The organism is Micromonospora sp. CA-244673 (genome assembly GCF_050948395.1).
Taxonomy (GTDB): Bacteria; Actinomycetota; Actinomycetes; order Mycobacteriales; family Micromonosporaceae; genus Micromonospora.
This window is the reverse complement of sequence record NZ_CP192019.1, coordinates 278,506-334,089: the sequence shown is the minus strand read 5'-3', so window position 1 is coordinate 334,089 and position 55,584 is coordinate 278,506. Positions and strand designations below refer to the sequence as shown.

Below are 55,584 nucleotides of genomic sequence, written 5' to 3'. Positions count from 1 at the left end.
AGTACTGGGGCCGGAAGCCCTCGGCCGAGGACATCGCCTGGGTCGACCCGAGCTACGCCGACCCGACCGTCGACCACGCCGCCCGGATGACCTACGACTACGAGTACGAGGGCGCGGGCAACTGGCCGTTCAACACCGCGTACGCGGCCAGCTTCCCGGGCCTGGACGCCCGGGTCACCCGGATGCACTCGCTGGACGAGGTGGAACGCTTCATCAAGGCCGGCATCCCCGTGATCACCTCGCAGTCCTTCCTGAGCGAGGAACTGGACGGGGCCAACTACGGCACCTCCGGGCACCTGTTCGTGATCGTCGGCTTCACGGCCGACGGTGACGTGATCGTCAACGACCCCGCCTCGTCGTCCGACGACGTGGTCCGCAACGTCTACAAGCGGGAGCAGTTCGAGCAGATCTGGCTGCGCACCAAGCGCTACCGGGCGAACGGCACCGTGGCCTCCGGCTCCGGCGGCATCGCGTACCTGATCAAGCCCACCAACCGGGCCTGGCCGGTGGTGCCGGGCTCGACCAACTGGTGAAACGCCGCGGGCCCGGCGCGGTCCCCCGCTCGGGGATCGCGCCGGGCCCGGTTTCGTTAGAAGGGACGGGTTTCCCGCCGGAGGGACGGGTCTCCGCTAGAGGGACGGGGCGAAGGAGGCCGGCTGGGCGGTGGGCTGCTTCGCCCGGCGCCGGTTCCGGATCGCCCGCACGATGATCCACACCCAGGCCACCAGGGCGGCCACGCCGGCCAGGGCCAGCCCGGTCACCAGCAGGTACGTCGACCCGCCCGTGGTGGAGAAGACCCCGGCCCGGGCGCCGGTGTCCCGAGCGGGAGCGGTGGCGCCGGCGGCGAGGCCGTCGGGCGCGTCGTAGAGGATCACGTCGGCACGGCGGGCACCGCCCTGGTCGGCCACGAAGGTGCCGCGCCACTCGCAGTTACGCCGGCCGCAGTCCTCGTGGACCGCGGTGAAGGTGCCCGGCGTGCCGCCACCGTTCTTCGCCTCCCAGGTGGGAGCGAGGTCGGTGACGCTCAACATCAGTCCGATGGCGGCGATGACCGGCAGGCCGATCCAGACGAAGACCTTCGTCCGCCACCCGTTGATCGTGTTCAGGAAACTCACGGCGGCAGACGCTAGCGGCCGGCGTCGTTTCCCGCTGCCCCGTTTCGGGCGGTCAGCTCTCGCGGCGCTCGTCGGTGCGCTCGGCCTGGTCGTCCCCGGCCAGCGCGGAGCGCAGCCGATCCTTCTCGGCGCGACGCCGCTCCGCCGCCTCGGACATCTCACCGGCCATCTCGTCCCGCCAGCCGCGGAGCAGGAAGAACGACAGCGCGGCGGAGAAGACCAGCGCCAGCATCAGCCGCAGGAACATGTTCATCTCGACGAACCAGAGGGCCGCCAGCACGCCGACGAACAGCCCGATCCGGCCCAGCGTGTACTTGACCGCCGCGCTCACTGCGACGCCTCGGTTCGCGACTGCGGGGCTCGCAAACCCGGCTCACTCCTCGCGCTCACGCTGCCCTGCCTTCTCTCTCACGCCTCAGCCCGTCCGCCGGGCCAGCCAGTGCACGCCATGAAACCAGACCACCGCGTAGACCACGGTGAACACCGCCGCGGCCAGCGCGCCGGAGACCAGCGCCGGCAGCCCGGCGGCGAGGCCGGCCGCCAGCAGCCCGGCGAGAACGCCGAGCGCGACCCCGGCCAGCGCCGCGAGCACCCGGGCCGAGCCGAACTCCCAGGCCCGGAAGTCGTCCCAGAACAGCCAGAGCGGCAGGATCACCGCCAGCCAGCCGTTGGTCCGCCCGAACCGGCCCGCGCCCATGGTGGCGAACGCCCACTCGAAGAGCACCAGCGCCAGCACCCCGATCACCAGCCCGGCGAGACTCACCCCGAGCAGGTCGCCCAGGGTGACGATGCGCCCCTCGTCGTCCCGCCGGGGGAAACTGCGCTGCTGCTCCTCGGTGCTCATCGGCGTGCGGTCAGGCCCAGACCTGCTGCGGCTCGGCGCGGCGCTCGGCCAGCGACGGGGCCGCGTCGTACTCACGGACGATCTCGTAGCGGGTGTTCCGCTCGACGGGGCGGAAGCCCGCGTCCCAGATCAGGTTCAGCAGGTCCTCGCGGTGCATGGTGTTCGGCGTGCCGTACGAGTCGGCGTCGTGGGTGATCTTGTATTCCACCACCGAGCCGTCCAGGTCGTCGACACCGAAGTTCAGCGACAGCTGGGCCACCGAGAGGCCGTGCATCACCCAGAAGTTCTTGACGTGCGGCACGTTGTCGAACAGCAGCCGGGAGACGGCGAACGTCTTGAGCGACTCGGCCGGCGAGGCCATCGTGGTGCGCGCCTGGATCTTGTTACGGATCTTGCCGTCCGCCGAGTCCACGAAGTCGTGCTGGTAGCGCAGCGGAATGAAGACCGCGAAGCCACCGGTCTCGTCCTGGAGCTCGCGCAGCCGCAGCACGTGATCGACCCGGTGCCGGGGCTCCTCGATGTGGCCGTACAGCATCGTCGCCGGGGTCTGCATGCCCTTGCGGTGCGCCAGGGCATGGATCCGCGACCAGTCCTCCCAGTGGCAGGCGTGGTCGACGATGTGCTGCCGGACCTCCCAGTCGAAGATCTCCGCGCCACCGCCGGTGAGCGACTCCAGGCCGGCGTCCATCAGCTCGTCGAGGATCTCGTCGGCGCTCAGGCCGCTGATCTTCTCGAACCACTGCACCTCGGTCGCGGTGAAGCACTTGAGCTTGACGTTCGGCAGCGCCGCCTTCAGCTCGCGCAGCACCTTCGGGTAGTAACGCCAGGGCAGGGTCGGGTGCAGGCCGTTGACGATGTGCAGCTCGGTGAGCTGCTCGTCCTCCATCTCCTTGGCCTTGCGGACCGCCTCGTCGATGCGCATCGTGTAGGCGTCCTTCTCGCCCGGCTTGCGCTGGAACGAGCAGTACGCGCACGAGGCGGAGCAGACGTTGGTCAGGTTGAGGTGCCGGTTGACGTTGAACATCACCCGGTCACCGTTCATCTCGGTGCGCTTGTGGTGGGCCAGTCGCCCCAGCCAGGCGAGGTCGTCGCTCTCGTAGAGGGCGATTCCGTCCGCACGGGTGAGCCGCTCCCCCGCGTAGACCTTCGCTTCGAGCTCGCGCTTGAGTCCGGCGTCCATCGAAAGCCACGTCCCTTCCACCTGCGGTCCCGGTCGAGCGTACGTCGCGAGCCCGACGACCCGGCGACCCGGTCAACCGCAGCGACCTACTTCACCGGACTACCGGCCGGCCGTCACCCTCCGCACATCGACATAGCTGCGTTCGTGAGGTAAGACAGGATGGGGCGGAACACACACCGGTACCGTCCTGGCTCAGCGCGCCCACCTCGCGCGAAAAGCAGACGACGGGGAGCGGAATGGTCGAGAGCATCCAGGGCCGACGCCGACGAAACCGGATTCCGGTGATCTCGCCGGTGCTGCGCCCGGCGCTCTGGTCCGCCCTGCTCGGCGCGGTCGCTGCGGCGGCGCTGGCCACCCCGGCCTGGGCCGACCCGCTGCCCGACACCGTCCCCGACACCGGCTCCCGCCCCCGCGTCGCCGGCACCCTCCAGCTTCCCACCGTGCCCGGCGCCGTCCCGGGCCTCCCCGGCACGGTGACCGGCGGACCCGGCACCACCACCCCGGGCCTCCCCGGCGTCACCAACCCCGCCGACGGCCCGCTGATCGCCCAGATCAACCAGGCCGACGCGCAGGTCGCCCAGCTCGGCGACACCCTGCTCAGCGTCAAGGGCGAACGGGACACCGCGCAGGCGGACCTGGCCCTGGCCGCCGCCCGGCTGAAGGAGGCCCAGGACGCGCTCGTCCGGGCCCAGGAGAACGCGAAGACCGCCGCCGCCGACGCGGTCAAGGCCGACGCCGCGCTGCCGCCCGGTGAGTTCGGGGCCAGCCTGCGCGAGCTCGCCAACCTCCAGCGGATCACCCGGGGCGACAAGGCCGAGGGCGCCACCACCGCGGTGACCGGCGAGCTGGCCCGGGCCACCACGGCCGAACAGGTCGCCCGCCAGGCGCACGCCTCGGCCGAGCGGCGTGCCACCGAGAAGAGCGCGGAGTACACCCGGGTCGAGACCGACCTGCACAAGCAGGAAGCCGCGCTGGTCAAGCTCCGCAGGGACAACGCCGCCAAGCTGCGCGAGATCGAGCGCCTCGAGGACGCCGCCGAGCAGCAGATCGGCAGCTCGTACGTCGTCAACCAGAGCGTCAGCGGGCGGGTCGCCGACCCGAGGGCGCTGGCCGCGGTGCGCTACGCGCTCGCCCAGCTCGGCGACCCCTACCTCTGGGCGGCCGAGGGGCCGGACCGGTTCGACTGCTCGGGCCTGGTGCTCGCCTCCTACCAGGCGGCCGGCTACCGCGGCCTGCCCCGCGTCTCCCGCGATCAGTACTACGCCACCCGCTCCCGCACGGTCGACCCCAACGCGCTCCTCCCCGGCGACCTGCTCTTCTTCGCCTCGGGCAGCAGTTGGACGAGCATCCACCACGTCACCATGTACATCGGCAACGGCAAGATGGTCGAGGCGCCGCGCACCGGCGACGTCGTCAAGATCTCCGTGGTCCGGTGGTCCCGGCTCTACGCGGCCACCCGGGTGATCGGCGCGGTCCCCGCCCCGGCCACCCCGGCGCCGGCCCCGACGGTGCCGACCACGCCGCCGACCACCCCGTCGAAGCCCAGCCCGACGCCCAAGCCCACGAAGACGGCCACGCCCAAGCCGACGAAGACGGCCACGCCGAAGCCGACGCCGAGCACGTCGAGCCCGACGCCCACCCCGTCGACCTCGCCGAGCACCACGCCGCCGACGACGCCGCCGCCGAGCCCGTCCGACTCGCCCACCTCGACGCCGCCGACCAGCACCGCGCCGTCCGGCGGCAGCGCGGACCCGACCGGCAGCACGGCCGAGAGCACCTCGGCGAGCCCGAGCGCCACCGACTGACCCAACCGTCCACTCCGGCTGTGCTGCCGGGCCGGAATGTGGCACGGTGAGACCCAGGCACGCCCGGCCGGTGCGACGGCCGGGGGCGAGCGTGGGCGCGGAGGGGCGAGATGGGCGAGCAGGACGTTCCGGCGGAGACGGTCCACCCCGGATCCGCGCCCGGCGCCGCCGACCGGCCGGCCGGGCCCGTGGAGGAGCGACCGGACCAGGACGGCCCGGTGGCCGTCGCCCGGGCCCGGGTGAGCGTCGCCGGCGCCGCGACGCCGCCGGCGGCTGATGAGCTGCCGAGCGCGCCGGCCACCGCCACCACGTACCGGGCGGGCGGCCCGGCAGAGTCGGTTCCGGCGCTGGATCGGCGCCAGCCCGGCGCCTCCGTTCCGCCGCCCTCGACCTGGTCCGCCTTCGCCGCCGCCGAGCGCGGCGGAGCGGAGGCGCCGGCTGCCGACGGCGGCCGGCCGCAGGCCCCGAAGACCTCCGTGCCCGCTCAGGGGCAGGCCCGGGCCAGCGCGTCGGTCCCCGGGCTGACCCGGGCCTCGGCCGACGAGGTGGCCGCCGCGGTCGCCGGGACGTCCGGCAGCGCCAAGGTCTACCGCGCCGGCCCGGTCAACCCCGAGCCGCCCGAGCCGGCCCAGCCGCCGGAGCCGGCCCAGCCCCCGACGCCGCCCGTGCCCGAGCCCGAGCCGGCGCCGACCCCCGTGCCGGGTCCGACCCCGCCCTCGCCGGCGCCGCCCGTGCCGGCGCCGGAGCCCCCGTTCCGGCCGGTGCCGCCGGTGCCCGCACCGCCGCCGGGCCCGACCCCGCCGGGACCGGTGCCCCCGGTGCCGGGGCCACCGGCGCCGCCGCCGGGACCCCCGGTGCCCGCGCCTCCGCCGCCGCCCGGCCCGATGCCTGCGCCGCCGTTCCCGCCGCCGCCCGCCATGGCCGGCGTGCCGGGGTCGACGCTGTTCGCGGACGCCGGGCAGCCGGCTGCGACCGCCGCGCCGTGGGCCTCGGGGCCGCTGACCGGCGCACCGGCGGTGCCCGCCCCGGCCCTGCCGACCTGGCCGCCGTCGACCAACCCCACCGAATACGGGTCCGGACCCGCCGGCAACCCCCCCGGCGCGTCGCCGAGCGGTCCCGCCGGCAGCGTGTACGGCGGCACCGAGGGGCCGGGCTTCGCCACCGTCTCCTTCCCGCAGGGCAACCCGCTGGAGAACTCCGGCTCGCTGACCGGGCACATCCTGGCCCAGGGCTGGACCGAGGACGCCCCGGCGACCCGGTCGAGCAACACCAAGGTCGTGATCGTGCTGGCCGGCGCGTTGGCGCTGCTGGTCGCGATCAGCCTGGTGGTGGTCTTCCTGGCCAACGACGCGCTCAGCGGGATCACCGGCGCCGCGCTGACCAGGTGACCGGGGGTGAGCCCGCCCACTACGCCCTCGCGGCGCGGTGGCGGGTTCGCCGCGCCGCCGTACACTTGTGGGGATCACTGACCCGGCGCGCCCATTGCGCGCCCATGGGCGATCTTGCGGGCGAATCGGCGGCGTGACGAAGCCGCGGCGGCCATCGCGAAGATGCGCCCCGCTCGAAAGGCATTTCTTGACCACGTTCGCTGCCACCGGCACGTCCCCGTCCGCCGACCCCACCATCGACACCCCTGACTTCGCCGCCCTCGGCCTGCCCCGCCAGCTGGTCGAGGCGCTCGCCCGGCAGGGCATCACCACCCCGTTCGAGATCCAGCGGGCCACCCTGCCGGACGCCCTCGCCGGCCACGACGTGCTCGGCCGGGGCCAGACCGGCTCGGGCAAGACGCTCGCCTTCGGCCTGCCGGTGATCGCCCGCCTCGCGGAGCGCAACCGGGCCCGGCCGCTGCACCCGCGCGCCCTGGTCCTGGTGCCGACCCGCGAGCTGGCCATGCAGGTCAACGACGCGCTGATGCCGCTCGGCAAGGCCGTCGGCATCTTCCTGAAGACCGCCGTCGGCGGTGTGCCGTACGACCGGCAGATCGACGCGCTGCGCCGCGGCGTGGAGATCGTCGTGGCCACCCCGGGGCGGCTCGGCGACCTCATCGAGCGGGGTGTCTGCAACCTCGACGACGTCGAGATCACCGTGCTGGACGAGGCCGACCAGATGGCCGACATGGGCTTCCTGCCCGAGGTCACCCAGCTGCTGGCGAAGACGCCGGCGGACGCCCAGCGGCTGCTCTTCTCGGCCACCCTGGACAACGACGTCGACACCCTGGTCAAGCGGTTCATGACCGATCCGGTCACCCACTCGACCGCGCCGGCGACCGCTGCCGTGTCCACCATGGACCACCACCTGCTGCTGATCCCGCCGCACGACAAGTTCGCCGTGGCGGCGTCCATCGCGGCCCGCGAGGGTCGCACCATGCTCTTCGCGCGTACCCAGCTCGGTGTCGACCGGCTGGTCGAACAGCTCGGCGCCGTGGGTGTGCGGGCCGGCGGCCTGCACGGCGGCAAGACCCAGCGGATGCGCACCCGGACCCTGGCCGAGTTCCGCGAGGGCCGGATGAACGTGCTTGTCGCCACCGACGTGGCGGCCCGGGGCATCCACGTCGACGGCGTGACGCTGGTGCTGCACATCGACCCGCCGAAGGACCCGAAGGACTACCTGCACCGGGCGGGTCGCACCGCGCGGGCCGGTGAGTCCGGCGCGGTGGCGACCCTGGTGCTGCCGAAGCAGCGCCGGACGACGCTCGCCATGCTGGAGAAGGCGGGCGTCGCGCCGGCCGAGACCCGGGTCCGCGCCGGCGACGCGGCGCTGGCCGAGCTGACCGGCGCCCGCGAGCCCAGCGGGGTGCCGGTCCGCGAGGAGCCGGAGCCGCGCCGGGGCGGCCCGCGCCGCTCGGGTGACCGCGACGGGCGCGGCGAGCGCCGCTTCGGCGACCGGCCGACCGGCCGGGGCTTCGACCGGGGCGACCGCCGCCACGACGACCGCCCGACCGGCGGCCGCGGCTACGACCGGCCCTCCGGCGAGCGGCGCTTCGACCGCGAGGACCGGGGCTTCGGCGAGCGCCGCAGTGCCGACCGGGGCGGGTTCGACCGCGCCGACCGGGGCGGAGCCGACCGCGGCGACCGGCGCTTCGGGGACCGGGGTGAGCGGCGCGACGAGCGCGGCTCCGGCCGGCCCACCGGCGACCGCCACTTCGGCGACCGCGGCGGGCGCGACCAGCACCGGCCGACCGGCGCCGCGCGCGGCTACGACCGGGACGGCCACGGCGACCGGCGGCACGACGACCGGCCCACCGGCGGCCGATCCTTCGGCGACCGGCCCACCCAGGGCCGCGGCTACGGCGACCGGGACGGCGGCCGCGCCTACGGCGACCGGCCCACGCAGGGCCGCAGCTACGGCGACCGGGACGGCGGCCGTGCCTACGGCGACCGGCCGACCGGCGGGCGCTCCTACGGCGACCGGCCGACCGGCGGTCACGGTGACCACGGCCGCCGCTACGAGGACCGCCCGCAGGGCGAGCGGCGCTACGGCGACCGCGACGGTCGGGGTGACCGGCGCTTCGGCGAGCGGGGCGAGTTCCGTCCGGCCGAGCACCGGGGTGGCTTCCGGCCGGAGCGGGGCCGCGAGGACCGCCCGCGCGACGACCGGCGCGGCTTCGGCGGCCGGCCGCCGGCCCGTACCCACTGATCCACCGCACGCACGACCCCGGCCGTACCGGCCGGGCCCGCGAACACCGGCGCCGCCGTCGAGCCACCGCTCGGCGGCGGCGTTCGTGCATCCGCTGCCGGTGTCCGGCCGGTCGCGTAACGTCCGGTTCATGCCGACCATGCCGAAGTCGTTGTTCTGGACCCGGACCGACACCGCCGGCTCGGAGCACGTGCTGCTCGACGACCGGCAGGGCCTGACCGCGCAGGGCGTGGCCCTGGCCGTCGACCCGATCCCCTACACGTGCCGCTACCAGCTGACGCTGGGCGCGGACTGGTCGACCAGCCGGCTGGAGGTCACCGCGGAGGGCGCGGGCTGGACGCGGAACGTACGCCTGGAACGGGCCGGGGACGGGTGGCGGGTGCGCACCGGCGAGGAGGGTGACCTGGACGCGGCGTTGCGCGCGGCCGGGCATCCGCCGGCCGGACTGCCGGGCACCGACGACCCGGACCGGCTGGCCGGGGCGCTCGACGTCGATCTGGGCGGCTCGCCGCTGACCAACACCCTGCCGGTCCGCCGGCTCGACCTGGGCCGGGCCCCGGCCGACCAGGCGCGAACGATCACCGCGGCCTGGGTGCTGCTGCCCGGCCTCGCGGTGGTCCCCGCCGAGCAGGTCTACACCCCGCTCGGGCCGGGCCGGGTCCGCTACGCCAGCGGCTCCTTCACGGCCGACCTGGACGTGGACCAGGAGGGCTTCGTGGTGCGCTACCCGGGGCTGGCCGAGCGGATCGAGCCGCGCTGACTCCTCAGGCCGGCCAGGCGCCGGTGGCCAGGAAGCGGTCGATGGTGGCCAGGTGCGGGGCGAGGTCGAGGCCCTGCCCGGCCACCCACTCGTCGTTGTAGTAGGTGTGTGCGTAACGGTCGCCCGGATCGCAGATCAGGGTGACCACCGAGCCGGTCCGGCCGGCGGCGAGCAGCTCCGCGATCAGCGCGAAGGCACCCCAGAGGTTGGTGCCGGTGGAGCCGCCCACCCGGCGGCCGAGTACCGCCGAGCCGGCCCGCATGGCGGCCAGCGACGCCGTGTCCGGCACCTGCATCATCCGGTCCACCACGCTGGGCAGGAAGGACGCCTCGACGCAGGGCCGGCCGATCCCCTCGATGCGGGAGCCCTTGTCGGTGCGGACCGACCAGTCGCCGGCCTGCCACGCCGGGTAGAACGCGGAGTTCTCCGGGTCGACCACGCAGAGCTTGGTGGGCAGCCGGCGGTAGCGGGCGTACCGGCCGATGGTGGCGCTGGTGCCGCCGGTGCCGGCGCCCACCACGATCCACGCCGGCACGGGGTGCCGTTCCAGGGCGAGCTGGGCGTAGATCGACTCGGCGATGTTGTTGTTGCCCCGCCAGTCGGTAGCCCGCTCGGCGTAGGTGAACTGGTCCATGTAGTGCCCGCCGCTGTCCTCGGCGAGCCAGCGCGCCTCGATGACCACCTTGGCGGGGTCGCGCACCAGGTGGCAGCGGCCGCCCTGGAACTCGATCTGGGCGATCTTCTCGGGCGAGGTGGAGGCGGGCATGACCGCGATGAACGGCAGCCCGAGCATCCGGGCGAAGTACGCCTCGGAGACCGCCGTCGAACCGGACGACGCCTCGACGATCGTGGTGTCCGGGCCGATCCAGCCGTTGCAGAGCCCGTACAGGAAGAGCGACCGGGCCAGCCGGTGCTTGAGCGAGCCGGTGGGGTGCACCGACTCGTCCTTGAGATAGAGGTCGATGCCCCACTCCCGGGGCAGCGGGAAGGGCAGGAGGTGGGTGTCGGCGGAGCGGTTGGCGTCCGCCTCGACCGTGGCGATGGCCTCGGTCACCCAGCTCCGGCTGGCCTCGTCACACCGGTCGAGATGAGTCACGCCGGCAACGTTACAAGCGAGGCCCGCTCGCCTCGGGACGGACCCGGCGCGCCTGCCGGCGCTGGCCGGCCCGGCCGGCGGCCCGGACCACCGGGGTGAGGGCCAGGGCGAGCCGGGGGAAGGCGTCCAGGAGCCGCACCTGGGCGCCGCGCCAGCGCGGCAGGCTGACCACCGGCCGGGGCCGCCGGGCCAGCCGCACGGCCCGCGCGGCAACCCGCTCCGGGGTCAGCAGCGACCCGGTGAAGGACGCCAGGGCACCGGGGTCGTCGAGCTTGTCGTGCAGCATCGGCGTCCAGATCCCGTCCGGGCAGAGGCACGACACGTGTACGCCCCGGACGCCGGCCATCCGCAGGTCGGCGAGGGTGCCGAGGCTGAACGCCAGGAGGGCGTGCTTGCTGGCCGCGTAGACGGTCTCGCCGGGGGCGGCGATCAGCCCGGCCAGCGAGACGACGTTGAGCACGTGGCCGTGGCCCTGCGCCCGCATCTCCGTCAGGGCCGCGTGGGTGCCGTTCATCGCACCGAGCGCGTTCACCTCGACGAGCCGGCGCCGGGCCGCCGCGTCGTGCGTCCAGGACGGCCCGGTGGCCAGGATGCCGGCGTTGTTGACCCAGAGTGCGAGCCCGCCCGGCGTGCCGGCCGCCTCGGCGGCCACCGTCGCGCAGGCCGCCTCGTCGCGGACGTCGAGCGGGCGGGACCAGCCACCGAGCGGTGCCGCCGCGGTGGCCACGGCCTGCGCGTCCACATCGGTGAGCAGGACCCGCCAGCCGTCCGCGTGCAGCGCGGCGGCGATCGCCCGGCCGAGGCCGCCGGCCGCCCCCGTCACCACGGCGGCGCCCCGCCCCGGAGTCGTCATCGGCGCACGGTAGCGCTCCGCGCCGGCCAGGACCAGAGTGGGACGGTCAGGAAGCGGCGGATTCGAGGGGCTGGGGACGGTTCTCCCACTTGGTCGACAGGGCGATGCCGGTGCGGGTGGAGGCCACCCCGGCGGTCCGGTTCAGCCTGACGATCAGCTGTTCCAGCTCGGCGATGGTGCCCACCCGGGCCTTCAGCAGGAAGGATTCGACGCCCGCCATGAAATAGCAGGACTCGATCTCCGGCATCTGCCGGAACGCCTCCAGCACGTCGTCGGTGTCCGCGGTCGAGTCCTCCACGATGCCGATCAGCGCCGTGACGCCGAGCCCGATGGCCTCCGGCTCCACCTCGGCCCGGTAGGCCCGGATGACGCCGCCCGACTCCAGCTTGCCGACCCGCTCGTGCACCGCCGGGGCGGAGAGGCCGACCTGGCGAGCCAGCTCGGCGTACGACAGGCGGGCGTTGCCCCGCAACAGCTCCACGAGGCTCAGGTCGATCGCGTCCACGGAGAGTGACCCTATCCTTTCGGGCGTAACGCCCGACACGCGGCATCAGTTGAACATGACGTCACGTTGCCGTTCACAAACGTGCAGTCACGGGGGTTCTACACCGGTAGCATTTACTAACTTCTCACTGTGTGCGTTTTTCGCGTTTGGCGGACACGCCAGGTCGCTGGTGCTGTAATTGCCATACGTCCCTCATGACGGCTCTGGGCTCGCACCGGCCGGGGGCAGTGTGTTCAGCCGGGGGCTTCGTCGACGCGAGGAGGGGGCTGTGGACACTGGAGATCGCCTGCTGACACCTGGTGAGGTCGCCGCGCTGTTTCGGGTTGACCCGAAGACCGTCACCAGATGGGCAGCGGCCGGCCGGATCGGCAGCATCCGGACTCCAGGCGGGCATCGCCGGTTTCGGGAATCCGAGGTGCGAGCCCTGCTTGAGGGGGAGGGCATGCTGGACGAGGCGGAGGACATGGGCAAGGCACGCAACATGGGCCCGACCGCTTCGACCGGCCCGGGGCCGGCGAACGCCGGAATGTACTGAGGCGACACCGATCGGGACGCGGTCCGGCTCGGTCCGCGTCCCGATTCGCGCCGTCAGGCCGGGTCGGGGTCCCGGCGGGTGACGGCCAGCTCACCGGACCAGCGGCGGAACAGCGTGTGCGGCACGCCGAGCGCGTCCAGCACCTTCCCGGCCACGAAGTCGACAAGTTGCTGGGCGGAGGCCGCCGCCCCCGCCCCGTAGAAGCCGGGGCTCGCCGGCAGCACCACCGCGCCGGCGTCGTGCAGCGCGATGAGGTGTTCCAGGTGGCTGCGGGTCACCGGGGTCTCCCGGGGGACCACCACCAGGGGCCGCCGCTCCTTGAGGTTCACCTCGGCGGCGCGCTGCAACAGATCCTTGGACAGCCCGATGGCGATGCCGGCGCAGGCCGCCGTGCTGGCCGGGACGACGGCCATGCCGCGTACCCGGTAGGAGCCGCTGCTCGGGCCGGCGGCCAGGTCACCGGCGGGCCAGTGCCGCAGGTCCGCGTCGGCGAGGTCGCGGCCCAGCCAGGCGGCCAGGTCCTCGGCCCAGTGCCCGTCCCGGAACGGCCGGCCGGTCTCGTCGAGAATGGTCAGCCGGGCGGCCCGGGAGACGATCAGGTCGACCGCCTGGCCGGCGTCGAGCAGGCCCCGGACGACCGCGGCCGCGTACGGGGTGCCGGAGGCACCGGACACGCCGACCACCCATGGTTCGCGCATGCGTCAAGACTGCCTGGTAGATCCGGGCGGCGGGCGGCCACCCCGGCGCTGTGTCCCGCTTGTCCCGCGACCAGTGGCGTTGTCCACCGGGTCGGCGGACGTGCCGGGAACGTGGGATTCTTCCGTCGGGGATCCACGTCCATGGAAGGGACCGGTCATGACGGCGGCGGTGCTGCGGGCGTTGCGGTCCGAGTGTCCGATCCCATCCCGGCTCTCCCCGCACGCCGACCGGGTGCAGGAGTGGCTCGTCGGCCAGCTCGACCGGCTCGGCCTGCCGCTGGACCCGGCCATGCGGGAGCGGCTGGCCCGCGCCGGCTTCGCCCGCTACGCCGGTCGCCTCTACCCGGGCGCCACCGAGCCCGACCTGCGGGCACTGGCCGCCCTGTTCACCTGGTTCTTCCTGGTGGACGACGCCTGTGAGGGGCCGGACCGGCTGGCCCCGACGCAGATCAGGGCGTTGCGCGACGGCGCGCTGGCCCTGCTCCGGGAGGGCCCCCGGGCCCGCCATCCCGGGTTCTCCGGCCCGCTGCGCCGGCTCCTGGTCCAGGCGTGGCGGGTGCCGCGGCGCCGGATGCCGGCCCGCTGGCGGCTGCGCTTCGCCGACGCCGTGGCCGACCACCTCGACGGCGCCTGGCGGGAGGCGGTCGCCACCGTCGCCGGGCGGCCACCGGGCGTCGCCGAGTACGTGCAGCTGCGCCGGGCCACCTCGGCGGCGTACGTGTCGTACCCCCTGATCGAGTTCGCCGCCGGGCGGCCGCTGCCCGACGCGGTCTACCACCATTCCGCGCTGCGCCGGCTCGCCGACCTGGCCAACGACCTGCTGTCCTGGTACAACGACCTGGCCTCGCTGGAGCGCGACCGGGCCGGCGCCGGGGGCCACAACCTGGTGCTGGCGGTGGCCGCCGAGCGGGGCGTGCCGGTGCCGGCCGCGGTCGACCTGGTCGCCGCGCGCTGGCGCGCGGAGATGGCCCGCTTCGTGGCCCTGCGCGCCGCGGTGCCGTCGTTCGGGCCGGCGCTGGACGAGTCGGTCACCGCCCACCTCGACGGGCTGGCCAACGCGGTCCGCGGCACGGTCGACTGGACGCTGGAGAGCGCCCGCTATCCGGTCGGGTGACGTCCCCTCAGGGGCGCAGGCCGAGCCGGACCACCAGGTCCAGCAGGGCGAAGACGAACAGCGCGATGCCGACGAAGCCGTTGGCGGTGAAGAACGCCCGGTTGACCTTGCTCAGGTCGGTCGGGCTGACCACCAGGTGCTGGTAGCCGAAGGCGACAGCGGTGAACGCGAGCCCGATCCACCAGAGCCAGCCGAAGCCGACCAGCGCGCCGAACCAGATGAACAGCGCGAAGGTCACCACGTGCGCGACGGTGGAGGCGTGCAGCGCGAAGCGCCGGCCGTACCGGGCCGGGACGCTGTGCACCCCGATCTCCCGGTCGATCTCGGAGTCCTGGCATGCGTAGATGAGGTCGAAGCCGCCGATCCAGAGGCCGACTGCCGCGCCGAGCAGCCAGGCCGGCCAGGAGCCGGCGAGGGTGCCGGTGACGGCCAGCCAGGCGCCGACCGGGCCGACCGCCTGGGCGATCGCCAGGATGGCGTGCGGCCAGTTGGTGAACCGCTTGCCGTAGGGGTAGACGACCAGCGGCACCACGGCGAGCGGGGCGAGCACCAGGCAGAGCGGGTTGAGCAGGGCGGCGGCGGCCAGGAAGACCACCAGCGCGACGGCCGCGCCGGTCCAGGCCGTCCGCACGCTCACCGCCCCGGTCACCAGTTCCCGGTTGGCGGTACGCGGGTTCCGCGCGTCGATCCGCCGGTCGAGGATCCGGTTGGCGGCCATGGCGAACGTCCGCGCGCCGACCATCGCCACGGTGATCAGCAGCAGGTCGAGCCAGCGCACCCGGCCGCCGTCGACCTGCATGGCGGTCAGCGCCGACAGGTACGCGAACGGCAGCGCGAAGACCGAGTGCTCGATCGCGACCAGCTTGAGGAACGACTTGACCCGGCCCGGGCGTGCCACGGGGACCTCGGCGACGGTGGCCATCAGATGCCGTACTCCTTCCAGCGCTTGTCGACCAGCGAGACCACCTCGGGCGACATGGTCATCTCCTCGGGCCAGCCCCGGGTGTAGCCCTCGGTGGGCAGCTTGCGGGTCGCGTCGAGGCCCGCCTTGCCACCCCAGAACTGCTGGTACGAGGCGTGGTCCAGGTGGTCCACCGGGCCCTCGGTGACCAGCAGGTCCCGGGCGTAGTCGACGTTGCCGAAGGCCCGGAACGCGACCTCGTTGTAGTCGTGCACGTCGCAGTCCTCGTCGACGATCACGATGAGCTTGGTCAGCGACATGAGGTGCGCGCCCCAGATCGCGTTCATCACCTTCTGCGCGTGCTTGGGGTAGCGCTTGCGGATGGAGACGATCGCGCAGTTGTGGAAGACGCCGGCGGCCGGCAGGTCGTAGTCGACGATGTCCGGGATCATCATCTTGAGCAGCGGCAGGAAGATCCGCTCGGTGGCCTTGCCGAGGCCGTGGTCCTCCTGCGGCGGCTTCGAGGTGATGATCGAGTGGTAGACCGGGTCGCGCTGCATGGTCATGGTCTCGACGTGCAGCACGGGGAACGGCTCGACCGGCGTGTAGAAGCCGGTGTGGTCGCCGAACGGGCCCTCGGGCAGCCGCTCGCCCGGCTCCAGGTAGCCCTCCAGCACCACCTGGGCGTGCGCCGGCACCTGCAGCGGCACGGTGAGGCAGTCGACCATCTCGACCCGCTCACCGCGCAGGAAACCGGCGAACAGGTACTCGTCGATGTCACCGGGGAGCGGCGCGGTCGCCGCGTACGAGACGACCGGGTCGCAGCCGATGGCGATGGCGACCGGGAGCCGCTGGCCGAGCCGCTCGGCGACCGCGTGGTGGGCCGTGGAGTCCTTGTGGATCTGCCAGTGCATGCCGAGGGTGTTCCGGCTGTGCTGCTGGAGCCGGTAGAGGCCGAGGTTGCGCTTGCCGGTCTCCGGGTGCTTCGTGTGGGTCAGCCCGAAGTTGTGGAAGATCCCGCCGTCGCCGGGCCACACCTGGAGGCCGGGCAGCCGGTTCAGGTCGACGTCGTCGCCCCGGTAGACCACCTGCTGGCAGGGCGCGGTCTTGACCTTGCGCGGCGGCAGCGACTTGAGCTGCATGACCTTGCCGAGGCCCTCGCGGATGCCGGACCAGCCGACCGGCAGCTCCGGCTTGATCAGCCCACCGATCCGTTCCCCGATCTCGTCCAGCGTGTCGACGCCGAGCGCCATGGCCATCCGCTTCTCGGTGCCGAACAGGTTGATCGCCACCGGCATCTCGCCGCGGGTGGGCCGCTCGAAGAGCAGCGCCGGGCCGCCGTCGCGGACGGTCCGGGTGACCACCTCGCTGATCTCCAGCGTCGGGTCGATCGGGACGCCCACCCGCCGCAGCTCGCCCGCGGCCTCCAGGGCCGCGAGGAAGTCCTTGAGATCGGTGTACGGGAAGCCACGAGCCGCCATGCCCGCCAGTCTCCCGCACGGCTTCCCGCACTGCCCACGCCGGGTCGGCGTGACGGCTGTGTGCCTGCCCACCCATCCGTGCGCCGGCCCGGCGGGTCAGGCGGCCGGCTCCCAGGCGTAGGCGGCGAGCGGCGGGTCGAGCGGGGCGCCGGTCAGGCGGTTGGCGAAGGTCGAGATCGTGTACGTCCCGACGCCGAGCACCACGTCCAGCGCGTGCCGGGTCTGCCAGCCGGCGGCCAGGAAGGCGTCCAGCCCGTCGTCGGGGACGGCGCCCCGGTGGTCGAGCACGGCGACGGTGAACCGGCGCAGCGCCTCCAGGCGCGGGTCGGGCAGGGCGGCGCCGGCCCGCAGCGCCTCGATCAGCTCGGGCGCCGCGCCGTGCCGGGTGAGTGTCGCGGTGTGCATGGCCACGCAGAGGTGGCACTCGTTGCGGGTGGCGACGGTCAGCACCACCACCTCACGTGCCACCGGATCGAGGTCGGTGGACTCGAAGACGGCGTTCGCGGTGAGGAAGCCCTTGAGCAGTTCGGGCGACTCGGCCATGAGGGCCACCGCGCCGGGCAGGTGACCGAACTTGCGGTGGATGTTGGTCATCGTGGAGCGGGCGGCGGCGGGTGCGGTGTCGGGGGTGTGGGCGGTGAAGGCGGGCCGGGACATGACGGGTACCCCTCGCGTAAGATAGTCAACGTGGTTGACGAAACAGTAAACGAGGTTGTCGAACATGGCAACACCTGACCGCCCGGGCTTCGCGCTCCCGCTGCTCCTGCTCGCCGGCTTCCGCGCGCTCATCGACGACCTGCACGCCGAACTGGCCCGGCAGGGGCATCACGAACTGCGCCCGGCCCACGGCTTCGTGCTCCAGGCCGTCGGTCCCGCCGGCACCACCGCCTCCGACCTCGGGCAGCGCCTCGGCGTCTCGAAACAGGCGGCCGGCAAGACCGTCGACCGCCTGGTCGCGCTCGGCTACCTGGAACGCGCCGACGACCCCGCCGACGCCCGGCGCAAGCTGGTCCGGATGACGGCCCGGGGCCACGACGGGCTCCGCCGCTCGGCCATCGTCTTCGACGAGCTGCGCGACCGCTGGGTGGCGACCCTCGGGGCCGACCGGGTCGCGGCGATCGAGGACGACCTGCGCCGGATGGTCCCGGCCGACGTCTTCCGCCTCGACGTCCCCGGCTGGTTCGGCGCGTGACACCGGAGACTCTCGGATCTTGGACAGTTACCGTTCACACCGAACGGTAACTGTCCAAGATCTCGACCATGGAAGCCGTACGCGTGGCAGCCGGTCGGGGCGGGCGGGTCAGACGCCGGCGTAGGAGTGCAGGCCGGTGAAGAAGAAGTTCACCCCGAACAGGTTCATGAGCATGGTCAGGAAGCCCACCACCGAGATCCAGGTGGCCACGTTGCGCTTGACGCTCGGCGTGGCCCGGGCGTGCAGGTAGCCCGCGTAGACCACCCAGGAGATGAACGCCCAGGTCTCCTTCGGGTCCCAGCCCCAGGCCCGGCCCCAGGCCGCCTCGGCCCAGATCGCACCCGCGATCACCGCGAAGGTGAAGACGGGGAAGGCGAAGGCGTGCAGGGTGAAGGTCAGCCGCTCCAGGCCGGCCGCCGCCGGCAGCCGCCGGGCCAGGGTGTACGGGAAGCTCCGCTTCCCCTGCTCCCAGCCGGCCCGCATCAGGTAGCCCACGGCCGGCACCACGCCCAGCAGGAAGATGCCGGAGGCGAAGATGATCGTCGACACGTGGATGATGAACCAGTAGGACTGGAGCGCCGGCATCAGCGGCACGACCTGCACATAGAGCTTCAGCTCGGCGAACGCCAGCAGCAGCACCATGACCAGGGTCAGGAACAGCCCGAGCCGGCGCAGCGACGGCTGCTTCCAGAGCACCGCGAGCCAGGCCGCCGCCCCGATCCAGGTGACGGTCAGCACGAACTCGTACATGTTGCCCCAGGGCATCCGCTCGGCGGCGAGGCCCCGGGTGACCACCGCGCCCAGGTGCAGCGCGGCGGCGAGCACGGTGATCCAGGCGGCGATCCGCCCGGCCAGCGCGGCCCGGGCGGCGGAGCGGCCGGCACGGGCCGCGTCCGTGGTGGCCGGTCCGGCCGGTTCCGCGACCGTCCCGCCGGGGCCGCCGACGCCGGCGCCGACCAGCTCGCGGGCCGGGGCCGCCGCCGGCACCTTCCGGGCGTTGCCCAGGGCGAACTCGACGGCGTGGCTGATCATCGCGACCAGGTACGCCAGGATCGCGAACGTGACCAGCTGGTCGGAGAGTGCGGACATCACTCGTCTCCTTCTCGCGCCCGCCGGTCGTCCCGCCCGTCGTCGCTGACCGCGGCGACGAGCTGTGCGAACTCATCGGCGAACCCTGGGTGCTCGGTGCGCGGCAGCCCACCGGCCTCCACCAAACTACTACCGCTCGTCGGAGATCCACCCACCGGGGGCGAAACCCGGAACCAGACCCGCCGCCGCCGGGCGAAGAGCGAGCCCATGAGCCCGAGCAGCAGCGTCCCGCAGGCGACCAGCATCATGGTCTGGCCGGGGGCGTGCCGGACCGAGACGGTGATGTACGGCTTCGTGCCGACGAACTCCAGCGTGCTGCCGTCGTCCAGGGTCCACTTCTCGCCGGGGCGCAGCAGCTTCTCACCGATCTGCTTGAGCTTGCCGTTGGCGACCTGCTGCTGGTCGAGCTTGTAGACCGAGCCGGGGATCCCGGCGTCCAGCCCCAGGTTGCCCCGGTACGCCGCCAGCATCACGGCGGGGTTCCGCTCCGCGGGGAACTGGGACGCGACGAACGGTGCGCTGTCCGGTGCGGTGGGCAGATAGAGCCCGTCGAAGGCGACCTGCTGGTCGGGGGCGCGCTTGCCGGTCTTCGGGTCGACGTTCGCGTCCGGGAAGGCGGCCACGCCCTCCTCGGTGGCGTTCTGGTCGCCGCTGCGCAGGAACGGCGCCGTGCTGGTCTGCGTGCGGCCGTACCTGTCGGTGTACCTCAGGATCGGCGCGTACCCGTTGCCGAGCAGGTAGACGTTTGCCGAGTCGAGCCGCAACGGCGAGTTGACCGAGAAGCCGGCGGTCCGGGTCGACCCGTCGTCCAGGTGGTCGACGGTCACCGTGGCCCAGTAGCGGGAGGCCTGCCCGGACGCCAGGTAGTCCGCCTCGAACCGGTCGAGGGTGAGGCAGAACGGCGGCAGGTCGGCGCTGTCGACGCGCGGACCGAGCGACGCCTCGGCGTACTGCTGGCGGGTGTTGCAGAAGGCGTTGTCCGCGCCGGACACCAGGATCCGGTTGCCGTGCCAGCCGTACCAGGAGCCGAGCGCGACCCCGAGCAGGACGGCGACCAGCGAGACGTGGAAGAGCAGGTTGCCGGTCTCCTTGAGGTAGCCCTTCTCGGCGGAGACCTCGTTGCCGCGGACGGTGACCCGCCAGCGGCGGCGGCGCAGCACCGCCGCGATCGCCGCGGGGTCGGCGGCGGCCGGGGCCTCCAGCACGGCGTGCTGGGGCAGCCGCTCCAGGCGCTTCGGCGCGGCCGGCGGCCGCATCCGCAGGGCGCGGGCGTGGTCGCGGGCCCGGGGCAGGACGCAGCCGACCAGCGAGGTGAACAGCAGCAGGTAGATGGCGGAGAACCAGACCGAGCCGAAGACCTCGAACATGCCGATCTGGTCGAGCCGGGGCGCCAGGTCGGGGTGGTCGACGAAGTACTGGTTGACCTTCTCCGGGTTGACCCCGCGCTGCGGCAGCACCGAGCCCGGGATGGCGGCGATCGCGAGCAGGAAGAGCAGGATCAGCGCGGTACGCATGCTGGTGAGCTGCCGCCACGAGTTGCGCAGCAGGGCCAGCACGGGGTTGACCCGGCGCCGGGGCGCGCCGGCGGGCGGCGCGGACGGCCGGTCGTCCACGGTCGTCATCAAATGCTCACCTCGCCCACGCCCACGTGCGTCTGCAACCAGATCACGAAGTCCTGCCAGCCGCCGGTGACCAGCGCCACGCCGATGAGGATCAGCAGCGCGCCGCCGATCCGGGTGACCCAGCGGCTGTTGCGCCGGACGGCGCGGAACACCCCGAGCAGGCGGTGGAAGCCCAGCCCGAAGACGACGAACGGTACCCCCAGCCCGAGGCAGTACGCCACGGCGAGCAGCACGGCCCGGTCGGTCCGCCCGTCGACGGTGGCCATGCCGAGCACCGCGCCGAGGGTCGGGCCGGTGCACGGCAGCCAGCTCAGCGCGAAGACCGCACCGAGGACGGGAGCGCCGAGCAGCCCGGCGGCGGGGAGCCGCCGGATGCGGAACTCGCGCTGCATTCCGGGGACCACGCCCAGGTAGCCGAGGCCGAGCACCACGACGAGGGCGCCGATGACGATTTCCAGCGTGCGCTCGTGCGCGAAGAGGAGCTTGCCGACGCCGGAGAAGAGGATCGCGGTGGCGGTGAAGACCGCGGTGAAGCCGGCGATGAAGAGCATGGTGCCGGCCAGCACCCGCCCCTTCACGGCGGCGACCGGGCGTGCCGCCGGGGGCGCCGCGACCGCCACGCCGCTCGCTCCGCCTGCGGCGTCAGCAGGGGCGGCCCCCTCCTCCACCGGAGGCGTTGCCAGAGGGCCCTTCCTTTCCCGGCCCTCCAGGTCCGCCCCGGCCAGCCCGGTGACGTACGACAGGTAGCCGGGCATCAGCGGCAGGACGCACGGGGAGAGGAAGCTGACCAGCCCGGCGAGTGCCGCGGCCCCGACGGCCAGCAGCAGCGGGCCGGACTCGGCGAGCTGGCGGAAGGTCTCGCCCATCAGCGGGATCCGGCGTCGGGCTGCTCGGCCGCGATCCGCTCGACGACGGGCTGCAGCTCGTCCCGGGTGATCGCCCGGCGGATCACCACGGCGACCCGGCCGTCGCGATCGAGGACGACGGTCGCCGGGGTGGTGTTGGGCGGGATGTCGAAGTTGAGCGCCTGCCGGCTGGCCGGGTCGAAGAGGCTCGGGTAGGTCACCCGCCCCTCCTCGAAGGCGATCGCCTTGTCCTTGCTGTCCTGCACGTTGATGCCGAGGAAGGTCACGCCGGACGCCTTGGTGGCCTGGTAGGCGGCCTCCAGGTCGTCGGCCTCCGCCCGGCAGGGCGCGCACCAGGAGCCCCAGAAGTTGACCACGACGACCTGGCCGCGGGCCTCGGCGATGTCGTAGCTGCCTCCGGTCAGCAGCTCGCCGCTGACCTTCGGGGTCTTCGACCGCTGCTCGGGGGCGCAGGTGATTGTGACGCCGTCGCTCGCGCAGCGGCTCTCCTCGCTGCCGGAGGAGCAGCCGACCAGCACCGTCCCGGCGGTGACGGCGGCGAGCAGGGCGGCGGCGAGCCTCCGGCTGGACATCAGGCTCCCTTGGCCGTCCGGGCGGTCGGCGAGATCGAGACCAGGTGGGCCGCGGGCTCGGAGTAGCCGATGCCGACGATCTTGGCACCGTCGAAGTGGAACGAGGTGAGGCTGGCCAGGCCGCACTGCCGCTTGCGCGGGTCGTGCCAGAGCCGCTTGCGCTCGACGTGGCGGCGCAGGGTCCAGATGGGGAGCTGGTGGGAGACGAGCACGGCCTCCCGCCCTTCGGCAGCGACCCGGGCGGCGTGCAGCGCCGCGAACATCCGCTCGGCGATCACCCGGTAGGCCTCGCCCCAGGACGGGGTGACCGGGTCGCGCAGCACCCACCAGTTGCGCGGGTCGCGGAACGAGCCGTCGCCCGGGGAGACCTTCTTGCCCTCGAACCAGTTCGCGCTCTCGATCAGCCGCTCGTCCACCCCGACCGGCAGGCCGAACTGGGCGGCGATCGGCTCGGCGGTCTGCTGGGCCCGCTCGAGCGGGCTGGCCACCACGTGCACCACGGTGCGCTCTGCGAGCGCCTGGGCGGCCGCCTTGGCCATCTGGACGCCCAGCTCGGAGAGGCGGAAGCCGGGCAGCCGGCCGTAGAGGATGCCGTCCGGGTTGTGCACCTCGCCGTGCCGCAGCACGTGGACCACCGTCTCGCTCACTTGCTAACCCCCGTGTCCTGCCGCTGCCGCCGCGGTCGCCGCCTCCGGAAGGGCCGCGGCGATCTGCTCCAGCGCGGCTTCGTCGATCGCCGCCGACACGAACCACGACTCGAACGCGCTCGGCGGCAGGTAGACGCCGGCAGCCAGCATGGCGTGGAAGAACGCCTTGAACGCGGGCACCTGCTGCGTGCGGGCACTGTCGTAGTCCGACACGTCGGCGTCGGTGAAGAAGATCGAGAACATGTTGCCCGCGTACGAGAGGCGGTGCGGGACCCCGGCGGCGGCCAGCGCCTCGGTGGCGAGCTTGCCCACCGCGGCGGCAGTCTCGTCGAGGCGGCGGTAGAGCGTGTCGTCGGCCAGCCGCAGCGTGGCCAGGCCGGCGGCGCACGCGAGGGGGTTACCGGAGAGGGTGCCGGCTTGGTAGACCGGGCCGGCCGGGGCCAGCTTCGCCATGATCTCCGTGCGCCCGCCGAACGCCGCGGCGGGCAGGCCACCGCCCATGACCTTCCCGTACGTCCACAGGTCGGCGTCCGACGGGTCGAGGCCGTGCCAGCCGGCGCGGGAGACCCGGAACCCGGTCATCACCTCGTCGACGATCAGTAACGCGCCGTGCGCGTGGGCGATGCGGGCGAGCTGCTGGTTGAAGTCGCCGCGCGGGGCGATGACGCCCATGTTGCCGGCGGCCGCCTCCGTGATGATCGCCGCGATGTGGGGACCCTCGGCGGCGAAGGCCTCCTCCACCGCGCGCAGGTCGTTGTACGGCAGCACGATGGTGTCGCCGGCGGCGGCCCCGGTCACGCCGGGCGAGTCGGGCAGGCCGAGGGTGGCCACGCCCGAGCCGGCGGCGGCGAGCAGCGCGTCGGAGTGGCCGTGGTAGCAGCCGGAGAACTTCACGATCTTGGCGCGGCCGGTGAAGCCGCGGGCCAGCCGGATCGCCGACATGGTCGCCTCGGTGCCCGAGTTGACCATGCGGACCTGCTCGACCGGGGTCCGCGCGACGATCTCCGCGGCCAGGTCGACCTCGCCCGGGGTCGGGGTGCCGAAGCTGGTGCCGAGCGCGGCGGCCTCGCGCAGCGCGTCGACCACGGCCGGGTGGGCGTGACCGAGGATCAGCGGGCCCCAGGAGCAGACCAGGTCGACGTAGCGGCGACCGTCGGCGTCGAAGAGCCAGGGACCCTCCCCCCGGACCATGAAGCGCGGGGTGCCGCCGACGGCACGGAACGCGCGCACGGGGGAGTTGACCCCGCCGGGCACGATGGCCCTGGCGCGGTCGAACAGGGCCTCGGAGGCCGGGGCGTCGACCGGGTAGCGGCCGGATCCGGCGGAAAAGGTAGCGCTCACGATGCCGCCATTGTGTCAGCGCCGGGCGGCTGATCGGCAGGCACCCCGCGCCGAGGGTTACCGGGCTCACGCCCTCGTCCGTTCGGCACGGGCCAGCGACCGGCGGGTCGCTCGACGGGCCCGTTGGTCGAGATCGCGATAGGCTGACCGGGTGGATCGTGCCGAACTGTCCATCACGCTACACCGGACGGGTGACGAAGCCGTGCTTCGCCTCGCCGGTGAGATCGACATGCTCACGGCCGCCCAGCTGTCGACAGTCGTCAACGAGGTGCTGGCCGAGCCCCCGCCGCGCGTCGTGCTCGACATGGGCGGGGTCACCTTCTGTGACAGCCAGGGCCTCGGCACCCTCGTGGTGCTCAGCCGCAAGGCCAGTCACGCCCAGAGCCTGCTGGTCCTGAGCAACGTCGGCGACTTCCTCCTGAGGGTCCTGGACATCACCGGCCTCCGCTCAGCCCTGATGATCCGCAACGAAACGGCCCCCTGACCCGCCCCTTCTCGCGTTGATCATGAAGTTGGCGGCGATGTGGATCTCCACAGGTGCCGCCAACTTCATGATCGACGAGGCGGGCCGTCAGGTGACCGGGACGTCGCGGCGGCGGAAGGTTGCCAGGCCGGCTGTTGCCAGGGCCAGGGCCACGATGGCCAGGGCCCACAGCGGGGTGGCGCTCCAGGTGTCGCGGAGCACCTGCGGGGTGTGCGTGAACGGGGACAGGTCCAGCAGCCACTGGTCGAGTTCGAGCACCGCGCCGAGCTGGCCGAGCAGCACGCAGACCGCCAGCACCGCCCAGGCCACCGGGGCGAGCCGGGGCAGCAGGCCGTAGAGCAGCACGGCGAGCCCGGCCAGCACCCAGGCGGCGGGCGCCTGGGCCAGCCCGGCGCCGAGCATCCGGGGCAGCTCCCGGGGCACGTCGTGCACGCTCAGCCCGTACGTCAGGCCGGTGGCCAGACCGGTCACGGCGAGCACCACGACCGGGCCGACCAGCGCGAACGCCACGTGCGACAGCAGCCAGGTGGAGCGGTGCGTGCCGGTGGCCAGCACCGGTTCGGCGTGCCCGGCGGACTCCTCGGCGCGCATCCGCAGCGCGGCCTGGATGCCGTAGCCCGCCGCGGCCAGCCCGGCCAGGCTGAGCGTGGCGCCCAGGTAGGCGTCGGCCAGGCCGGAGGCCCCGCCGATCCGCTCCATGATGTCCTCCAGCTGCTGGTTCCCCTCGACCGAGCGGCCGGCCGCCTGCGCGGCGCCACCGAGGATCAGCCCGAGCAGGCCGAAGCCGACCGACCACCAGAGGATCTGCCCGCGGTGCAGCCGCCAGGCCAGCCCGAAGGGACCGGCGAGCCCCCGGCCCGCGGTGGCCGGCCCGAGCCGGGGCGGCAGCACCCCCGCGCCCAGGTCACGACGCACCGAGACCGGGTACGCGACCGCGGCGAGCAGCGCCGACGCGACCAGCGGCAGCGCCAGCACCCACCAGCGCTCCCCCTCGAACGGCCGGATCCGGGCCGCCCAACCCAGCGGGGAGAGCCAGCTCGGCCAGTCGTTGGCGGCGGTGTCCCCGACCATCCGCAACGCGAAGGAGGCGCCGAGGACGGCGATCCCGATCCCCCGTGCCCCGCCCGCGGTCTCGGCGAGCTGGGCGGTCAGCCCGCCGAGGGTGGCGAAGACCACGCCGGTGAGCGCCGAGCCGAGCCCGTACGCGTACGAGCCGGCGGCCGGCAGCCCGGTGGACGCCAGCCCGGCCGCGGTGAGCAGGCCGAGCAGCAGGTCGGCCGCGTACGTGACGAGCAGCGCGGCGGTCAGCCCGGCGTGCCGGCCGAGCACCCCGCCACCGAGCAGTTCCCGCCGGCCGGCCTCCTCCTCCACCCGGGTGTGCCGGACGACGGTGAGCAGGCTGGCCAGCGCCACGATGACCAGCAGGAAGCCGCCGCGCTGGGCGGTCAGCGCGCCGACGCTCTCCCCGTAGACCGGGCCGAGCAGCGCGACGATCGAGGGGTTGCGGGCGGTGCCGGCGGCGTACGCGGCCCGCTCGGCGGCGGTCGGGAACAGCTCGAAGAAGCTTGTCGCGTAGGTCATCGGCAGCACGGCGAGGATCAGCACCCAGAGCGGGAGCAGGAGGCGGTCCCGGCGCAGGACGAGCCGGGCCAGCTGCCACGTGCCGGCGAGCGTGCTCATGCGACCACCTCGCTCCGCTCGGCGGCCGCCCGAGGCTCCACCGCGCTGTGCTGATGATTCGTTCGCTGACGCTCACTCATCGGGTCAGCTCCTCGGGGACCGCCTCGTAGTGCCGCAGGAACAGCTCCTCCAGCGTCGGTGGCGTGCTGACCAGGCTGCGGACGCCCAGCTCGGTGAGGCGCCGCAGGGCGGTGTCCAGCGCGGCGGTGTCCACGTCGAACCGGACGCGGTTGCCGTCCACCCGCAGGTCGTGCACGCCGGCCAGGTCGGCCAGCCCGTTCAGCGGGGCGGTCACCTCGGCGTCGATCGAGGTGCGGTGCAGGTGGCGCAGCTCGGTGAGGGTGCCCGACTCGACGGCCCGGCCGTTCCGGATGATCGTCACCCGGTCGCAGAGCGCCTCCACCTCGGCCAGGATGTGGCTGGAGAGCAGCACGGTGCGGCCGTCCTGCTTGGCCCGGCGTACCCAGTGCTGGAAGACCTCCTCCATGAGCGGGTCGAGCCCGGAGGTGGGCTCGTCGAGGATGAGCAGCTCGACGTCGGAGGCGAGCGCGGCCACCAGGCCGACCTTCTGCCGGTTGCCCTTGGAGTAGGCCCGGCCCTTCTTGCGCGGGTCCAGCTCGAAGGACTCCAGCAGCTCGGCCCGGCGCTTCGGGTCGAGCCCGCCGCGCAGCCGGCCGAGCAGGTCGATCACCTCGCCGCCGCTCAGGTTCGGCCAGAGGGTGACGTCGCCGGGCACGTACGCGAGCCGGCGGTGCAGGGCGACGGCGTCCCGCCAGGGGTCGCCGCCGAGCAGTCGGACGGCCCCCGCCTCCGCCCGCAGCAGACCGAGCAGCACCCGGATGGTGGTCGACTTGCCGGAGCCGTTGGGGCCCAGGAAGCCGTGCACCTCGCCGGCGCGGACGGTCAGGTCGAGTCCGTCGAGCGCTCGGGTCCGGCCGAAGGTCTTCACCAGGCCGGACACATCAATGGGAGTTTCCATACTTCGGAAGCTACGCTCGTTTCATAAACTTGTGAAGACAGTGAGATCTGAGAGACGATCGGATGCGATGAGCACCGAGGAGATGACGCCGATGACCCCGCCCCGCCCGGACGAGGAAGAGGTCCACCTCTTCGTGGAACGGATGGCGATGGCCTTCGCGGACGTCGGCTTCCCCCGGATGGCCGGCCGGGTGCTCTTCACCGTGATGAGCGCGGACGAGCCGCTCACCGCCGCCGAGATCGGCGAGCGGCTGGGGGTCAGCGCGGCGGCCGTGTCCGGCGCCGTGCGCTACCTCACCCAGTTCGCCATGCTGGTCCGCGAGCCCGTCAAGGGGTCCCGGCGGGACCGCTACCGGATGCCGGCCAACCCCTGGTACGAGGCCACCATCACCAAGACCGGCCTCTACAAGAACTTCATCGACATCGCCAACGGCGGGGTGGACGCCCTGCTCGGGCGGGACACCCCGGCGGGCGAGCGGGTGGCCGAGATGCGGGACTTCTTCCTCTTCGTACAGGAGGAGATCGACGCCCTCGGCGAACGGTGGCGGGCCCGGCGCGCCGCGACGGGACACGGCGACCGGGCCGACGCCTGAGCCCTCAGGAGTTGTTGCCCCAGCGGGCCTGCTCCAGCAGGTTCACCGCGCGCTCCCGGGACTCCGCGTCGTCCTCCGCGCGCAGCAGCGCGGTCGCCTCGTCCACCGCGTCGGTGAGCACCCGCCACTGGGCGTCGCGCTCCCGCACCAGGTCCGACTGGGCGGCGAGCTGCCGGGTCTTCACCCACAGCTCGACGAAGACCGACACCTTGGCCCGCAGCACCCACGGGTCGAACGGCTTGGTCAGGTAGTCGACCGCGCCGACCGCGTAGCCCCGCAGGGCGAGCTGGGCGTCCTTGTCGGCGGCGGTGAGGAAGATGATCGGCACGTGCCGGGTCCGCTCCCGCCGCTTGATGTGGGTGGCGGTCTCGAAGCCGTCCATGTCCGGCATCTGGGCGTCCAGCAGGATCACCGCGAAGTCGTCCACCAGGAGTTGCTTGAGCGCCGCCTCACCGCTCTCCACGGCGACCGACTGCACCGGCAGCCCCTGGAGGATCGCCTCCAGGGCCATCAGGTTCTCCCGCCGGTCGTCCACCAGCAGCGCCTTGGCCATCTGGGTCACGGAGTCTCCTCGCCTCGGCTCCGGCCGATCCAGGACGCCATCAGCTCGATCAGCTCGTCCAGGTCCACCGGCTTGGTGATGTAGTCGCTACCCCCGGCCGCGATCGCCGACTCCCGATCGCCGGGCATCGCCTTCGCGGTCAGGAACACGATCGGCAGGTCCGCGAAGCGGTGGTTGCGCCGGATCTGCGCGGTCGTCTCGTAGCCGTCCTGGTCCGGCATCATCGCGTCCATCAACACGATGTCCACCTCCGGATGCTCGGCCAGTTGGCGGACGCCGTCCGCCCCGTTGTCCGAGTACAACACGGTCATACCGTGGAGTTCCAACGCGGAGGTCAGCGCGAACACGTTCCGGACGTCGTCATCGATGATCAGAACGGTCACGCCCTCCAGCCGGCGGGTCGCCGGGGTCTCCTGCGGCTGCGGCAGCTCCATGGGCATGAGCAGGGACGACGGCAGGCCCGCGCGCTGCGGCGAGGGCGGGGCCGGCGCCACCACCGCGTCCGGCGCCAGCACATCGGGTACGAAGAGAGTGAACGTCGACCCCTGCCCGGGCGCGGAGGACACGGTGATCGTGCCGCCGAGCAGGCGCGCCAGGTCCCGGCTGATCGACAGGCCCAGGCCCGTGCCGCCGTAGCGCCGGCTGGTGGTGCCGTCGGCCTGCTGGAACGCCTCGAAGATCAGCGAGAGCTTGTCGTCCGAGATGCCGATGCCGGTGTCGATCACCGTGAACGCGATGACCTGCCGGGCGTTGGTCAGCGCCGGCACGTCGAAGACCGCGTTCTCGGCGGCCGGCGCGATCCGCAGGGTCACCGCGCCGTTGTCGGTGAACTTCACCGCGTTGGAGAGCAGGTTGCGCAGGATCTGCTGCAACCGCTGGGCGTCGGTGACCAGCGCGGGCGGCAGGTCCTTGCTGATCCGCACCTGGAAGTCGAGGCCCTTCTCCTCGGCCTGCGGCGCGAACGCCTGCTCGACGTAACCGCGGATCTCCGAGAAGTGGATGTCGGTCGGCTCCACGTCCATCCGGCCCGCCTCGATCTTCGACAGGTCGAGGATGTCGTCGATCAGCGAGAGCAGGTCCGACCCGGCGCTGTGGATGGTCCGGGCGAACTCGATCTGCTTCGCGCTCAGGTTCTGCTCCGGGTTCTCGGCGAGCAGCCGGGCCAGCAGGAGCAACGAGTTCAGCGGCGTACGCAGCTCGTGGCTCATGTTGGCCAGGAACTCCGACTTGTACGCCGACGCCCGGGTGAGCTGCTGCGCCTTCTCCTCCAGGCCGAGCCGGGCCAGCTCGATCTCCCGGTTCTGCGTCTCGATGTTGGTCTTCTGCTCGGAGAGCAGCTTCGCCTTGTCCTCCAGCTCGGCGTTGGTGCGCTGGAGCTCCGCCGACTGCTCCTGCATCTCGTGCGCCAGCCGCTGCGACTGCGCGAGCAGCTCCTCCGTACGCCGGTTGGCCTGGATGGTGTTGACCGCCACGCCGATGGTGAGCACGAGCCGCTCCAGGAACGCCAGGTGCAGCTCGGAGAAGGTGGTCACGCCGGCGAACTCGATCACGCCGAGCAGCTCGCCCTCGAAGAGGACCGGCAGCACCACGAGGTCGGCCGGGGGCGTCTCGGCCAGGCCGGAGCGGAGCACCAAACGCCCGTCGGGCTGGGTGTTGACCCGGATGGTCCGCCGGGACAGGGCGGCCTGCCCGACCAGCCCCTCGCCCGGCCCGAAGGTCACGTCGTGCCCGCGGGCCACGTAGCCGTAGGAGGCGGTGAGCCGCAGCCGCATGCTGCCCTCGGAGCTGTCCGCCAGGAAGAACGCGCCGAGCTGCGCGTCGACCAGCGGAGTCACCTCCATCATGATCATGCGGCAGACCTCGCCGAGATCCCGCTGGCCCTGGAGCAGGCCGCCGATGCGGGCCAGGTTCGAGTCGAGCCAGCCCTGCTCGGCGTTCTTCTTGGTCGTCTCCCGGAGGGTGACGATCATCTGGTTGATGTTGTCCTTCAGCTCGGCGACCTCGCCCTGCGCCTTCACGCTGATCCGCTGGGTCAGGTCCCCGCGGGTCACGGAGGTCGAGACCTGGGAGATGGCCCGGAGCTGGGTGGTCAGCGTCGAGGCGAGCTGGTTGACGTTCTCGGTGAGGTCGCGCCAGGTGCCGCTGACCCCCTTCACCTGGGCCTGGCCGCCCAGCTTGCCCTCGATGCCGACCTCGCGGGCCACCCGGGTGACCTCGTCGGCGAACGACGACAGCTGGTCCACCATGGTGTTCACGGTGTTCTTCAGCTCCAGGATCTCGCCCTGCGCGTCCACCGTGATCTTCTGCCCCAGATCGCCCTTGGCGACGGCCGTGGTGACCGAGGCGATGTTCCGCACCTGGCTGGTCAGGTTCGACGCCATCGAGTTCACGTTGTCGGTGAGGTCCCGCCAGGTGCCGGAGACACCCTTCACCTGCGCCTGACCGCCCAGCTTGCCCTCGGTGCCCACCTCGCGGGCCACCCGCGTCACCTCGTCGGCGAACGACGACAGCTGGTCCACCATCGTGTTGACCGTCGACTTCAGCTCCAGGATCTCGCCCTGCGCGTCCACCGTGATCTTCTGCGACAGGTCACCCTTGGCCACCGCCGTCGACACCTGGGCGATGTTCCGCACCTGGGCGGTCAGGTTCGACGCCATCGAGTTCACGTTGTCGGTCAGGTCCCGCCAGGTGCCGGCGACGCCGCGCACCTGGGCCTGGCCGCCCAGCTTGCCCTCGGTGCCCACCTCGCGGGCCACCCGCGTCACCTCGTCGGCGAACGACGACAGCTGGTCCACCATCGTGTTGACCGTCGACTTCAGCTCCAGGATCTCGCCCCGGGCGTCGACAGTGATCTTCTGGCTCAGGTCGCCCTTGGCGACGGCCGTGGTGACCGAGGCGATGTTCCGCACCTGGCTGGTCAGGTTCGACGCCATCGAGTTCACGTTGTCGGTGAGGTCCCGCCAGGTGCCGGAGACACCCTTCACCTGCGCCTGACCGCCCAGCTTGCCCTCGGTGCCCACCTCGCGGGCCACCCGCGTCACCTCGTCGGCGAACGACGACAGCTGGTCGACCATGGTGTTCACGGTGTTCTTCAGCTCCAGGATCTCGCCCTGCGCGTCCACCGTGATCTTCTGCGACAGGTCACCCTTGGCCACCGCCGTGGACACCTGCGAGATGTTCCGTACCTGGCTGGTGAGGTTGCCGGCGAGCTGGTTCACGTTCTCCGTCAGGTCGCGCCAGGTGCCGGAGACCCCGCGCACCTGGGCCTGACCGCCCAGCTTGCCCTCGATGCCCACCTCGCGGGCCACCCGCGTCACCTCGTCGGCGAACGACGACAGCTGGTCCACCATCGTGTTCACGGTGTCCTTCAGCTCCAGGATCTCGCCCTGCGCCGCCACGGTGATCTTCTGGGAGAGATCGCCGCGGGCCACCGCCGTGGACACCTGGGCGATGTTGCGGACCTGGCTGGTCAGGTTCGACGCCATCGAGTTGACGCTGTCGGTCAGGTCCTTCCACGTGCCGGCCACGTTCGGCACGTCGGCCTGGCCGCCGAGCTTGCCCTCGGTGCCCACCTCGCGGGCCACCCGGGTCACCTGCTCGGCGAAGAGCCGCAGCGTATCGGTGAGATAGTTCATGGTGTCGGCCAGCTCGGCCACCTCGCCGCGCGCGCCCACCGTGATCTTCTGCGACAGGTCGCCCTTCGCCACCGCCGTCGCCACCTGCGAGATCGACCGCACCTGACCGGTGAGGTTCGACGCCATGGTGTTCACCGAGTCGGTGAGGTCCTTCCAGGTGCCGGCCACGCCGCGGACGTCCGCCTGGCCGCCCAGCTTCCCCTCGGTACCCACCTCACGGGCCACCCGCGTCACCTCGTCGGCGAACGACGACAGCTGGTCGACCATCGTGTTCACGGTCCGGCCGATGCGCAGGTACTCACCGCGCAGCGGCCGGCCGTCGATCTCCAGCGCCATGTGCTGGGACAGGTCGCCGTCGGCCACCGCCACGATCACCCGGGCGATCTCCGTGGTCGGGCGGCCCAGGTCGTCGATCAGCGAGTTGACCGCCCGCTGCCCCTCCGCCCACGAGCCGTCCAGGCCCTCGTCGTCGAGCCGCTCGGTGAGCCGGCCGTCGCGGCCGACCACCCGACTGATCCGGCGCAGGTCCAGGTGCTGCCGCTCCTGCAGCGACACCACGTCGTTGAAGGAGTCCGCCACCTCGCCGGCCAGGCCGGCGCGTCGGGGCAGGCGGACCCGGAGGTCGCCGCGACGGACCCGTCGCAGCGCCTCGACCAGCTCACCGAGGAGTACCTCGTGGTCGTCCCCGGCTACCGCTTGTTTCGCCGTGGTCATCAACTTCCTCGCTCAGCTCGGGGGCCATCAGGCTCGTGCCGACACGCGGCCATCAGACCATTCTGCCGCGTGTCACGTCGAGGCCACGGGCTCCGGCCGCACGCCACGCCCGATCCGTCCCGCGCCGACCGGATCGGCGGAGCGGCTTGGCACCCGGGGCGGCGGCGGTGGAGGATACGAAGGTGTCAGCGGAGGCGGGGCCGCCCATGAACGGCGGCGCGGACGAGCACATCCGGCGGGTCCGCCTCCCCGCCGACCGGCGCACGCCCGCGGCGGCCCGGGCGCTGGTGCGGTCCGCGCTCGCCGAGGCGGACCTGCACGAACTGCTCAACGAGGCGCTGCTGCTCACCACCGAGCTCACCACCAACGCGGTGGAGCACGCGCGCACCGAACTGGACATCGAGGTCGAAGCCGACCCGGCCGGGCTCACCGTCACGGTCACCGACTTCGCCTCCGGCCCGGTCGACGAGCTGATGGTCGGCGTCCGGAACACCACCTCCGACATCGCCGAGGTGGCCGAACGCGGGCGCGGGCTGCTGCTGGTCGACCACTTCGCCAGCCGGTGGGGCACCACCTACCTGCCCACCGGGAAGGGCGTCTGGTTCCGGCTCGACCGGCCCGACCTCGGGGCGGCCACCCGGCCCGCCGAGGTCCGTGCCCCGCTCACCGCCTCCGCCCCCACCGACGGGGGCACCCCGAGCGCCGCCGCGATGAGCGAGCTCATGCAGACCACCCCCGACCCGTACGCGGACGACCCGCTGCCCGAGTTCGCCGCCGGGCTGCTCACCCGGGTCGCCGAGATGGTCGGCGCGGCCGGCGGCGTGGTGCGGCTCGACCGCGGCGACGGGCAGGGCAGCCAGGTGCTCGCCCGCTACGGCCGGCAACCCCGGGAGGGCAACGAACTGCTCCGCGTCCCGCTCGCCGTGCACCGCCCGTACGCCGGTGAGCTGGAGCTGGACGCGGCGCCCTCCGCGTACGCCCGGCCCCTCGCGGTGCTGGCCGCCGAGCGGCTCTCCCTGCACCTGGAGAACGACCGGCTGCGCCGCGCCGACGTACGCCGGTCGGCCTGGCTGACCTTCCTGGCCGAGGCGAGCGAGCTGCTCGCCCAGTCGCTGGACGTCGAGCTGACCATGGCGCTCGTCCCGCAGCTCGTGGTGCCCCGGCTCGGCCAGTGGTGCGCGGTACACACCAGCGACGAGTGGGGGCGGCTGCGGCTCGCCGCGGCCAGCCACGCCGACGAGGCGGTGCTGCCGCAGCTGCACCGGGTGCTCCAGGAGACCGGGCCCGACTCGATCCAGGCCCGCCTGCGGGAGGCGTCCCGCAGCGCCGCGCAGGTGCCGCTGAGCGGGCCGATGGAGGGCTTCGCCGTACCCCTGATCGCCCGCGGGCAGCGGCTCGGCACCCTGGCCGTGGGCCGCCACCAGCGGCACCGGCACGACCCCGACGAGGTCTCGGTGCTGGAGGACGTGGCCCGGCGGGCCGCCCTGGCGATCGAGAACGCCCGGATCCACGCCGAGCGCCGGCGCGTCGCCCAGACCCTCCAGCAGTCGCTCCTGCCGCCGGTGCTCCCGGTGGTCGAGGGCATCGGCTTCGCCGCCGAGTACGTGCCCACCGGCGACGACGCCGAGGTCGGCGGCGACTTCTACGACGTGGTGCCGCTGTCGGACGGCCGGTGGCTCGTGGTGGTCGGCGACGTCTCCGGCAAGGGCGTCCAGGCCGCGGCCGTCACCGGGCTGGTCCGGGACGTGATCCGGGTGCTCGTCGGCGACGGCAAGCCGCTGCCGGAGGTGCTCGGCCGGCTCAACGAGACGCTGGTCGAGCGGGGCGGCGGCCGCTACTGCACGCTGGCGCTGGCGGCCGTCGGCCCGGGCGACGGCGACCAGCTCGACGTCTCCCTGCACCTGGCCGGGCACGACCGGCCGGTCCTGCTGCACGGCGGCGGTGGGGCGGGCTTCGTGGGCACCGGCGGCACGGCCCTCGGGCTGCTCGACTCGATCGCCACCCCGACCGCCGAGATCGCGCTCAAGCCGGGCGACGCGCTGATCTTCTACACCGACGGTGTCACCGAGCGGCGGCGCGGCCGGGAACTGTTCGGCACCGACCGCCTGCGCGAGGCCGCGGCACCCCTGGCCGGCTACTCGGCCGACGTGGTCGCCGCCCGCCTCCGCGCCACGGCCATCGCCTTTTCAGTGGAACCCCCACGCGACGACATAGCCGTCCTGGTCCTCCGCAACGACGCCCTGTAACTCGTCCCCACCGCCGCCCTCCCTGCCCGCCTCCTCCTGCTCCCTCTCCTCCTGCCCCCGTTGATCATGAAGTTATTGCCGATTCTTGTCCGATTCGTCGGCAATAACTTCATGATCAACGAGGCGGGCCCAGGGCAGAGGGTGCCCGCTGCCACCGACGCGGTGTTGACCAAGAGGTTTGCGTCGGCGAGTGGTCGGATGGTGACGCAAACCTCTTGATCGACACGGAGACGCGCGAGGAGACGGGAGACGCGCGGGGACGCTGGGGTGCGCGAGGACCTGCCGGGGGTGGGGTTACAGGCCGCCGGGGAGGCGGCCGGGGGACAGGCGGTGGTGGGGGTCGAGGTGGGCCTTGGCCGTGCGGAGGCGGGGCAGGGTGGGCAGTTCACCCCAGAGGTCGACGGCGCGGCGGACCGGCGCGGGAGCCGAGACCACCACGCAGCGGCCCTGGCGGGCCAGAAGCACGCCCCGGACGGCGGCGAGGATCGAGGCCACCCGCTCGGGCGGCAGCGAGCCGGGCAGCGCGGCGTGCACGGCGCCGATCCCGGCCGAGCCGCGGACCGGGACCGGGGTGCCGGCCGCGTCGCGCAGCGCGTAGACGGCGGCGTGCAGGTCGTTGATCGGCACCTCGATCCGCAGGGCGGTGTCGCCGGGGGCGAACGGGTAGCGGCCCCACCACTCGGGTGCGGCATGGTTGACCACGGCCTCGGGGCCGAGCAGCGCGACGAGCCGGTCGGCGCGTTCCGCCACGTCGGCGGGGCCGCCCTCCAGGAGCACCACGAGGCTGCCCGCGGCGGTGGGCCGCCCCGGGCGCCCGGTCACCGCCGGGTGATCGGGCCGGTTGGCCACGGACGGGTGGGACGCGGGGATGCGCCGGCGCGGCAGCGACACCGGCACCGGCAGGTCCAGCTCGACGGCCGCCGGGTCGAGCCGGGCGGCGAGCACCGCCCGGACCAGGTCGTGCACCTCCAGCGGGGTCCACACGGGACGGGACACCCAGACCCGGCCGGCCGGCACGGCCTGCACCCGCATGGTGGCCGAGACCAGCACCCCGAGCCCGCCCTGCGAGCCGCAGAGCAGCCGGGCCACGTCGAGCCCCAGCACCTCGGCCGCGCCGAAGACGGCCGCCGCGCCGCCCGGCGCGCCACCACCGAACGCGTCACCTCCCGGCACCGCACCACCCAGCGCGCCACCGCCCGGCACCGCACCACCGAACGCGCCACCGCCCGGCACCGCACCACCCAGCGCGCCACCGCCCAGCGCCGCACTGCCCGAGGCCCCACCACTCGGCGCCGCACCGCCCAGTGCCGGCCCGGCGCGGCCGAGCAGCGCGGTGCCGGGCTCCCCCACGCTGACCAGTTCGCCGTCGGCGTCGAGGTAGCGCACCCCGACGAGCTGGGCGCACGGGCTGCCGTGCCGGTGGCGCAGCGGGCCGGCCTCGTCGGCGGCCAGCACCCCGCCCAGCGTCGCCCCCGGGGAGGGCGCGTCGACCGGGAGGCGCCGGCCGGTGCGCTCCAGGGTGGCCTGCACGGCCCGCAGCGGGGTGCCGGCACCGATCTCGGCCACCGCGGACGCCTGCGGCTCGTGCCAGATCCCCGCCAGCCGGCCGGTGTCGAGCATGATGTCGACCTGAGCCGGGGCGGCGCCCCAGTCGATCTTCGTGCCGGCGCCGCGGGGCACCACGGTCAGATCGTGCGCCGCGGCCAGCCGCAGCACCTCGGCCGCGGCGTGCGGGCCGCCCGGCACGGCCACCCAGCGGGCCGTCCGGCCGGCCACCTCGTCGGCCGGGCCGGCGAAACGGGCGAACGCCGGACCGCAGATCTCCGCCAGCTTCCGGGTGATGTCGAGGGCTCCGGGTCGATCGGTGGAACGCGCTGCAGCCGCCATGGCGGTTATCGTACACATGTTCGAAAGACTTGCCGGCGAGTCGCCGCAACTCGGCGGCGCACGGCCGCGGCGGCGGCCCGGCGGCCGGTAACGTGACGCCGTGACCACCAAGACCCGCGACCAGGAGCCGTCGCCCGTGCCCGTCGCCAAGCGCGTTCCGGCCGACCGGACCCACCACGGCGACACCGTCGTCGACGAGTACGCCTGGCTCGCCGCCAAGGACGACCCGGACACGATCGCCTACCTGACCGCGGAGAACGCGTACACGGAGGCGCGCACCGCGCACCTGGCCGGGCTGCGCGAGGAACTGTTCGAAGAGACCCGCCGGCGCACCCAGGAGACCGACCTGTCGGTGCCGACCCGCAAGGACGGCTACTGGTACTACACCCGCACGGTCGAGGGCCAGCAGTACGGCGTGCAGTGCCGCCGGGCCGTCCGCGACGGTGAGACCACCCCGCCGGTCAGCGCCGACGGCGCCCCGCTCGACGGCGAGGAGGTGCTGCTCGACGGCAACCGGCTCGCCGAGGGGCACGACTTCTTCTCCCTCGGCGCCTTCGACGTCAGCCCGGACGGGCGCTGGCTGGCCTACTCCACCGACTTCTCCGGCGACGAGCGCTTCACGCTGCGGATCAAGGATCTGCAGACCGGCGAGGTGCTGCCCGACGAGATCCCGGACACCTTCTACGGCACCGCCTGGGCGAGCGACGCCTCGACGCTGTTCTACGTGACGGTCGACGACGCCTGGCGGCCGAACCGGGTCTGGCGGCATGCGGTGGGCACCCCGTCGGGTGAGGACGTGGTGGTGCACCAGGAGGACGACGAGCGGTTCTGGGTGGGCGTCGAGCTGACCCGTTCCGAGCGCTTCGTGCTGATCGACATCCACAGCAAGGTCACCAGCGAGGTACGGGTCATCCCAGCCGGCAACCCCACGGGTGAGCCGGCCGTCGTGGCGCCGCGGCGGCAGGGCGTCGAGTACGCGGTGGAGCACCACGGGCACCGCTTCCTGATCCTGCACAACGACGGCGCGGAGGACTTCGCGCTGGCGTACACCTCGGCGGACGCGCCGGGCGACTGGACGCCGCTGATCCCGCACACGCCCGGCACCCGGCTGGAGGCCGTCGACGCGTTCGAGAACCACCTGGTCGTCTCGCTGCGCAGCAACGGGCTGACCGGGCTGCGGGTGCTGCCGGTCGGCGGTGGGGACAGCTTCGACATCGACTTCCCCGAGCCGCTCTACAGCGTCGGCCTCGACGCCAACCCGGAATACCGCACGGCGGAGGTGCGGCTGCGCTACACCTCGCTGGTCACCCCAGACTCGGTCTACGACTACGACCTGGTGACCCGGCAGATGGTGCTACGCCGGCGGAAGCCGGTCCGGCCCGGCCCGGACGGGCGCGAGTACGACCCGGCCGACTACGAGCAGCACCGGGACTGGGCGCTCGCCGACGACGGCACGCGGGTGCCGATCTCGCTGGTCTGCCGCAGGGGCACCCCGCGCGACGGCTCCGCCCCCGCCGTCATCTACGGCTACGGGTCCTACGAGGCGAGCATGGACCCCTGGTTCTCCATCGCCCGGCTCAGCCTGCTCGACCGGGGCGTGATCTTCGCGGTGGCGCACATCCGCGGCGGCGGCGAGCTGGGCCGCCACTGGTACGACGAGGGCAAGCTGCTGGCCAAGAAGAACACCTTCACCGACTTCGTGGCCTGCGCCCGGCACCTGGTCAAGGCCGGCTGGACGGCGAGCGACCGGCTGGTCGCCCGGGGCGCCTCGGCCGGCGGCCTGCTGATGGGCGCGGTGGCCAACCTCGCCCCGGACGCGTTCGCCGGCATCGTCGCGCAGGTGCCGTTCGTGGACGCGCTCACCTCGATCCTCGACCCGTCGCTGCCGCTGACGGTCACCGAGTGGGAGGAGTGGGGCAACCCGCTCGACGACCCCGAGGTCTACGCGTACATGAAGTCGTACACGCCGTACGAGAACGTGACCGGGGTGGACTATCCGGCGATCCTCGCGGTGACCAGCCTCAACGACACCCGGGTGCTCTACCACGAGCCGGCCAAGTGGATCGCCCGGCTGCGGGCGGTCGCCCCGCAGGGCGACTACCTGCTCAAGACCGAGATGGGCGCCGGCCACGGTGGCCCGAGCGGCCGGTACGACGCCTGGCGCGAGGAGGCGTTCGTCAACGCCTGGACCCTGGACCGGGTGGGCCGCGCCTGACCCACTGGGCTGAGGGGCGCCGCCCCTCAGCCCAGCAGCGGGGCCAGCACGTGCGGGTCGGCGTTGCCGCCGGTGACCACGGCGACCGTGCGTCCCGGTGGCAGCTCGTCGCGGTGGAAGAGCCGGGCGGCCAGCGCGACGGCGCCGCTCGGCTCGGCCACCAGCCGGGCCTCGCCGAGCAGCCGTCCCATCGCGGCGACGATCTCGTCCTCGGTCACCGTGACGATGCCGTCGAGCCGGTCGCGCAGGTGGGCCAGGGTCAGCTCGGACAGGTTGGTGCGCAGCCCGTCCGCGCAGGTCCGGTAGGTGCGTTCGACCTCCCAGACCACCACCTCACCGGCGGCCAGGGAGTCGCGGGCGTCGGCGGCGAGCAGCGGCTCCACCCCGATCACGGCGGCCGACGGGCGCAGGGCCTTGACCGCGGTGGCCACGCCCGAGGAGAGCCCGCCGCCACCCACGGGCACCAGCACCACGTCGACGTCGGGCAGGTCCGCGACGATCTCCAGGCCGATCGTGCCCTGGCCGGCGATGATCCACGGGTGGTCGAAGGGCGGCACGAGCGCGGCCCCGGTTTCGGCCACGATCCGCTCGGCCTCGGCGAGCCGGTGGGCCGGCGGGACGAGCCGCACATCCGCGCCGAGCGCCCGCATCCGGTCCACCTTGATCCGCGGCGCGCCCTCCGGCACGACCACGGTGCACGGCACGCCGAAGGCCCGGGCCGCGTACGCGAGGGCCTGCCCGTGGTTGCCCGAGGAGTGGGTCACCACGCCGCGAGACCGGGCGGCCGGGTCCAGCCGGGCGACCGCGTGGGTCGCCCCACGCAGCTTGAACGAGCCGACCGGTTGCAGGTTCTCCGGTTTGAGCCACAGCTCGTCGTCCCAGAGCGTCGGCAGCAGCGGGGTGCGCACCACGGTGCCCGCGACATTCTCGGCGGCGGCCCGGACGTCGGCGATCGAGACGAGCTCCATCGCCCCATCCTGCCGCGCCGAGGGACGGGCCGCCGCCCCGCGCCCGCCGCCTAGACTCACCCGGGTGAGCGAGGACGACCAGCGGGCGGGCAGCGGGCCGGGGCCGGCCCGGCGCGCGCCCGTCTGGCTGATCCTCGGTGTCGTCACCTCCGCACTGCTGGTCTGCTGCTGCTCGGCGCTGATCGGCCTGGTCGTCGCCTGGTCGGCCGGGCTGTTCGGGTCGCGCTGACTCAGCGGGCCGGCGCCCCGCCGACGAGCGCCGCCGCCTCGCCGGTGCGGACCATGCGCTGCCAGCGCAGCCGGTTGCCGACCATCGCGGTCACCACCGACTGCACCACCACCAGGTACATCACCTGCCGGTAGACGAGCTGCTGGAACGGCAGCGTCCAGAGTGGGCCGAACCGCTCCCGGTCCAGGCGCAGCGCGTACGCGGCGGTGCCGCCCTGGAGCAGGAGCAGGCCCAGCCAGGCCAGCGCCAGCTGGGACCAGGGCAGGAAGAGCAGCCCGTAGACGGCGAAGACGTCGACGGCCGGCGCGGCCAGCGGCAGCACGATCTGGAACACGGCCAGATAGGGCAGGCCGCGCCTTCCGAGCTTCCCGCCGGCGCCCGGCTCGCGCAGCGCGTGACGGTGCTTCCACATCGCCTGCATCGTGCCGTAGCACCAGCGGTAGCGCTGCCGCCACAGCTGGCGCAGCGACGAGGGCGCCTCGGTCCAGGCGATCGCGCTCTCCTCGTACACCACCCGCCAGCCGGCCCGGAGCACCTTCATGGTGAGGTCGGTGTCCTCGGCCAGCGTGTCGGCGGGCACGCCGCCGACCGCGAGCAGCACCTGGCGGCGGAACGCCCCGATCGCGCCGGGGATGGTCGGCATGCACTCCAGCACGTCGTACATCCGGCGGTCGAGGTTGAAGCCGATCACGTACTCCAGGTGTTGCCACCGGCCGAGCAGGCGGCGCCGGTTGGCCACCTTGGTGTTGCCGCTGATCGCCCCCACGGTCGGGTCGGCGAAGCCCTGGACCAGCCGGTAGACGGTGTCCGGCTGGAAGACGGTGTCCCCGTCGACCAGCACCAGCAGGTCGGCGCGGGCGGCCCGGATCCCGGTGTTCAACGCGGCCGGCTTGCCGGCGTTGGCCTGCCTGATGACGCGTACCCCGCGCAGCCGCAGCCGTTCGACGATGTCGGCCGTCCCGTCGCTGGAGCCGTCGTCCACCACGATCACCTCCAGCGCCGGGTACGCGCTGGCGACCAGGGACCGCACGGTTGCGGCGATGTTCGCGGCCTCGTTGTACGCCGGCACGATCACCGACACCGGTGCGGTCACCTCGGGCCGCCGGTGCCGTGGCCGGCGTACCCGGCGGACGTGCCGGCGGGCGCAGACGACCTGGACGGCGAGGCGGACCACGCCGAGCACCAGGGCCAGCCCGAGCAGCAGGTTCATGGCCGAGGTCAGCCAGTCTGCGCCGGTCTGCGCCCAGCGCAGCGCGGTGCCGCTCAGCCGGGCGCCGGTGGTGGCCGGCACCATCGAGTCGGGCGCGCCGATCCCGGCGGAGACGGTGGTGAACCGGTAGCCCTGGGCGGTCAGCCGGGGCAGCAACTGGTCCAGGGCGGCCACGGTCTGAGCGCGGTCGCCGCCGCCGTCGTGCATCAGCACCACCGCGCCGGCGCCCCCGGGCGGGGTGGCCGCCCGCACGATGGCCGGCACGCCGGGACGCTGCCAGTCCTTGGCGTCCCGGTCGGCGAGCACCGCCACGTGACCGCTGCCGGCGGCCGCCCGCAGCATCCGGTACTGCGCGTCGGTGACGGCCGCCGGAGTGGACGAGAAGGGCGGCCGGAACAGCGTGACCTCGCGGCCGGTCACGCCGGCGATCGCGTTGCGGGTCCAGGAGAGCTCGGTCCCGGCCCGCCAGGCCGGCGCGGTGGTCAGGTCGGTGTGGGTGAAGGTGTGCGAGCCGATCTCGTGCCCCTCGGCGAGGATCCGCCGGACCAGGTCGGGGTGCTCGTCCACCCGGGCGCCGACCACGAAGAACGTGGCGTGGGCGTGGTGCTTGCGCAGCACGTCGAGGATCCGCGGCGTCCAGCGCGGGTCGGGGCCGTCGTCGAAGGTGAGCGCCAGGGTGCGCGCCGGCAGCCGCCGGCTGACCGGGGTGGGGCCGTCCAGCCGCAGCACCGGCCCGCCGGTGGCGACCGCCCGCGGCGGGGGCGAGGCGGGCGCCTGGTCCGGGCCGGCGCCGCCACCGACGGCGCTGACCAGGCCGTGGAGGCTCAGCGCCGCGAGCAGTGCGACGAGGCCCAGCAGGAGCAGCACCCAGTGGGCCCGGGGGTCGGGGCGGGCGACGTGTCTCGCCATGGTCAGGGCTTGCCCGGCGGCCGGCTCGGCTTGGGGCTGTGGCGCCGCTCGTCGCCCTGCCCCGGGACGGTGGCGGTCGGCCGGGGCGCCGGGGTGGCGGCCCGGGTGGGGGCGGTGGTGCGGCTGGCGGCCGGCGCGGGCGCCGACGGGCTGGTGCTGGTCACCGACGGCGGCCGAGGGTTCGGGCTGGTCGGCTTCGCGTCCCGGGGCGGGGCGTCGACCCCGGCCTCGATCGGCGGTGGCTTCGTGTCGGACCAGCCGGGCAGCGGCACCGTGGAGTCGAAGAACAGCCCGGCCAGGATCAGGCCGAGACTGGTCAGCAGGCCGAGGCCCATCGCCACGCCGGCGATCACGGTCAGCCGGCGGCGCCGGCCGGTCCGGTCGACGAACACCGGCGGCGCCGCGCCCGGGTGGTTCGGCATGGTGCTGGTCTCCCGCTGTCGCGCTCCCGCCGGCTGGTGCGCCGGCTCGGGGTGACCGCCCCCGGGCCTCCCGTGGCAAACAGCGCCGGTGGCACGGCCCGCGTCACGTCAGGTCGTGCGCAGCTCCTCGACCGTCGTGCTGGCGCGCAGGAAGAGCAGGCCGACGCCGACGGTGAGCAGCACCGCCGCCAGCCCGCCGGCCGCGAACCAGGCCAGCTGCTCCCACGGTACGTGCGGGGGGACGGTCACCTCGGGCACCCATTCGGTGCGGGTGTAGCGGGCCCGGGTGTCCGGGTCCCCGCAGAGCCGCTCACCCGCGTCGCAGACCTCCTGCGCGTAGCCTCCGCCGGTCGGCGCGGGGGACATGCCCCGCACAAGCAGGTAGCCGACGGCCAGCGCCAGACCGATCGCGGGCACCGCCGGAGCGAGCGACTGCCAGAGCAGCGAGCGGCCGATGGTGGCGCGGGGCACCCCGGTCGCCACCAGCGCCGCGTACGCCCGGCGCCGCGTGGCGATGCCCTCGACGACCGCCACCAGCAGGCCACCGCCGGCGATCGCCACCGACACGGCGACGCCCAGGTCGACCAGGTCCATCGCGCCGAGGTAGAAGGAGTCCGGACCGGCGAGCCCCGCACCGGTCCGGCGGTTCAGCTCCATGGTGGCCAGGAAGTCGGCGCGGGTGCCGGCGGCGCCCGCGCCGAAGACCAGCGCGGCCAGCAGGGCGGCGAAGGTGCGGCTGCCCGCCCACGGGTCGGCGGTCAGCCGGCGCGCGGCGAGCAGCGCGGCCGGGCGACGGCCGTAGCGGTGCAGCAGGCGGCCGGCGGCGTGCGAGAGCCAACCGGTGCCGGCGATCACGCCGATCATGGCGGCCAGGGCGCCGAGGATCAGCAGCGCCGGCAGCAGCCAGGGCGGCGGTTCGGCGTGCCGACGCTCGTACCAGAGGCCGACCGGCCGGAACGCGGCGAACAGGGCCAGGCCCACCAGGATCAGCAGGCCGGGCCACGGCCAGGGCGCCCGGGTGCGGACCCGACGGACCACGCCGAACGGGGTGGTGGTGACCCGGCGCAGCAGGACCGCGCTGACCAGGGCGGCGAGCAGCGGCAGGCCGAGCACCACGGCCAGCATGGCCGGCGGGGCCGGGTGGACGTCGGTGGGCAGCGGCAGCCGCCCGTCGGCGCCGGGCCGGTGCAGCAGCCGGTGGCCGGCCAGGAAGGCGGCGAGGCCGCCGACGGTGCCGAGCAGGCCGGCCAGCCCGGTCTCGGCGGCCGCGATCCGGGTGACCTGGTGCGGGGTCGCCCCGGCCAACCGGAACGCGGCCAGGCGGCGGTCGCGGGCCGGCGCGCCGAGCCGGGCGCACTGCCCGGCCAGCCCGAGCACCGGCACGACGAGCAGCAGCAGGCCGAGCGCCAAGCCGCCACGCAGGCCCGGCTCGCGCAGCAGCCCGTTGGTGTACTGCAGGGACCTGCGGACGGAGTCGCCCTCGGTGGCCGGCGGGGTGGGAATGGCGAGCACGGTCAGCGCGGCCAGCCCGACCAGCGTGGCCAGCGCGGCGCTCAGCGCGGTCAGCGCGACCCGGGCCGTGTCGGTCCGGGTGCCGGCCCGGGCGAGCTGGAACAGGGTGCCCGGGCTCACCGGTTGCCGCCGGACACCGGCGCGTCGAGGCCGAGGCCCGACTGGTCGACCGCCCCGTCGCGCAGGGTCACCTCGCGGTCGGCGTACGCGGCGATCCGCGGCTCGTGGGTGACCAGCACGACGGCGGTGCGCTGCTCGCGGGCGAGCCGGACGAGTTGCGTGAGCACCTGCTCGCCGGTGAGCGTGTCCAGCGCGCCGGTGGGCTCGTCGGCGAAGAGCACCCGCGGCTCGGTGACCAGGGCCCGGGCCAGGGCACAGCGCTGCTGCTGCCCGCCGGACATCTCGCCCGGCGGGACGTCGGCGACCTCGGCCACGCCGAGCCGCTCCAGCCAGGTGAACGCCGCAGTCCGCGCTTCTCGCCGCCCCGTGCCGGCGAGAAGCAGCGGAAGGGCGACGTTCTCCGCCGCGGTCAGCTCGGCGACGAGCTGGCCGAACTGGAAGAGCACCCCGAACTCGGTGCGCCGCAGCCGGGACCGGGCCGCCTCCGGCCACTCGTCGATCCGCTCCCCGCGCCAGGTGACCTGCCCGGCGTCGGGGCGCAGGATGCCGGCGAGGCAGTGCAGCAGGGTGGACTTGCCGCAGCCGCTCGGGCCGGTGACGGCGAGGATCTCGCCCTCGGCCAGGTCGAGCGTCACCCCGCGCAGGGCCGGCGTCCTCCCGTACGCCCGGACCACGCCGCGCGCCTCCAGGAAACTCACGAGTGCACCTCCCGGTGCCAGTCGGCGACCCGTTCGAGGGTGGTGTGCAGCCACCGCAGGTCGGCGTCGAGATGGGCGATGGCGAAGTCGGCCGCGATCACGTCGTCGAGGCCGGACCCGGGTGCGGTCTTCACGGCGGTCAGCTCGCGCAGCCGCTCGGTGTGCGCCCGCCGCTGGGCGACCAGGTAGGCGCGGGCCCGCTCGACGTCAGCCACCATGAGCGCGACGACCACCTTGGCGAAGAGGGTGCTCGCCACGTACGGCATCGGTGGCTCGACGGTGGCCAGCCACCGGTCGAGCGCGGCCCGGCCCTCCCCGGTGAGCGCGTAGGACGTGCGGTCGGGCCCGCCCTCGCGGTCCTGGCCGGCCGGAGTCACCAGGCCGTCCCGCTGGAGCCGGGCCAGGGTGGCGTAGACCTGCCCGAAGGCGAGTGGCCGGGCCCGGGGCAGCCGCTCGTCGTGGGCGCGCTTCAGCTCGTAGCCGTGCCGGGGGCCGCGCGCGAGCAGCCCGAGCAGTACGTGCTGAGTGGACACGCCCACACTATTCAATGAGTGAATAGTGGTGTCAAGAGCGGCCCGCGCGGCGGGTCGCCGCACGGGCCGGTCGGGTCAGGGGGTCCAGGCGGGGTCGCGGCCGGTCCGGCCGAGCAGGGCGTCCAGCGTGGTGGGCTCGGCGCTCGTCGGGACGGGCTCGCCGAAGGCGCCCATCTTCTGCCCGGTGTCGCCCATCCGGTCCATGAAGCCGTGCCCCGCCGCGAGCACGGCCGGATCGACCTCCAGCCGCCGGCCGGTCGCCCGGGCCAGGTCCCAGCCGTGCACGGTGAGGTCGATGAGCGCCATGTCGCCCACGGTCTCCTGCGGCAACCCCATGCCGGGCGAGACGCCCTCCAGCGCCGCCGGGTCCGACCAGGCCCGCGTCAGGCGGTCGGCCTCGGACGCGAACCGGTCGCGCCAGCCCTCGGTCAGGTGGTCGGTCTTGGCCGCCCAGTCGACCTCCCGCCGGCGGGCCAGGTCCTGGAAGTTCACCACCACGTCGAAGAGGTGGTTGAGCAGGTCGCGCACCGTGTAGTCGGGGCACGGGGTGGGCAGGCCGAGCTGGTCGTCGGAGATGCCCTGGACCACCGCCGCCGTCCGGGGCGCGGCAACGGCCAGCAGTTCACTAGTCTTCTTGGTCATAGGACCAGCGTATGAGGGCGGTCTTGAAGAAATGCGACACGAACCGCGGCGGGACAGCAGGGGGATTCTCGACCCCGGCCGGCTGCTGCGGCGGGTCCGCTTCCGGCGCCTGCTGCCAGCCCCGGCGCTGCATCCGTGGGTCGAGCACTACTGGCTGGTCGACTGGACGCTGACCGAGCCGTTCGACCAGCGGATCGTCCCGCACCCGGCGGTCAACGTGGTGTTCCAGGCCCAGGCCGGCGGGCCGGAGCACGGCGAGCTCACCGGGGTGGACACCGGCCTGTTCACGGTCACCCTGCACGGCACCGGCAGGGTGACCGCCGTCAAGTTCCGTCCGGGCGGCTTCCGCCCCTTCTGGCGCCGCCCGGTCTCCGAGCTGACCGGCCGGCGCCTCCCGCTGCCCGCCGGGCCACCACCGGCCGGTGCGGCCCCCACCGGACCGTTCGCCGCCGGGCCGGTCTGCCCCGGCACGGACGAGGAGCGGTGCCGCCGGCTCGACGACCTGCTCACCGCCTGGCAGCCGGCGCCGGACCCGCTCACCGCCGAGGCCACCGCCCTGGTCGAGGAGATCCGCGCCGACCGGGCGGTCCTGCGCGTCGACGACTTCGCCCGCCGGCACGGGGTCTCCACCCGGCGCCTCCAGCGGCTGTTCCTGGACCACGTCGGCGTCGGTCCGAAGTGGGTGATCCGCCGCTACCGACTCCAGGAGGCCATCGAGCAGGCCGCCGCCGGCCCGCTGGACTGGTCGCGGGTCGCCGCCGACCTGGGGTACGCCGACCAGGCCCACCTGGTCCGCGAGTTCACCGCGGTGGCCGGGGTGTCGCCGGCCGCGTACGCCCGCTCGCTGGCGGCCTCGCGCGGCGGGTGACCCCGGCGGCTCAACGGCGGCGGACGGCGACCACCGCGATGTCGTCGTGGATCTCCGGCGGCGCCAGCTCGACCAGCAGCCGCTGGCAGAACTGGTCGAGGTCGTCGTCGATCCGGGCGGCGACCGCGGCGAGCGCCGCCATGCCCTCGTCGATGGTGGCGTCGCGCCGCTCGATCAGCCCGTCGGTGTAGAGGACCAGGGTGGCCCCGGCCGGCAGCACGAACTCCAGGTCCGGCGGGCGGGGCGCGCGCACCCCGAGCAGCGGCGCGGAGTGCTGCACGAAGTCGGTGCGCCCGTCGCTGCTGATCAGGGCCGGCAGGTGACCGGCGCTGGCCAGCCGGATCAGCCCGCTGCCCGGGTCGAGCAGCAGCACGCAGATGGTGGCCAGCTCGGTGGGCAGGAGGGTGCGCATCAGCTCGTTGACCCGATCCAGGATCACCCCCGGCGGATGCCCCTCGACCGCGTACGCGCGCACCGCGTGCCGCAGCTCCGCCATCACCGTGGCGGCGTGCAGGGAGTGCCCGGCCACGTCGCCGATCGCCACCAGCAGGTGCCCGTCGAGCATCACCAGCTCGTAGAAGTCACCGCCCACCTCGGTCTGGGCGCTCGCCGGCTCGTAGCGGACGGCCAGGTCGAGGCCGGCGATGTCGGGCAGCCGGCGGGGCAGCAGGCTGCGCTGGAGGGTCACCGCGATGCGGTGCTCCTGGTCGAAGGAGCGCTGCGCCTCGACCGCCGAGGCGACCGCCTGGGCGAGCTGCACGAGCACCGGGGTGCGTACGGTCTGGGTGGCGGTCGGCACCACCACGTAGAGCGGGGCCCGGTCCTCCCGGAGCCGGGCGGCGGCCACGGTCACCGTGTCGCCGTCGGGCCAGGCGGTCAGGTCCCAGGCGCCCGGTTCGTCGATCCGGACCCGGGTGCCGATCGGCTGGCCGGTGTCGTCCACCGTCCACGGCACGATCACCGGTGGCGCCTCCGGCCCGACGGTCACCCCGGCCAGGCAGTCCCCGTCGAACGTCTCCGCGACGACGGCCGCCGGGCTCTTGAAGATCCGCGCCGCGCCGGCCGCCGCCGCCTCCAGCAGCCGGACGAAGTTCGGCGCCGCGTGCATCTCGACGGTGGCGTCGGCCAGGGCGGCCAGCCGCTCGGCGAGCAGTTCGGCCCGCTGCCGGGCCTGGTAGTAGCGGAGCACCGCGTGCGCGGTGGCGACCAGTTCCTCCGGCTCGATCGGCTCGGCCAGGTACGCGTCCGCGCCGCGGGTCAGCCCCTGGGCCCGGTCCACCACGTCCACCGCGTGCGCGGAGACGTGGATGACCGGGGTCGACGGGCGGTACTCCTTGATCAGCTCGCAGACCTCGAAGCCGCTCATGTCCGGCAGCCGGACGTCGAGCACCACGAGGTCGACCCGGTCCTTGCGCACCCGGTCCAGCGCCTCGGCGCCGTTCTGCGCCTCCAGGGTGGTGAAGCCCGCCCGGGTCAGCCAGTGCACCAGCAGGTACCGCTTCGGACTGCTGTCGTCGACCACCAGCACGGTCGCCGGACCGCCCTCCACCGTCAGGCTCCGCCCACGGGAAGGATCACGGTGAAGGTGCTCCCCCGGCCCGGTTCGCTGGCCAGCTCCAGCCTCCCGCCGAGCAGCGTGACCAGCCGCCGCGCGTACGGCAGGCCGAGGCCGGTGCCGCCCACCCGGGTGGTGCCGGGCACCTGGTAGAACTCCTCGAAGATCCGTTCGTGCAGCTCCGGTGGGATGCCCGCGCCGGTGTCGGTGACCGACAGCGACCAGAGGTCGCCGTGGCGTTCCGCCCGCAGCCGCACCTCACCCCGCTCGGTGAACTTGAGCCCGTTGTGCAGCAGGTTGCGCAGCACCTGGGCGAGCAGCACCTCGTCCGAGCGGACGGCCGTCGGGGCCGGCGGCTCCTCCACCACGAGCTCCACGCCCGGCCGCGTCGCCAGCGCCCGCAGCGTGCCGCGGAGCTGCCCGAAGAGCGCGCGCAGGTCCACCTCGGCCCAGTTCGGTTCGAGCCGGCCGGATTCGGCCTTGGCCAGGTCGAGCAGCTCGTTGACCAGGCCGAGCAGGTCGGCCGCGGACGACCGGATCAACCCCACCTGCCGGGCCTGCTCGCCGGTGAGCGGGTCGGACGCGGAGTCGCCGAGCAGTCGGGCCAGCCCGATGATCGCGGTCACCGGGGCCCGCAGCTCGTGGCTCACGTTGGCCAGGAACCGGCTCTTCGACTCGCTGGCGGCGCGGAGTTGGGCGGACTTCTCGTCCAGCTCGGCGTAGAGCGCCACCACGCCGCGGTTGGTCTCCTCCAGCTCCTCGGTGAGCTGGTTGTAGAGCGCCATCACGCCCCGGTTGGTCTCCTGGAGCTCGGAGTTGAGCACCTCAAGCTCGTCGCGATGGCTGCGCACCTCGTCGAGGGCGGCGACGAGCTGCGTGTTCTGCGCGGCCAACTCGTCCAGCGCGGTGCCCGGAGCGCTGCTGGCCAGCTCGGTCCGGAGCTGGTCGAGGCGCTCCGGCGTGAGCGGCGGCGCCGGTGCTGGGACTCGTCGGGACATTCTCACGACGGTATCGCCCCCGTCGGTCACCGTGCCCAGCATGTCCACGAGACGCGCCACCGCGCCGGACTGCGGCTCGTAGCGGCCGCCGGGCAGCGGGCGGACCGGGGCCAGGTCGACCCGGAGGGACCGCTGGCCGGTGTGGGCGTCGACGACGACCGCGAAGGTGACCTCCGCGCCGCCGACGGCGCGCAGCAGGTCCCGGGCCACCTCGCTGAGCGCCGTGGCCAGGCGTACCTGGTCCTGGTGCTCCAGCCCGACCGCGGCAGCCACCTCCCGGCCGCGCTGCCGGACCAGGAAGATGTCCTGTTCCACCCGGAGCGCCATCTGCAGCAGCGGGTCCGGGGCGCCCGGGCGGGTCACGGCTCCGCCCGGGCGACCAGGACGCAGGCGTCGTCGCGGCGGATCCCGGCGTCGCGAAGCAGGGTGGCGGCGACCAGCAGCGGCGCGCGGCCGGCCAGGCCGGGGTAGTCGGCCAGGTCCCAGCGGTCCGTCACGCCGTCGCTGTGCATCACCAGGGTCGCGCCGGACGGGAACGGGTAGTCGTACTCCCGCACCGAGGGGCGCTGGTGTCCGGCGATGCCGGGCAGCGAGACGAGGGCCCGCCGCCGCTCGCCCGCGGCCACGATCATGGCTGCGATGTTGCCGAGCCCGGCGTACCGCAGCAAGCCCGACACGGGGTCCGGCTCGGCCACCGCCAGCGCGGCGCCACGGGTGTGCGACATGGCCCGGTGCAGGTGCTGCACCACGGTGGCCGGCGACCCGGCCGGCGCCGCCCGGAACGCGGCCAGCGCGGCCCCGGTGGCGGCGGCGGCCAGCGGGCCGTGCCCGAGACCGTCGGAGACCAGCACCTGCCGCCGGCCGTCGACCACCCGCACCGCGTACCCGTCGCCGCTGACCTCCTCGCCGGTGATCGGCCGGGCCAGCGCGCCGGCCCAGTCCGGCTCGGGGGCCGGACCGTCCCAGACCTGGACGGTCAGCACGGTGCCCCGGCCGGGCATCGAGTAGCCGTCGAACCGGCTCGCCTGCCGGACGATGGCGCCGAGGCCGATGCCGAGGGTGCCGGTGGTGGAGTGCCCGTCCGCCGAGGAGAGGGCGAGGTCGGCCATGCCGGGGCCCGAGTCGATGGCCACCAGCTCCACCCCGGCCCGCCCGCCCCGGCGCACCGGGCGGAGCAGCAGGGTGCCCTCCTGGGCGTGCTTCACCAGGTTGCTGGTGATCTCGGCAGTGACGATGGCCAGGTCGGCGACGCGCGGCTCGCCGAGTTCCACCTGCCGGCCCAGCCGCTCGGCGGCCCGCCGCACGCTGCTCGCCGCGGCGCCGCTCTCCACCCGGAACCAGAGACCGTGGTCGGCGACCACGTCGCCGATCATCGGGACCACTTGGTGACGGTGATCCGGGTGCCCTCACCCACGGCGGTCCAGATGTCGAAGTCGTCGACCAGCCGGCGGGCGCCGCTGAGCCCCAGGCCCAGCCCGCCCCCGGTGGTGAAGCCGTCGGTGAACGCCTCGTCGAGGTCGGGGATGCCCGGCCCCTGGTCGGCGAAGACGATGCGGACCCCGCGCCGGCGACCGTCCTCCACGGTGGTCACCTCGGCGCTGCCCCCGCCGCCGTAGATCAACGTGTTGCGGGCCAGCTCGCTGGCGGCGGTCACCAGCTTGGTCTGGTCGACCAGCGAGAGCTTGACGGCGACGGCGGTGGTACGCACCAGCTGCCGCACCCGGACCACGTCCTCGTCACTGCGGATCGCCTGGGTCGCCGGCACACCCAGGTCGACGCCGGCGGTCATGGCGTGGCCGTCGTCTCGGCGTCCTCGTCGTCCGCCTCGTCCCACTCGTCGCCCCGGCTCGCCGCGATCAGCTCCATGCCTCGCTCGACGTTCAGCGCGGTGCGGATGCCGTTGAGCGACAGCCCGAGCTCGACCAGGGTGATGGCGACGGCGGGCCGCATGCCGACCACCACCGTCTCGGCGTCCAGCACCTTGGAGATGGACGCGATGGTGGAGAGCATCCGGCCGACGAAGGAGTCGACGATGTCCAGCGCCGTGATGTCGATGATCACACCGTGCGTTCCGGTGGCGACGATCCGCTCGGCGAGGTCCTCCTGGAGCTGGATCGCCGTCTGGTCGGACATGTCGAGCTGGATGGAGACCAGCAGGATGTCGCCGATCTTGAGGATCGGCACCCGCTCCATCAGGACTCCCGGCGGGCGCGGCGGGCGGTGGTCTCGACGCCGGTCAGGCGCAGCACGTGACGCAGCGCGTCGGCCAGGCTCGCCTTGGTGGCGATGTCGCCGAACTCGATGCCGAGGGCCACGATCGTCTGGGCGATCTGCGGCCGGATGCCGGAGATGATGCAGTCGGCGCCCATCAGCCGGGCGGCCACCACGGTCTTGAGGATGTGCTGGGCGACCTGGGTGTCCACCGCCGGCACGCCGGTGATGTCGATGATCGCGTAGGGCGAGCCGGTGTCGACCAGGGTCTGGAGCAGCCGCTCCATCACCACCTGGGCGCGGGCCGAGTCGAGGGTGCCGACCAGCGGGACGGCGACCACGCCCTCCCACAGCTTCACCACCGGCGTGGACAGCTCCAGCAGCTGCTCCGCCTGGTCGGCGATCAGGCCCTCGCGGGTGCGCACGAAGCTCTCGAAGGTGAACAGCCCCATCTGGTCGATCAGGGCGGAGAAGGCGACGAAGTCACGGAGGGTGCCCACCTCCTGGTCCTGCTCCATGAGCTCCAGCAGCGCGTCCTTGAGCGCGAACACGCTGATCGCGGTCTCGGTGGCGCTGAAGCCCTGCCGGGCCCGGCTGGCGGAGAGCTCGGCCAGCACGGCCCGCAGCTCGCCGCCGTGCTCGTCGGCCAGGTCGGTGAGACCGTGCTGCCCGGCGTCGATGATGCTGCGGTGCAGCTCGCGCGCCTGCCGCGCCAGCTCCGCCTGGCTGAGCCGGCCGCGCAGCGAGCCGGCGACGATCTCCGTCCAGCGCGCGGTCAGCCGGTCGGCGTGCTCGGTCAGCAGGCGGGCGAGCCGACCACTCTGTTCGGCGCTCAACGCCATGATGACCTCCATGAACTCTGGACGGGCGGACTCTATCACCGGGGTCTGCGGCACTAGTTGTCGCGGAGCAAAGGAATGATCGGCGGCACCCTTCTCGGCTCCCGTTCTGCACGCTGCCAGCTTCGTGGGATACCGTTCCACCGAACACAGGAGGTCGGCGAATGTCCTTGACGGTGCACACGGAACAGCACGGCGACGTGGTCGTCGTGTCGGTCGCGGGCGAGCTGGACATGGCGACGGCACCGCAGCTCCAGGACCAGATCACGGACCTGCTCGACAAGGGGCGCAACCGCCTCGTGTTCGACCTGGCCGAGGTGTCGTTCTGCGACTCCACCGGGCTGTCGGTGTTCGTGCGCGCCAAGAACAGCTGCGACGAGGCCGGCGGCGTGGTCCGGCTGGCCGCCCCGCAGCGCGGCGTGCTCCGCATCCTCGAGGTGAGCGGCCTGGTCGAGGTGCTGCACACCTACCCGACGGTGGAGCAGGCCGTGGCGGGCGACCCCACGCCGGCCTCCTCCTGACCGTTTCCCCTCAGCGCTCGTCCTCGATGTGCCGGGGACGGGCGATCACCAGGCCCGCCGCCGTCTGCACGGCGAGCGCCACCAGCAGGAAGCCGATCGGCGCGGTCCAGCCCCCGGTCGCCTCGTAGAGGATGCCGACCAGCAGCGGGCCGAGCGCGGCGATCAGGTAGCCGGTGCTCTGCGCGAAGGCGGAGAGCGCGACGGTGCCCTCGGCGGTCCGGGCGCGCAGCCCGATCGTGGTCAGGATCAGCGGGAACGCGCCCTGGCCGAAGGCCAGCAGCAGCACCCAGAGCGGCGCGAGGCCGTGCGGCGCGAGCGCCAGGCCGACGTACGCGGCCGTGGAGAAGGCGGTCAGCGACAGCACCAGCGGGCGCAGCGTGGGCAGCCGGCCGGCCAGGGTCGGCATCATGAGCGCCACCGGCACGCCGAGCGCGGTCACCCCGGCGAGCAGCAGGCCGGCCGCCTCCGGTGCGTAGCCGGCGTCCCGGAAGAGCTGGGCCAGCCAGCCCATGATCGCGTACCCGCTGAGGGACTGCGCCCCGAAGTACACCGCCATGGCCCAGCCGAGCCGGGTGCGCGCCGGCCGTACCCGCGCCGGCCCGGCGGCGGCCCCCGCCGGGGTCGCCGTGCGTCGCGCGGCGCGGGTGCGCAGCGCCAGCGGCACCCACGGGAGTACGGCGACCGCGGCCAGCGCGGCCCACACGCCGAGGCCGGCCCGCCAGGAGCCGAAGGCGTGGGCGATCGGCACCGCCGAGGCGGCGGCCACCGTCGTGCCCACGGTCAGCGCCATCGTGTACGCCCCGGTGACCAGCCCGGTGCGGTGCGGGAAGTGCTGCTTGACCAGCATCGGCAGCAGGATGTTCGCGACCGCGATGCCGGCCAGCGCGAGCGCGCTGGTGAGCACGAAGACCGCCGTCGAGTCGGTGACCACGCGGAGCACCTGCCCGGCGGTCAGCGCGACCATGGCCACCACCAGCACCCGGGCGGCGGGCCAGCGGCGGACCAGCCACGGGGTGAGCGCGCCGAGCCCGGCGAAGGCGATGGTGGGCAGCGTGGTGACCAGGCCGGCCGTCGCGCCGGAGAGGCCCAGCCCGTCGCGGATCTCGTCGAGCAGGGCGCCCAGGCTGGTCACCGCGGCGCGCAGGTTGACCGCCACGAGCAGCATGCCGACCAGGACCAGCAGGCCGCCGCGGGCCGGGGTGGCCTGCGGCGCGGGGGCGGCGGCCGGGGCCGGCCCGGGGGTCACGTCGGTGGTGGGAGCGTCGGTGACGGGGGCCCCGGTGGGCGGGGGTGGCGGGGTCATGACCTCGAACCTACAATCATGGGATGAATTTCGGCAGAAGGTGTAACCGGTGACACCCGCCGTCGATTCCGTCGCCGTGCCGCCGCGCGGCCACCGGGTGCGCCAGACCATCGAACAGCTCCGGGGCCGGATCCTCGGCGGCGAGTGGCCGGTGGGCGCCAAGATCCCCACCGAGCCGCAGCTCGTCGCCGCGCTGGGCGTCGGGCGGAACACGGTCCGCGAGGCGGTCCGGGCGCTGGTGCACGCCGGGGTGCTGGAGTGCCGGCAGGGCTCCGGGACCTACGTGGTGTCGACCGACGAGCTGGCCCCGGTGGTGGCCCGCCGGCTCACCGACGACCGGATGGCCGAGGTCATCGAGGTCCGGCGCGCCTTCGAGGTGGAGGCGGCGCGGCTCGCCGCGCTGCGGCGTACCCCCGAGGACCTGGCGGCGCTCGACGGCGCGCTCGCCGCCCGGGAGGCCGCCTGGCGCTCCGGCCGGGTCGGTGGGTTCGTCGAGGCCGACGCCGCGCTGCACACCGCGGTGGTGGCCGCCGCGCACAACGCCATGCTGGCCGAGCTCTACGCCTCGGTCGGCGCCGCGCTGCGCAGCACCGTCGCCCAGGCGATGGGCGAAACCCTGGAACCCGAGCGGTACGTGGACCACGGCCGGCTGGTCGAGGCCATCCGGGACGGGGACCCCGCCCGGGCGGCGATCGAGGCCGGTGCTTTTCTCGAAGCTCCCTCCCGGGCATAGGTTGTCCCGGACGGAAATTCGGACAGCACGGGAGTGCGGATGCTCAAGGGCTTCAAAGACTTCATCATGCGCGGCAACGTCGTCGACCTGGCGGTCGGTGTCGTCATCGGTGCCGCCTTCACCGGGGTGGTCACCCAGCTCACCAAGTCGTTCCTGGAACCGCTGGTACGGGTGTTCATCGCGCTGATCACCGGCAGTGAGGACGGTCTCAGCGGCTCCACCCCGAAGTTCCGCGGCATCCCGTTCGACTGGGTGGCCTTCGTCAACGCCGCGATCACCTTCCTGCTCACCGCGGCGGCGCTCTATTTCCTGGTCGTCTACCCGATGAACCGGCTCGCCGAGCGGCGCCGGCGCGGCGAGGAGCCGCCGCCGAAGGCCCCCAGCGAGGAGATCAAGCTGCTCACCGAGATCCGGGACGCGCTGCTCGCCGGCAACCACGGCACGCCGGCCCAGCGCGGCGCGCTGGA

Annotated in this window: 53 protein-coding genes (2 of these 53 cut by a window edge); 17 read left to right on the top strand and 36 right to left on the bottom strand. The window is 73.8% G+C overall.

The features are described 5' to 3' along the window. Positions 1-533, top strand: partial view of a C39 family peptidase gene (locus ACQP12_RS01685; RefSeq protein WP_433284501.1) — the final stretch only. The gene continues 808 nt to the left of window position 1, outside the view; the window shows 533 of its 1,341 coding nt (coding positions 809-1,341); the start codon falls outside the window, past its left edge; it ends in the stop codon at positions 531-533. A 96-nt stretch (positions 534-629) separates the two neighbouring features. Here ACQP12_RS01685 and ACQP12_RS01680 read toward each other — a convergent pair whose 3' ends face one another. The 4 genes from ACQP12_RS01680 to mqnE all read right to left on the bottom strand — a co-directional run bounded on the left by ACQP12_RS01680 (position 630) and on the right by mqnE (position 3,139). Then, positions 630-1,115, bottom strand: a complete 486-nt coding sequence (locus tag ACQP12_RS01680) for a hypothetical protein (RefSeq protein ID WP_357949577.1) — start codon at positions 1,113-1,115, stop codon at positions 630-632. A gap of 52 nt (positions 1,116-1,167) precedes the next feature. After that, positions 1,168-1,446, bottom strand: a complete 279-nt coding sequence (locus ACQP12_RS01675) for a DUF4229 domain-containing protein (RefSeq protein ID WP_357949580.1) — start codon at positions 1,444-1,446, stop codon at positions 1,168-1,170. A gap of 84 nt (positions 1,447-1,530) precedes the next feature. After that, complete coding sequence (locus ACQP12_RS01670) at positions 1,531-1,959, bottom strand: hypothetical protein (RefSeq protein WP_433284498.1); 429 nt, start codon at positions 1,957-1,959, stop codon at positions 1,531-1,533. 10 nt (positions 1,960-1,969) lie between these two features. Further along, positions 1,970-3,139: an aminofutalosine synthase MqnE gene (gene mqnE, locus ACQP12_RS01665; RefSeq protein WP_357949585.1), complete on the bottom strand. Its 1,170-nt coding sequence runs from the start codon at positions 3,137-3,139 to the stop codon at positions 1,970-1,972. A gap of 236 nt (positions 3,140-3,375) precedes the next feature. Between mqnE and ACQP12_RS01660 the strand changes: the two genes are divergently transcribed. The 4 genes from ACQP12_RS01660 to ACQP12_RS01645 all read left to right on the top strand — a co-directional run bounded on the left by ACQP12_RS01660 (position 3,376) and on the right by ACQP12_RS01645 (position 9,340). Beyond that, positions 3,376-4,944, top strand: a complete 1,569-nt coding sequence (locus ACQP12_RS01660) for an NlpC/P60 family protein (RefSeq protein WP_433284496.1) — start codon at positions 3,376-3,378, stop codon at positions 4,942-4,944. Between the two features lie 110 nt (positions 4,945-5,054). Then, positions 5,055-6,332 (top strand): hypothetical protein, encoded by a 1,278-nt coding sequence (locus ACQP12_RS01655; protein ID WP_433284494.1) that lies wholly within the window; start codon positions 5,055-5,057, stop codon positions 6,330-6,332. Positions 6,333-6,519: 187 nt separating this feature from the next. Next, positions 6,520-8,580: a DEAD/DEAH box helicase gene (locus tag ACQP12_RS01650; protein WP_433284492.1), complete on the top strand. Its 2,061-nt coding sequence runs from the start codon at positions 6,520-6,522 to the stop codon at positions 8,578-8,580. Positions 8,581-8,719: 139 nt separating this feature from the next. After that, on the top strand, positions 8,720-9,340 hold the full coding sequence (locus tag ACQP12_RS01645) for a putative glycolipid-binding domain-containing protein (protein ID WP_433289075.1): 621 nt from the start codon (positions 8,720-8,722) through the stop codon (positions 9,338-9,340). 4 nt (positions 9,341-9,344) lie between these two features. Here ACQP12_RS01645 and ACQP12_RS01640 read toward each other — a convergent pair whose 3' ends face one another. The 3 genes from ACQP12_RS01640 to ACQP12_RS01630 are packed head-to-tail and all read right to left on the bottom strand — an operon-like array spanning position 9,345 to position 11,794. Next, positions 9,345-10,436, bottom strand: coding sequence for a PLP-dependent cysteine synthase family protein (locus tag ACQP12_RS01640; RefSeq protein WP_433284490.1), 1,092 nt, complete (start codon positions 10,434-10,436; stop codon positions 9,345-9,347). Positions 10,437-10,446: 10 nt separating this feature from the next. Further along, positions 10,447-11,289, bottom strand: a complete 843-nt coding sequence (locus ACQP12_RS01635; protein ID WP_433284488.1) for an SDR family oxidoreductase — start codon at positions 11,287-11,289, stop codon at positions 10,447-10,449. 46 nt (positions 11,290-11,335) lie between these two features. Beyond that, positions 11,336-11,794, bottom strand: a complete 459-nt coding sequence (locus ACQP12_RS01630; RefSeq protein WP_091261335.1) for an Lrp/AsnC family transcriptional regulator — start codon at positions 11,792-11,794, stop codon at positions 11,336-11,338. 268 nt (positions 11,795-12,062) lie between these two features. Between ACQP12_RS01630 and ACQP12_RS01625 the strand changes: the two genes are divergently transcribed. Then, a complete protein-coding gene (locus ACQP12_RS01625) occupies positions 12,063-12,329 on the top strand; it encodes a BldC family transcriptional regulator (protein ID WP_013473529.1) in 267 nt (88 codons plus the stop codon). Between the two features lie 53 nt (positions 12,330-12,382). Here ACQP12_RS01625 and ACQP12_RS01620 read toward each other — a convergent pair whose 3' ends face one another. Next, entirely contained in the window at positions 12,383-13,027 is a 645-nt protein-coding gene (locus ACQP12_RS01620) for a UbiX family flavin prenyltransferase (protein ID WP_433284485.1), read from the bottom strand. A 157-nt stretch (positions 13,028-13,184) separates the two neighbouring features. On the opposite strand from ACQP12_RS01620, the gene ACQP12_RS01615 reads away from it, so the two are divergent. Continuing rightward, a complete protein-coding gene (locus ACQP12_RS01615) occupies positions 13,185-14,141 on the top strand; it encodes a terpene synthase family protein (RefSeq protein WP_433284483.1) in 957 nt (318 codons plus the stop codon). A 7-nt stretch (positions 14,142-14,148) separates the two neighbouring features. Here ACQP12_RS01615 and mqnP read toward each other — a convergent pair whose 3' ends face one another. The 3 genes from mqnP to ACQP12_RS01600 form a co-directional block, all read right to left on the bottom strand. Then, a complete protein-coding gene (gene mqnP / locus ACQP12_RS01610) occupies positions 14,149-15,063 on the bottom strand; it encodes a menaquinone biosynthesis prenyltransferase MqnP (RefSeq protein ID WP_433284481.1) in 915 nt (304 codons plus the stop codon). Continuing rightward, on the bottom strand, positions 15,063-16,523 hold the full coding sequence (locus ACQP12_RS01605; RefSeq protein ID WP_433284479.1) for a menaquinone biosynthesis decarboxylase: 1,461 nt from the start codon (positions 16,521-16,523) through the stop codon (positions 15,063-15,065). Before ACQP12_RS01605 ends, mqnP begins: the two co-directional genes overlap by 1 nt. Positions 16,524-16,619: 96 nt before the next feature. After that, a complete protein-coding gene (locus ACQP12_RS01600) occupies positions 16,620-17,180 on the bottom strand; it encodes a carboxymuconolactone decarboxylase family protein (protein WP_433284477.1) in 561 nt (186 codons plus the stop codon). Positions 17,181-17,244: 64 nt separating this feature from the next. On the opposite strand from ACQP12_RS01600, the gene ACQP12_RS01595 reads away from it, so the two are divergent. Continuing rightward, a complete protein-coding gene (locus tag ACQP12_RS01595) occupies positions 17,245-17,715 on the top strand; it encodes a MarR family winged helix-turn-helix transcriptional regulator (protein WP_357949615.1) in 471 nt (156 codons plus the stop codon). Positions 17,716-17,823: 108 nt separating this feature from the next. Here the strand turns inward: ACQP12_RS01595 and ccsB are convergent, their stop codons facing one another. From ccsB to hemL, 6 genes are read right to left on the bottom strand one after another with little or no spacing between them, the layout of a single operon-like run. Next, positions 17,824-18,804 carry a c-type cytochrome biogenesis protein CcsB gene (gene ccsB / locus ACQP12_RS01590; protein WP_433284475.1) on the bottom strand — a complete coding sequence of 327 codons (981 nt, stop codon included), beginning with the start codon at positions 18,802-18,804 and terminating at the stop codon, positions 17,824-17,826. After that, complete coding sequence (gene resB / locus ACQP12_RS01585) at positions 18,804-20,426, bottom strand: cytochrome c biogenesis protein ResB (RefSeq protein WP_433284473.1); 1,623 nt, start codon at positions 20,424-20,426, stop codon at positions 18,804-18,806. Before resB ends, ccsB begins: the two co-directional genes overlap by 1 nt. Then, the gene (locus ACQP12_RS01580; protein ID WP_433284471.1) at positions 20,426-21,292 is read right to left on the bottom strand and encodes a cytochrome c biogenesis CcdA family protein; all 867 of its coding nucleotides are present in this window, start codon (positions 21,290-21,292) and stop codon (positions 20,426-20,428) included. Before ACQP12_RS01580 ends, resB begins: the two co-directional genes overlap by 1 nt. After that, positions 21,292-21,864, bottom strand: a complete 573-nt coding sequence (locus ACQP12_RS01575; protein ID WP_433284469.1) for a TlpA family protein disulfide reductase — start codon at positions 21,862-21,864, stop codon at positions 21,292-21,294. Before ACQP12_RS01575 ends, ACQP12_RS01580 begins: the two co-directional genes overlap by 1 nt. After that, positions 21,864-22,511, bottom strand: a complete 648-nt coding sequence (locus tag ACQP12_RS01570; protein WP_357949629.1) for a histidine phosphatase family protein — start codon at positions 22,509-22,511, stop codon at positions 21,864-21,866. Before ACQP12_RS01570 ends, ACQP12_RS01575 begins: the two co-directional genes overlap by 1 nt. 3 nt (positions 22,512-22,514) lie before the next feature. Beyond that, entirely contained in the window at positions 22,515-23,852 is a 1,338-nt protein-coding gene (gene hemL / locus ACQP12_RS01565; RefSeq protein ID WP_433284467.1) for a glutamate-1-semialdehyde 2,1-aminomutase, read from the bottom strand. Positions 23,853-24,003: 151 nt separating this feature from the next. Between hemL and ACQP12_RS01560 the strand changes: the two genes are divergently transcribed. Further along, on the top strand, positions 24,004-24,336 hold the full coding sequence (locus tag ACQP12_RS01560) for an STAS domain-containing protein (RefSeq protein WP_357949634.1): 333 nt from the start codon (positions 24,004-24,006) through the stop codon (positions 24,334-24,336). An 87-nt stretch (positions 24,337-24,423) separates the two neighbouring features. Here the strand turns inward: ACQP12_RS01560 and ACQP12_RS01555 are convergent, their stop codons facing one another. Next, a complete protein-coding gene (locus tag ACQP12_RS01555; protein WP_433284464.1) occupies positions 24,424-26,016 on the bottom strand; it encodes an ABC transporter permease in 1,593 nt (530 codons plus the stop codon). Between the two features lie 76 nt (positions 26,017-26,092). Beyond that, entirely contained in the window at positions 26,093-26,995 is a 903-nt protein-coding gene (locus tag ACQP12_RS01550) for an ABC transporter ATP-binding protein (protein WP_433284462.1), read from the bottom strand. A gap of 67 nt (positions 26,996-27,062) precedes the next feature. On the opposite strand from ACQP12_RS01550, the gene ACQP12_RS01545 reads away from it, so the two are divergent. Next, positions 27,063-27,587, top strand: coding sequence for a GbsR/MarR family transcriptional regulator (locus tag ACQP12_RS01545; RefSeq protein WP_357949641.1), 525 nt, complete (start codon positions 27,063-27,065; stop codon positions 27,585-27,587). 4 nt (positions 27,588-27,591) lie between these two features. Here ACQP12_RS01545 and ACQP12_RS01540 read toward each other — a convergent pair whose 3' ends face one another. Both ACQP12_RS01540 and ACQP12_RS01535 read right to left on the bottom strand, forming a co-directional pair. Next, positions 27,592-28,149, bottom strand: a complete 558-nt coding sequence (locus ACQP12_RS01540; protein WP_433284459.1) for a response regulator — start codon at positions 28,147-28,149, stop codon at positions 27,592-27,594. Further along, positions 28,146-32,498, bottom strand: a complete 4,353-nt coding sequence (locus ACQP12_RS01535; RefSeq protein WP_357949647.1) for a hybrid sensor histidine kinase/response regulator — start codon at positions 32,496-32,498, stop codon at positions 28,146-28,148. The genes ACQP12_RS01540 and ACQP12_RS01535 overlap by 4 nt, the downstream gene beginning before the upstream one ends. Before the next feature lie 182 nt (positions 32,499-32,680). Between ACQP12_RS01535 and ACQP12_RS01530 the strand changes: the two genes are divergently transcribed. Next, a complete protein-coding gene (locus tag ACQP12_RS01530) occupies positions 32,681-34,744 on the top strand; it encodes a SpoIIE family protein phosphatase (RefSeq protein ID WP_433284457.1) in 2,064 nt (687 codons plus the stop codon). A gap of 294 nt (positions 34,745-35,038) precedes the next feature. On the opposite strand, the gene ACQP12_RS01525 is transcribed toward ACQP12_RS01530, so the two are convergent. Then, positions 35,039-36,631 carry an FAD-binding oxidoreductase gene (locus tag ACQP12_RS01525; RefSeq protein WP_433284455.1) on the bottom strand — a complete coding sequence of 531 codons (1,593 nt, stop codon included), beginning with the start codon at positions 36,629-36,631 and terminating at the stop codon, positions 35,039-35,041. Between the two features lie 100 nt (positions 36,632-36,731). Between ACQP12_RS01525 and ACQP12_RS01520 the strand changes: the two genes are divergently transcribed. Further along, complete coding sequence (locus tag ACQP12_RS01520; RefSeq protein ID WP_433284453.1) at positions 36,732-38,846, top strand: S9 family peptidase; 2,115 nt, start codon at positions 36,732-36,734, stop codon at positions 38,844-38,846. Between the two features lie 26 nt (positions 38,847-38,872). Here the strand turns inward: ACQP12_RS01520 and ACQP12_RS01515 are convergent, their stop codons facing one another. Next, positions 38,873-39,814 (bottom strand): threonine ammonia-lyase, encoded by a 942-nt coding sequence (locus tag ACQP12_RS01515; protein ID WP_433284451.1) that lies wholly within the window; start codon positions 39,812-39,814, stop codon positions 38,873-38,875. 64 nt (positions 39,815-39,878) lie between these two features. On the opposite strand from ACQP12_RS01515, the gene ACQP12_RS01510 reads away from it, so the two are divergent. Then, positions 39,879-40,043: a hypothetical protein gene (locus ACQP12_RS01510; RefSeq protein WP_433284449.1), complete on the top strand. Its 165-nt coding sequence runs from the start codon at positions 39,879-39,881 to the stop codon at positions 40,041-40,043. A 1-nt stretch (position 40,044) separates the two neighbouring features. On the opposite strand, the gene ACQP12_RS01505 is transcribed toward ACQP12_RS01510, so the two are convergent. From ACQP12_RS01505 to ACQP12_RS01480, 6 genes are all read right to left on the bottom strand, one after another. Continuing rightward, positions 40,045-42,162, bottom strand: coding sequence for a bifunctional polysaccharide deacetylase/glycosyltransferase family 2 protein (locus tag ACQP12_RS01505; RefSeq protein WP_433284447.1), 2,118 nt, complete (start codon positions 42,160-42,162; stop codon positions 40,045-40,047). Positions 42,163-42,164: 2 nt separating this feature from the next. After that, on the bottom strand, positions 42,165-42,584 hold the full coding sequence (locus tag ACQP12_RS01500) for a hypothetical protein (protein ID WP_433284445.1): 420 nt from the start codon (positions 42,582-42,584) through the stop codon (positions 42,165-42,167). Positions 42,585-42,692: 108 nt separating this feature from the next. Further along, the gene (locus tag ACQP12_RS01495) at positions 42,693-44,216 is read right to left on the bottom strand and encodes an FtsX-like permease family protein (protein ID WP_433284443.1); all 1,524 of its coding nucleotides are present in this window, start codon (positions 44,214-44,216) and stop codon (positions 42,693-42,695) included. Then, a complete protein-coding gene (locus ACQP12_RS01490; RefSeq protein ID WP_433284441.1) occupies positions 44,213-44,914 on the bottom strand; it encodes an ABC transporter ATP-binding protein in 702 nt (233 codons plus the stop codon). Before ACQP12_RS01490 ends, ACQP12_RS01495 begins: the two co-directional genes overlap by 4 nt. Continuing rightward, complete coding sequence (locus ACQP12_RS01485) at positions 44,911-45,447, bottom strand: PadR family transcriptional regulator (protein ID WP_433284439.1); 537 nt, start codon at positions 45,445-45,447, stop codon at positions 44,911-44,913. The genes ACQP12_RS01490 and ACQP12_RS01485 overlap by 4 nt, the downstream gene beginning before the upstream one ends. 75 nt (positions 45,448-45,522) lie before the next feature. Next, a complete protein-coding gene (locus tag ACQP12_RS01480; RefSeq protein WP_433284437.1) occupies positions 45,523-46,089 on the bottom strand; it encodes a TIGR03086 family metal-binding protein in 567 nt (188 codons plus the stop codon). A 31-nt stretch (positions 46,090-46,120) separates the two neighbouring features. Between ACQP12_RS01480 and ACQP12_RS01475 the strand changes: the two genes are divergently transcribed. After that, entirely contained in the window at positions 46,121-46,957 is an 837-nt protein-coding gene (locus tag ACQP12_RS01475; protein WP_357949680.1) for an AraC family transcriptional regulator, read from the top strand. A gap of 10 nt (positions 46,958-46,967) precedes the next feature. Here the strand turns inward: ACQP12_RS01475 and ACQP12_RS01470 are convergent, their stop codons facing one another. The 6 genes from ACQP12_RS01470 to ACQP12_RS01445 are packed head-to-tail and all read right to left on the bottom strand — an operon-like array spanning position 46,968 to position 52,563. Then, positions 46,968-48,506 (bottom strand): SpoIIE family protein phosphatase, encoded by a 1,539-nt coding sequence (locus tag ACQP12_RS01470; protein ID WP_433284434.1) that lies wholly within the window; start codon positions 48,504-48,506, stop codon positions 46,968-46,970. Positions 48,507-48,508: 2 nt separating this feature from the next. Next, positions 48,509-49,837, bottom strand: coding sequence for an ATP-binding protein (locus ACQP12_RS01465; RefSeq protein WP_433289073.1), 1,329 nt, complete (start codon positions 49,835-49,837; stop codon positions 48,509-48,511). Between the two features lie 32 nt (positions 49,838-49,869). Beyond that, positions 49,870-50,883, bottom strand: a complete 1,014-nt coding sequence (locus ACQP12_RS01460; RefSeq protein ID WP_433289071.1) for a SpoIIE family protein phosphatase — start codon at positions 50,881-50,883, stop codon at positions 49,870-49,872. Then, a complete protein-coding gene (locus ACQP12_RS01455; RefSeq protein WP_357949687.1) occupies positions 50,880-51,299 on the bottom strand; it encodes an ATP-binding protein in 420 nt (139 codons plus the stop codon). Before ACQP12_RS01455 ends, ACQP12_RS01460 begins: the two co-directional genes overlap by 4 nt. Beyond that, positions 51,296-51,703, bottom strand: a complete 408-nt coding sequence (locus tag ACQP12_RS01450) for an STAS domain-containing protein (protein ID WP_357949690.1) — start codon at positions 51,701-51,703, stop codon at positions 51,296-51,298. Before ACQP12_RS01450 ends, ACQP12_RS01455 begins: the two co-directional genes overlap by 4 nt. Further along, positions 51,703-52,563: an STAS domain-containing protein gene (locus tag ACQP12_RS01445; RefSeq protein WP_433284431.1), complete on the bottom strand. Its 861-nt coding sequence runs from the start codon at positions 52,561-52,563 to the stop codon at positions 51,703-51,705. The genes ACQP12_RS01450 and ACQP12_RS01445 overlap by 1 nt, the downstream gene beginning before the upstream one ends. Positions 52,564-52,724: 161 nt before the next feature. Between ACQP12_RS01445 and ACQP12_RS01440 the strand changes: the two genes are divergently transcribed. Continuing rightward, the gene (locus tag ACQP12_RS01440; RefSeq protein WP_433284429.1) at positions 52,725-53,081 is read left to right on the top strand and encodes an STAS domain-containing protein; all 357 of its coding nucleotides are present in this window, start codon (positions 52,725-52,727) and stop codon (positions 53,079-53,081) included. A gap of 10 nt (positions 53,082-53,091) precedes the next feature. On the opposite strand, the gene ACQP12_RS01435 is transcribed toward ACQP12_RS01440, so the two are convergent. After that, positions 53,092-54,384, bottom strand: a complete 1,293-nt coding sequence (locus ACQP12_RS01435) for an MFS transporter (protein ID WP_433284427.1) — start codon at positions 54,382-54,384, stop codon at positions 53,092-53,094. Positions 54,385-54,433: 49 nt separating this feature from the next. Between ACQP12_RS01435 and ACQP12_RS01430 the strand changes: the two genes are divergently transcribed. Both ACQP12_RS01430 and mscL read left to right on the top strand, forming a co-directional pair. Further along, on the top strand, positions 54,434-55,117 hold the full coding sequence (locus ACQP12_RS01430; protein ID WP_433284425.1) for a FadR/GntR family transcriptional regulator: 684 nt from the start codon (positions 54,434-54,436) through the stop codon (positions 55,115-55,117). A gap of 39 nt (positions 55,118-55,156) precedes the next feature. After that, on the top strand, positions 55,157-55,584 hold the 5' portion of the coding sequence (gene mscL, locus ACQP12_RS01425) for a large conductance mechanosensitive channel protein MscL (RefSeq protein ID WP_357949698.1). 43 nt of this gene lie beyond the right edge of the window; only the first 428 of its 471 coding nucleotides appear in the window; it begins with the start codon at positions 55,157-55,159; its stop codon lies beyond the right edge, outside the window.

Excerpts from the sequence above, each read along its gene's own strand:
- ACQP12_RS01670 (WP_433284498.1), bottom strand. The coding sequence starts at position 1,959 with ATGAGCACCGAGGAGCAGCAGCGCAGTTTCCCCCGGCGGGACGACGAG.
- mqnE (WP_357949585.1), bottom strand. The coding sequence starts at position 3,139 with ATGGACGCCGGACTCAAGCGCGAGCTCGAAGCGAAGGTCTACGCGGGG.
- ACQP12_RS01660 (WP_433284496.1), top strand. The coding sequence starts at position 3,376 with ATGGTCGAGAGCATCCAGGGCCGACGCCGACGAAACCGGATTCCGGTG.
- ACQP12_RS01655 (WP_433284494.1), top strand. The coding sequence starts at position 5,055 with ATGGGCGAGCAGGACGTTCCGGCGGAGACGGTCCACCCCGGATCCGCG.
- ACQP12_RS01645 (WP_433289075.1), top strand. The coding sequence starts at position 8,720 with ATGCCGAAGTCGTTGTTCTGGACCCGGACCGACACCGCCGGCTCGGAG.
- ACQP12_RS01635 (WP_433284488.1), bottom strand. The coding sequence starts at position 11,289 with ATGACGACTCCGGGGCGGGGCGCCGCCGTGGTGACGGGGGCGGCCGGC.
- ACQP12_RS01620 (WP_433284485.1), bottom strand. The coding sequence starts at position 13,027 with ATGCGCGAACCATGGGTGGTCGGCGTGTCCGGTGCCTCCGGCACCCCG.
- ACQP12_RS01615 (WP_433284483.1), top strand. The coding sequence starts at position 13,185 with ATGACGGCGGCGGTGCTGCGGGCGTTGCGGTCCGAGTGTCCGATCCCA.
- mqnP (WP_433284481.1), bottom strand. The coding sequence starts at position 15,063 with ATGGCCACCGTCGCCGAGGTCCCCGTGGCACGCCCGGGCCGGGTCAAG.
- ACQP12_RS01605 (WP_433284479.1), bottom strand. The coding sequence starts at position 16,523 with ATGGCGGCTCGTGGCTTCCCGTACACCGATCTCAAGGACTTCCTCGCG.
- ACQP12_RS01600 (WP_433284477.1), bottom strand. The coding sequence starts at position 17,180 with ATGTCCCGGCCCGCCTTCACCGCCCACACCCCCGACACCGCACCCGCC.
- ACQP12_RS01595 (WP_357949615.1), top strand. The coding sequence starts at position 17,245 with ATGGCAACACCTGACCGCCCGGGCTTCGCGCTCCCGCTGCTCCTGCTC.
- ccsB (WP_433284475.1), bottom strand. The coding sequence starts at position 18,804 with ATGTCCGCACTCTCCGACCAGCTGGTCACGTTCGCGATCCTGGCGTAC.
- resB (WP_433284473.1), bottom strand. The coding sequence starts at position 20,426 with ATGACGACCGTGGACGACCGGCCGTCCGCGCCGCCCGCCGGCGCGCCC.
- ACQP12_RS01580 (WP_433284471.1), bottom strand. The coding sequence starts at position 21,292 with ATGGGCGAGACCTTCCGCCAGCTCGCCGAGTCCGGCCCGCTGCTGCTG.
- ACQP12_RS01575 (WP_433284469.1), bottom strand. The coding sequence starts at position 21,864 with ATGTCCAGCCGGAGGCTCGCCGCCGCCCTGCTCGCCGCCGTCACCGCC.
- ACQP12_RS01555 (WP_433284464.1), bottom strand. The coding sequence starts at position 26,016 with ATGAGCACGCTCGCCGGCACGTGGCAGCTGGCCCGGCTCGTCCTGCGC.
- ACQP12_RS01550 (WP_433284462.1), bottom strand. The coding sequence starts at position 26,995 with ATGGAAACTCCCATTGATGTGTCCGGCCTGGTGAAGACCTTCGGCCGG.
- ACQP12_RS01545 (WP_357949641.1), top strand. The coding sequence starts at position 27,063 with ATGAGCACCGAGGAGATGACGCCGATGACCCCGCCCCGCCCGGACGAG.
- ACQP12_RS01535 (WP_357949647.1), bottom strand. The coding sequence starts at position 32,498 with ATGACCACGGCGAAACAAGCGGTAGCCGGGGACGACCACGAGGTACTC.
- ACQP12_RS01525 (WP_433284455.1), bottom strand. The coding sequence starts at position 36,631 with ATGGCGGCTGCAGCGCGTTCCACCGATCGACCCGGAGCCCTCGACATC.
- ACQP12_RS01515 (WP_433284451.1), bottom strand. The coding sequence starts at position 39,814 with ATGGAGCTCGTCTCGATCGCCGACGTCCGGGCCGCCGCCGAGAATGTC.
- ACQP12_RS01505 (WP_433284447.1), bottom strand. The coding sequence starts at position 42,162 with ATGGCGAGACACGTCGCCCGCCCCGACCCCCGGGCCCACTGGGTGCTG.
- ACQP12_RS01500 (WP_433284445.1), bottom strand. The coding sequence starts at position 42,584 with ATGCCGAACCACCCGGGCGCGGCGCCGCCGGTGTTCGTCGACCGGACC.
- ACQP12_RS01480 (WP_433284437.1), bottom strand. The coding sequence starts at position 46,089 with ATGACCAAGAAGACTAGTGAACTGCTGGCCGTTGCCGCGCCCCGGACG.
- ACQP12_RS01475 (WP_357949680.1), top strand. The coding sequence starts at position 46,121 with ATGCGACACGAACCGCGGCGGGACAGCAGGGGGATTCTCGACCCCGGC.
- ACQP12_RS01465 (WP_433289073.1), bottom strand. The coding sequence starts at position 49,837 with ATGGCGCTCCGGGTGGAACAGGACATCTTCCTGGTCCGGCAGCGCGGC.
- ACQP12_RS01460 (WP_433289071.1), bottom strand. The coding sequence starts at position 50,883 with ATGATCGGCGACGTGGTCGCCGACCACGGTCTCTGGTTCCGGGTGGAG.
- ACQP12_RS01455 (WP_357949687.1), bottom strand. The coding sequence starts at position 51,299 with ATGACCGCCGGCGTCGACCTGGGTGTGCCGGCGACCCAGGCGATCCGC.
- ACQP12_RS01450 (WP_357949690.1), bottom strand. The coding sequence starts at position 51,703 with ATGGAGCGGGTGCCGATCCTCAAGATCGGCGACATCCTGCTGGTCTCC.
- ACQP12_RS01445 (WP_433284431.1), bottom strand. The coding sequence starts at position 52,563 with ATGGCGTTGAGCGCCGAACAGAGTGGTCGGCTCGCCCGCCTGCTGACC.
- ACQP12_RS01440 (WP_433284429.1), top strand. The coding sequence starts at position 52,725 with ATGTCCTTGACGGTGCACACGGAACAGCACGGCGACGTGGTCGTCGTG.
- ACQP12_RS01435 (WP_433284427.1), bottom strand. The coding sequence starts at position 54,384 with ATGACCCCGCCACCCCCGCCCACCGGGGCCCCCGTCACCGACGCTCCC.